Below are 57,671 nucleotides of genomic sequence, written 5' to 3' on the forward strand. Positions count from 1 at the left end.
TACGAGTATATTCCGGCGTTGAATGCTCAAGACAGCTTTATCGAACTCTTAGCGACCTTGGTGCGGGAGCAAGCAGGCGATTGGGTAGGAGTCCGTTAAAATGAAATACGAATATCTTTTTGGCATCCATGCGGTTAACACTGCGCTAAAACGCGATGCTAAGCGTATCCAGAAAATCCTAATTGCCAAAGGCCGCCACGACGATCGTATGCAGCGTTTGTATGAAACGGCGATGGGGCAAAAAATTCAGTGCGAGCAGGTGGCAAAACGCGATCTGGAAGAGCTAGCCGATGGTGGTTCCCACCAAGGTGTTGTCGCACTGTGTAAACCGATCCAAACCCACAACGAAAAGTTCCTAGATCAACTGCTGGATAACCTTGATGTACCACCGTTCCTATTGGTACTCGATGGTGTAACCGATCCCCATAACCTAGGTGCTTGTCTGCGTACTGCTGATGCAGCCGGTGTACAGGCAGTTATCGCCCCTAAAGATAAATCTGCACCACTAAACGCAACCGCAGCTAAGGTCGCTTGTGGCGCAGCTGAAGCGGTACCGTACATTCTGGTCACTAACCTTGCTCGTACCCTTAAAAGCCTGCAAGAGCGTGGTATCTGGACGACAGGCACTGCTGGTGAAACCGATCTAAATGTTTACCAAGCTAACCTAACAGGCCCTATGGCGTTGATTATGGGTGCAGAAGGTCAAGGTATGCGTCGCCTAACGCGTGAGCACTGTGACCAGCTAGTAAAAATACCAATGGCGGGCGAAGTGAGTAGCCTTAACGTTTCCGTTGCTACCGGAATCTGCTTGTTTGAAGCGGTTAGGCAGCGAAGTGTTGATTGAAACTGATCGATTACAGATCTTAAAAAGCAGCTTTAGGGCTGCTTTTTTATTGTTTCAACTTTCTTTAGATGCTCACACAGGAAGTCGTGAAAAACTTGTAATCTAGAAGATGGGATACGACTTCCAGGTCTAAGAGAGTATAAATTCAACGTTGTAGTATCAAAGTCTTTTAATATAGGGACTAAACGTTGGCTGTTTAGATCGTCTGATACAACAAATTCAGGAATCAGGGCAATACCTCTACCTGCCAACAGAGCTGAATGAAACAGCTTACTATTATTAGAAAGTAACAATGGTTCTAGGTAGACATCAATTGGCTTCTGCCTTTTAAAAAATCGCCATTTACGAGCATTCCCTGCAAGGTTATACATTAGGCAGGCGTGTTCTTTAAGCTCTAAAGGATGTTGCGGTTCTCCATATTCTTCTATGTAAGCTGGAGAGGCGCAAGGGATGAGTCGGTATTCGCTGAGCTTTCTACAAATTAAAGAACTATCGATAAGTTGATGGGTCAATCGAAGAACCAGATCAAGATCCTCTTCTAGTACGTTAACGTGTTGATCGTTTAACTGCACATCAAGGCGGATGTCTGGATATTTCAATATGAACTCATCAAGGATGGGAGCTAGTTCAGATAGTCCCCAAGTCATCGGAACGCCGATCCTTAAATTACCTTTAGGTGAATGTTGAGACTCAATCAGTTCTTCTTTTAAATCTTGCCATTGATTAATCAGGTTTATTGCTCGTGCGTAGCAACGCTCACCATCGTCGGTAATTTGCATATGCCGGGTACTACGATGGAATAAAACTGTTCCTAATTCACTTTCTAGTCGTTCAATTGCTTTGGAAACCCTCGCAGTAGAAAGGTTTAGCTTCTTTGAGGCTGCGGTAAAACTACCGTTTTCAACCACGGCTTTAAGTACTTTTAAGCTTTCTAGCTGATTAATGTTACTCATATTCAACAAAAGGTTAATAATGTTTTATTTTTTTTGATGTTTGCAATGTTTTTGTTGAAAGTCAAAATCTAAAGGCAAATTCATTAATATTTGAATAGAGAAATGATGATGACAAAAGAAATGCTCTTCAAGCCTTCTAAGCTGGGTAAGTTGGAAACCTCTAATAGGCTTGTGGTGGCGCCTATGACAAGGGTGAGCGCAAATGAAGATGGGACGGTTGGGCCGCTCATGAAGGAGTATTATGAGGGATATGCCGATGGTGGGTTTGGGCTAATCATTACTGAAGGGTTATATACGGATAAATTATTTAGCCAAGGCTATCGAAAGCAGCCAGGAATTAGTTCAGTAAAGCAGGCGAACAGTTGGCGGCCAATCGTTGAAAGCTTACAGCAGAAGGGGGCTATTATCATAGCTCAATTGATGCATGCAGGAGCATTATCTCAATACAACCCGTTTGCAAATACGGCAATGGCTCCTTCTGAGGTACAGCCTTTAGGTGAGCAGATGCCATTTTATTATGGAGACGGCCCTTATCGATTACCTAAGTCTCTTGCAGCTTCAGATATCAAAGAGGTTGTAGAAGGTTTCGTATCTTCATCCTTATTAGCTAAACAGGCGGGATTTAATGGTGTAGAAATACATGGTGCTAATGGTTATCTGTTGGATCAGTTTTTGACGCAATACACCAACCTTCGAACAGATGAGTACGGTGGTGTTCTAGTTAACCGGTTGCGAATTTTTAAAGAAGTTATTGAGTCTGTGAGACAGGCGGTAGGTAAAGACTTTATTGTCGGAGTGCGTCTTTCTCAGAAAAAAGTCAACGATCTAGACTATGAGTGGCCTGAAGGTGAATCTGCAGCAGAAACGACCTTTAAGCTCATGAGAGAATGCGGAGTCGATTATATACATACAACTGAGCCGGTACTTAGTGAGCCTGCGTTTGAGGGAAGTGCTTCTCTCGCCTCTTTGGCAAAGCGAATAAGCGGGTTGCCGATTATTGCCAATGGCGGAGTAGTTGAACCACAGTTAGCGATTCACGTAATAGGAAATGGAAATGCTGATTTTGTTTCTATAGGTAAAGCTGCTCTCGCTAATCAGGATTGGCCTAATTTGGTAAAGCGTTCTGAAGATACCCATATGTTTGATTTTGCGATGCTTGCTCCGATTGCAGATTTAGAAAATTCAAAGCGTTATCGTAAAAATATGTAAAAGGGATTATTTGGAGCCAAAGTAAATTTAATCCTACCTTATTAGGAAATCCTGTATCATAGCCACATCTGCTAGTTCACTGTGAAAGCAGCGAACCTGATCTTTATACGTTATCTTTGAAAGCGATGAATGTTCATCGCTTTCTTTGTTTATGGAATCACTATGTTTTCTGATATCGCACTACATCCACAGTTAGAAGAGAACCTTAAAGCGCTTGGCTTCAGTGAGCCGACTGAGGTTCAGCAAAAGGCGGTGCCTTTATTGTTGGAAGGGATGGATCTGTTGGCAAGTTCGCCAACGGGTAGCGGTAAAACCGGAGCTTATCTGATTCCTTTAGTGCAGGAACTGTCGGCAGGTAAATCGCCAACACGTCAGCCGAAAGCCATTGTACTTGTACCAGTACGTGAGCTCGCTGAACAGGTGTTACAACAGTTTAATAAATTGGCTGCTGGTCTAGAACTAGATGCTGTTTCGCTGGTGGGCGGTGAAGATTTTAAACAGCAGGAAAAACGCTTGGCGCGTGCTGATTTGGTGATTGCGACACCGGGGCGTTTAGTACCGCATTTGGAAAACCGTTCTATTGAGTTGGATAGCCTAGATCTACTGATTCTGGATGAAGCGGATCGTATGCTAGAAACCGGTTTTAAAGAACGTTTGGATCAGATCCTAACCCTTTGCCCGGAAGCACGTCAGACATTGTTGATCTCTGCGACTTTACCAACGCAAGTCCGTACGTTGGCTCAAAAGCTATTGGTCGATCCTGAGTGGATTCGTGTTGGTCAAAAGCGTGAAGTTGAAGAGGGGATCAAGCAGAGCATTTTGCTGTCTGATGATCAGTCTCATAAAGATAAACAGCTGTGCTGGTTGCTGGAAAACGAATCGTACGACAAGGCGATTGTGTTCTGTAACAGTAAAACAGAAGCGCGCCGTTTAGATGGGTTTTTGCGTTACCACAAATTCAAAGCAGCTCTATTGCATGGTGATGTCCAGCAGAAAGGTCGTTTTGCGACGATTGAAGGCTTTCGTAAAGGCACAACAAAGGTTTTGGTAACCACTGACCTCGCATCCCGTGGTTTGGATGTGGAAGGGGTTGAGTTAGTGATCAACATGGAGATGCCGCGTAAAGGCGATCTTTACCTTCATCGTGTTGGCCGTACCGGTCGTGCTGGTCAAGAAGGTCAGGCGATCTCATTGATCGATCCGCACGAGTGGAACCTAATGTCTTCAATAGAACGTTACCTGAAGACCCGCTTTAGACGTAAATTGATCGAAAGCTTAGTAGGTAGCTACAAAGGCCCGAAAAAAGTAAAAGCGTCTGGTAAAGCGGCAGGCACGAAAAAGAAGAAAAAACCGGCTAGTAGCAAGAAGAAAGCGCCGAAAAAACCGAAGAAGTAATCTTGGCGGATAAAATAGACATAAGAAAGGGTACTTTTGGTAAGTACCCTTTTTTAATGTTTGAGCGTAATGACGATTAAGCCATTAAATCTTTAGTGTGCATGGAGATCATCGCTTCCTCATTGGTCGGGATGACGCGCACAGTCACTTTAGAATCGGCACCATTGATAATGCTGTCGTTGGTTGAATTAGCATGAGGGTTAAATTTAACGCCCAGCCATTCACAGCGTTTAAGGATGCGTTCTCTGACATTGGCACTGTTTTCGCCGACACCACCGGTGAAGACTATCTGCTCTAAACCTTCGAGTGCAGCAGATAAGCGACCAATTTCTAGTGCTGCTCGGTAGCAGAACATATCGATCGCTTCTTCAGCTTCGGGTTGGTCGCTTTGTTCAAGCTCCAACATATCAGAGCTGATACCTGACACGCCTAGCCAGCCACTTTGCTTGTAGATCAACGCTTCAAGATCATCTGCTGAAAGGTTGTGATGACGCTGGAGGTAAAGCAAAACACCTGGGTCGATATTGCCACAGCGGCTACCCATCGGCAGGCCATCTACTGCAGTAAAGCCCATAGATGAGGCAACAGATTTACCCTCGCCGATAGCACACATACTTGCGCCAGCGCCTAAGTGACAGACGACGGTTTTTAGATGGCCGCTTTTCTGCTCAACAAGTTGGCGCTGAATGTATTCGTATGAAAGCCCGTGGAAACCGTAGCGATGAACACCTTCCTCAGTGTATTTGCGAGGCAGGGCATAGTGTTGCTCCAACGAGGATTGCTCGGCATGAAACATTGTGTCAAAACAGGCTACTTGAGGTAGGTCTGGAGCTATGTTTCTGCAGGCCTCGATCAGTCTTAGGTTATAAGGCTGATGCAGTGGCGCTAGTGGAATAAAGCTCGCCAGCTTATCTAATACCTGATCATTAATCAGGATAGGCGCGCTAAAGTGACTACCCCCATGAACAACGCGATGGCCGAAGGCGCATAGAGTATTGTCACTGACTTCAGCATTTAGCCAATCGAGTATTGTTTTTAAGCAGGCTTGGTGGCGTTGCTCTTTAGGCACGTCGCTAAAGCTTGGCGTGCTCTTAAGTAGAACTTCACCGGATGCATCTTTCACTTTAAAGCGAGCGGTATCATTAAGGATATTGCCCAGCTTAAAGTTATATAGCAGCTCTAGCTTAGCGCCAGTGTACTTAAACAATGCGCATTTTAAGCTAGAGGAGCCGCCATTAACCGTTAAAATCGTTTCCATACGACCTACTTTTCTTTGTGATGAACCATATGAGACGCCAACGCACAGGATGCTAGACGAGCAAGCGTTTTATCAGCACGGCTTGTTAGGATAATAGGCACTTTTGCACCCAATGCGATACCTGCTGATTTAGCATTGGCTAAATAGATTAGCTGCTTAGCGATCATATTTGCAGATTCTAAATCAGGGGCTAACAGAATATCGGCATCACCAGATACCTCGGAAACTATGTGCTTATCGATAGCGGCTTGTTGCGAGATCGCATTATCAAACGCTAGCGGGCCATCAATTAAGCCACCCGTAATTTGAGAGCGATCTGCCATTTTGCAAAGTGCCGCTGCATCAATAGTACTTTGAATATTCGGCTTAACTTTTTCTACCGCGGATAAAATAGCTACTTTCGGAGTCTGAACGCCTAGTGCACGGCAGAAATCGATCGCGTTTTGAGTGATATCTTTTTTGCAGTACAGATCCGGTGTGATGTTGATCGCAGCATCGGTGATGATCAGTGGCTTATGATAGTTTGGTACATCAAACACGAAGACGTGACTCAAGCGACGCTCAGTTCTGATCCCTTTAGTTTTGTGGACCACGGCACGTAGTAGTTCTGAGGTGCCTAAATGTCCTTTCATTAATACTTCGGCTTCACCGCGCTTGATCAATTCACAAGCTAGCTCTGCAGCGGCGTGGCTATGTTCGGTATTGATGAGCTCAAAATGACTGATATCCAGATTTTGTTCTTCAGCAACGGCTTTAATCTTTGCTTCAGGTCCCACTAATGTAGGGATAATTAGGTCATGCTCGGCTGCTTCCACTGCGCCAATCAGACTGTTGCCATCAACGGGATGGGCAACAGCAGTACGGATAGGGCGAGCCTTTTCAGCTTGTTCAATAAAAAATTCTAGCTGGTCGTGCAGCGGTGGTTTTTCTTGAATAACCATCAAAACCTCGAAAATAAATTGTATTACCCATTAATTGATAGAACTGAAGGTAATAATTGTATATGACCTGATTATGACGCACTGCAACATTTTTGCTAGTGATTCATGTCAGCTTTCCACGAAAAGCTTGGCTATCGTAAAGGTGATTAGTTAAAAATTTCATGTTGTTGAGTCACAAAAAAGCTAAAAATAACCTAAGGTTTAGTGTGGTCTTATAAAACATGGTGGTATAAGTAATTAGAAAATATATTGTAGTTCCAGACTATTTGGTCTGGCAGGACGGAACCTCTGGGAGATATAAGGATGCAACAAACCATTTTTGTGGTTGATGGCAGCTCAACAATTCGAACGTTTTATAAAGCAGTGCTCGAAGATGCAGGCTATCGCGTGAAACTGCATCAAACGGGTGAAAGCTGTTACAAAGCGCTTAGCTTTGATATTCCTGATCTCATTATTCTGGGAGCCGAACTGCCGGATACTGAGTGTGTTGCATTCTCCGGAAAGATTAAGTCCCGTCCCGAATTTCTTTTAGTTCCTATCATCGTTGTATCTTCTATACGCTCTATGGATCTGAAACGTAACTGTTTTCAGGCAGGCGTAACCGATTTTATTATGAAAAACTGCACTCAACACTTTTTGCTTGAAAGAGTGAAAAATGTGATTGAGCGCAAAGAGACAATGCAGTTCAGCCAACACATCGCTGGACAACGATTCAAAGTATTAGTGGCTGAGGATAGCGTGGCTTTATTAGCGCTCTATGGTCAGATGCTTGAACAATTAGGTTGTGCGCCGGTACTTTGCCAAAATGGTAAGGAGGCGTGGGAGACGCTGCAACAGCATGATGATATCGATCTAGTGATGACCGATGTCGAGATGCCAGAGATGGATGGGATCGAGCTAAACCATCTGATCCGCTCCTGCACTCAATACGATCAAGTGCCTGTGATTGTCGTAACTCAGTTCGACCAAGAAGAGCTTCTATGCGATTTGTTGACGGCAGGTGCAAGCGATTACATAACCAAACCATTTAGCCATGAAGAGCTGTGCGCGCGTGTTGGATCTCATCTTCGTACCCGTCACCTGTATAAGGAGCAACAGCGACTCAATCGAGAGTTGGATGAGGCTAATAGTTACTTGGAAGAGCGTGTTAGAGCGCGTACACAGGAACTGTATGAAGCTAATTTAGAGACAGTCCAAAAACTGGCGATGGTTTGTGATTACAAAGATAACGATACAGGTAATCACATCAATCGAGTTAAGGAGTATTCAGAAGAGTTGGGTAAAGCGATTGGATTATCTGAAGAGGTCGTCAATCGTCTTGGCTTTTCTAGCATGATGCATGACGTGGGAAAAATTACTACGCCTGATGCGATTCTTAATAAACCTGGTCCATTGGATAATCAAGAGTGGGAAGTTATGCGTTTGCATTCTTCTATTGGGGCTAAGATCTTAGGTAAGAATGCCTTTTTTAACATGGCAAGGGATATAGCAGTTGCTCACCATGAAAAAGTGGATGGTAGTGGTTACCCTAAAGGTTTGAAGGGTGATGAAATTCCACTCGCAGCGAGGATCGTTGCGGTGGTAGATGTATTTGATGCCTTGGTGTCTAAACGCAGCTATAAGGATGCTTGGACTCAACAAGAAGCGATTGAAGAGCTTCAACGAATTGCCGGTAGTCACCTTGATAAACGCCTTGTAGAGGTTTTTGTTGGGTTGCTTGAATCAGGGCATTTGGATTACATCCGACTTCAGTATCCAGAAGAGCAAGCTCATTTGGGTTAAGTTGTTCTGTGGAAACTCCGTTTTCTATTATTTCATACCTACTTTTCTTTACTTAGGTAAGGGTGCAATTGAAAGCATGAGTATTTGGTAGATTTTCTGTTTCTACTAAGGTTTCCATCTCTTTATATACTAGAGGTCGACTAAACAGATAACCTTGGCCGATATCGCAGCCAAACTCCCTTAGCATGGCTAGTTGGTCTTCTTCTTCTATACCTTCTGCAACTACTTTCATTTTCAATGCATGCGCCATCGTAATAATTGTATGGGTCAATGTTGCATCGCCTTGGTTATGAACCATATCTTTTACAAACGCTCGGTCTACTTTCAAGGTAGAGACAGGGAAAGTGGTTAGATAGCTGAGAGAGCTATAACCGGTACCAAAGTCGTCAATAGTGAGTGATGTGCCAAGTTCTAGCAGCTTTTCTAAACGAGGCAGTAGTTTGTCGATATTTTCTGCCAATAGGCTTTCGGTGATTTCGAGTTCAAGTCTGCTAGGGTCAATGCCAGTTTCTTTGATCACTCCAGCAACCATATCAATGACACTATCATCATTCAGCTGTCTGATTGAAAGATTCACGGCCATGATCAAAGGTGCGTCACTAAATTTCTGTAGTTCAATCAGATCTATACAGGCTTGACGTAGTGCAAACTCACCAAGCTCATTAATGACACCAATTTCTTCTGCTATTTCAATAAACTCAAATGGACCGACTGGACCTAATACAGAACTATTCCAGCGCATTAAGGCTTCAAAGCCCATAATACGTCCTGAACCTATATTGTTCTTGCTTTGGTAGGCCATATGAATTTCACCACGCTCTAGCGCTTGGCGAAGCTCCGTTTCGATAGTGTGACGGCGCTTTAAGCGTCTATCGAGTTCATGGTCAAAGAAGCTGTAACGGTTGCGGCCATCCTTCTTGGATTCGAATAGAGCGATATCAGCAAACTTGATTAATCCTACTACTTCATTGTTGTCCTCAGGGTAGCGTGAGATACCTATACTGACAGAAATATAGATCTGTTTACCCTCAATCAATACAGGTTGCTCTACATCATGTAAAATATTCTCTGCTAGCGTTTCTACTTCTTGAGTTTTTGTATACGTTGTGTGTACTAAAAATTCATCACCACTAATGTGGCATATCTGTGCTTTCCCTTTGCAACATTTAACCAACCTGCCAGCTACAAGTTGTAGTAATTGATCACCGATCATGTGACCAAATGTATCATTTACCGCTTTAAAATTATCTATATCTAAATAGAGTACAGCAACTTGCTGTTTATTTTTCCACGCGTTTTGTAGTTCTCTTGTAAGATTTTCATTAGTTCTGCGGCGATTAGGCAAGCCTGTTAAGGGATCAAAATTTGCCTGTTTGTAAAGTTTAGCCTCCGCCTTTTTACGGCTACTTATGTCTTGTACAACAACTACATAATGGGTGAGTTCTTCTTCAGGGTTTGTTATGTGGCTTATAGAGAAAGAGTACCACTTACCGTCAAAATCTGTTTTACGTTCACCAAACCAATTGCCTCTAAGTGCAATTTCATCGCTGATCTTTGTAAGGTCTTTAGTTAAAACATTGTAAGGTGGAAAATCGATAATGTTATGTCCACGGGCTTTAGTATGGGCATTAGGCTTTGCTGTAGTTAGATCAAAGTGGCTATTAGCGTATTCTATCGACCATAGGTTATCAGTGATCACAACGCTGTTAGGGCTTTGTTCAATCGCTTTAGATAATTTTTGAACTTTACGTTCTGCTTTTTGCTTTGCGTCGGACATCCGTTTGCTAATTTGTATGGAAACTCTGTAGGCAAGCAATGCAGCAAGAAGGAATAAAACAAATACAGTACCTATAGGGCGTATGCGTTCTAACCAAGAGTTGAATAAATTCGTGACCGGATAAGAGTTAAGCGTGATGAGTTTGTATTCGGGTAAATAACCTACGTTTGCTAGGACTTTCTCTCCTTTAACTTTAAGTTCTAGTCCTTGCTTCACTAGACCAGATTGCAGGTTATATTGGATTTCGGAGGCCGTTTCTTGAGCTAAACGCCAACCAAATAAATCTGAAACAAACCCTTTAGGAACAGGGTAAGACATACGTACTTGTCCGTGTTCACCTAGCAACCAGATTGTATTGTTATCTGGGCTAATAAATTTTTGCATGAGAGAGGTTTTGCCTTGAACACGATAAAAAGCGACCACGACGGCAATGATGTTTTTGTCGTTATTCAAGATAGGGACATAGAAGGGAAGTAAAGATTCTCCCAGAAGGCCTGCTCTATGAAGATAACCTATCTGAGCGGTTCGGCTTACCTTTAGGTTTTCTAATACAGTATTTGGACTTGATAACTCCGGTAGATTGATACTTCCTTTACTAAGTAGCACGTTACCTTTCGTATCGATTAGGGCAAATGTGGCTGCTTCACCGGTTGCTGAAAGAAGATACTCAAATACATTTAAAACCGAGCGTTCTTGTAGATTTTTGTCGATAAAGCGTGCTTTGACTGTTTTGACAATAAGACGTGTTTGATGATCAAAGAAAGACCGACTTTGACTGATTAGCGTCTGATTTTGTTTGTATAGCTTATCGAATTGGTTGGATTTAACATCATTCCAAAGGGCAATACCGAAAACAGTCAGTGCAGATAAAAGGATCACTGAAAGTAGTGTGAATAAAAGCCTTAGGGGTTTGATGCCTTCGTGTCCTACCATAATTACACCCTCCTTGTGACGCTGCTGGAGGAATGAATCAGCAGGTCCCTGTCACTATAGCAAATATATATCATCTTCTTATGATGTTTGATTAAACATCATAAGAAGAAACACCAAATACTGACTTGAATTACTAAAGTATCTTTTATTTGAGTAATTTTTCAAATTTGGTCTACGTGAATCTAGGGCAGCACCTTGTTGTAATATAGATTTTGTATAAAAGAAATTATTGCTTCGACCATAGCAACGTTCCGAATGGCTTTAGGATCAGTTAAGCTGTGGCAATAGATAATAGTTGGACAAGTTATTTCGTCCAAACGGATTGTTAGAGTTGAGGAACCTCATGGGATTATTGATAGATTGGTTTTTGGATTTTTGGGACAACATGCCAGGAGGCAAAATTAGCCGGGCTGTTTTTAGCGCAATCATGCTAGTCATCGTTATCTCTGTCCCTTTAGGTATTTATTGGAGCTGCCCTCCTGCAGCATTTGATCCGGTAGCAGAAGCTAAAACGGATGCTGAGGAGCAGGGCGTTAAAGTGACAACTGGTTATCCAACGGTTTATACGCTTCACCGATTGATGGATACCCTATTGCATAAGCCAGGAGGCTATATCACTAACGATGTGGCGCCTCCGGGTATTTGGTTAGATAATATCAGCAATTGGGAATATGGTGTGTTGGTCCAGTCACGTGACCTTGCACGTGCTTTACGTAAAGACTTTAGCCGTTCACAGTCTCAGTCAGTAGAGCACCCAGAATTAACAATTGCTGAGCCTCAATTCCACTTTGATGCGAATAGTTGGTTGCTGCCTTCTTCGGAATCTCAGTATAAAGAGGGCCTTGAAGCGCTACACAAATATCAAATGGAACTGACCAAGGTTACTGAATCTGAAGCTCAGTTCTATGCGCGTGCTGATAATCTAAATAACTGGTTAGGTGATGTGCAAACGCGTTTAGGTAGTCTATCTCAGCGTTTAAGTGCAAGTGTTGGTCAGAAACGTGTGAATACAGACTTAGCGGGCGATCCGGCTGCTGAGCAATCAACGCAGACTGCTTCTGATAAAGAGGTTAAAACACCTTGGCTAGAAATAGATGATGTATTTTATGAAGCGCGTGGTTCAGCTTGGGCACTGTTACATATTTTAAAAGCGGTTGAGCAAGATTTTGGTCCTGTATTGGACAAAAAGAATGCGCGTGTGAGTCTTCGTCAAATTATTCGTGAGTTGGAAGCGACTCAGGAAACAGTTTGGAGTCCAATGATTCTTAATGGTGGAGGTTTCGGTCTGTTTGCTAACCACTCCTTGGTGATGGCGAACTATATTTCCCGAGCTAATGCAGCAATTATCGATCTGCGAGAGTTGCTAGCGAAAGGTTAAGGGTTGATTAAGTATTTTTTGTTTATTTTTAAGGGGCTTAGTGCCCCTTATTTGTTTCTGGGTCTACACTAAACAGTAGTAGAGGAGAAACGTTATGCCTCGTCGTTTTATTCGTCATCCTGCAGCGATTCCAATAAAGCTATGTAATCAGCAAGCTAATAACCAAAGCGTAACTGAAGTTACCACGCAAGATGTCAGTGCAGGTGGATTGTCCTGTGAAACAGAAAAGCTAATGACCCCAGGTGAGGCTGTAGAAGTTGAGATCTCATTAGAGACACCACCTTTTAAAACTATCGGTCATGTTGTTTGGTGCAAAAGTAACGGTAATGGTTTTTTAGTCGGGATTGGCTTTTCTGATCTGGCTACAGCTTATGCTGTTCGAATGGTAGAACAGGTTTGCTACATTGAAGAGTATCGTCAAAAAATCTTAGAAGAAGAGGGGCGAGAGCTAGATTCTGAAGAAGCTGCGATTGAGTGGATTGCAGCGCACGCCCATGAGTTTCCACAAAATGTACACTGAGTAAGCATTTTAATGGGTTTCGACCTTAATATTGTGTTCCTTGTCTATTAACCACTCACCATTAAATTTAACTAACGTTAGTTGTTTTAGCGTTTTGTCTTTATAGCCGCTAGCTGCCTCGTACTGAAGCCAGAAGTCTACTTTAATTCTATTTTCCGAAAGCTTGATATTATGTAGTTTTTCTCTGATCAACTTGATCCACTTAGGGCGATTAATCGCATCGCGTCGTTTCTTAGCCCAGCGCTCATTCGTTTCGTATATACCAGTAAAGTTAGGTTTATAGCTTCTAAAATAATTTTTCAGATCTTTTGCTTGCCAGGCAGCTATCCAGTGGTCAATTTTTACAGTGGCTAGAGTGAGAGGTGAAATAACTTCGTCTTGTGGTGCAGAAACTTCAACTTTAGAAAGTTTTTCAATTTTATTAATCGTTTGAAAACCTCCCTCTATTTCATTTCGCTCGCTTGGAAAAGTAGTTTTTTCCTTGAGTGAAAACATGTTTATCTTTTCAGCACTGTTAAATGATGTTTTATTTACAGGTTGTCCTGTAATTGATACTTCTTGAGTAAGCGCGTTTTGTTCTGATTCAGGGGGATGGTTTTTGACAGTATCGGCTTTATATCCGCTAAGTTTAAAATCAGCATAGGCCGGTTCTTTCTCTGTGACAGTGATACTTGGTGGCTGCACTTTGAAAATTTGGTTCTCCTGAAGTGGTTTAGGCTCTGCAAAAATAGGGGTATCTTCCGTAGTTTTTGATTCAATTTTTTCTGTACTTGAATATAGGAAATAGTTAACCCCAAAGCCTAAAATTATAAAAATTACCAGGCTAAGAGAATACATGCCGATTTTTTCAGCTGATAAGCGAGAGGAATTTTTTTTCGAACTATTGATATCTTCTGGCGTTATTATTTTGTTATGAATCAGAGGTAATAAAATTTTATTTAGGCGGTTTATTCTTCCCTCTGTGTGCTCGATTATCAATAAATCAGTACCAATTTCATAAGGCGTGCTAGGTAGTCCCTCTTTGGAGGATAAGTAATGAATATATCCTTCAATATCATCTAGTTGAAAAAGATCTAGGACTATTTCAGTATTAATCCAGTTAATAAAATCAGCCTGCTTAAGCCCTTCAGAGTTAATAACAATATAGTCTTGGCGAACTACTACTAGTTTTATTGCTCCTTTAGTAGTTTCATCGATTTCGCATAACTGCTGTAAGGAGTTGATTACGGAATCGTCAGAATTGATAGCTTGCTGATCAATTATGAGTAGGCAGAATAGGTCTTTTTCTTTGATTGATTGGAGCGTGCGGGGTAGATCTTCTGTCTGTGCTGTAGATTTAAGTGCGTCTGATAATTTTGAATAAAGCTGAGATACTTCTGTTAACGGCTTATTAATTATAGCGACAGGAATCCCTGTTTTTTGAAATTCATTAATAAGCTCATTTATAAGTGTGCTTTTACCGGTGCCTGCGACTCCTTTAAGAATTATTGAGTTTTCGCTCAGTAAGGCTGCCTTTAGTTCACTCAAAGCTCTCTTATAAGATGCATGTCTATATGGCTCAGTATAAGAAGGTATATTTTCGCTAGATCTAATATAGCTTTCAGTAACTAACAGTTGTTCCTTTGGCATAACTTTGAATGTATCTCGGTTTCTAAACTCTAGGAAAAGCCTTAACCCTATTTCTCTAGGGTATAAATTTTAAGATTAAAAAGTAGTTTGCACAGCTAAAAGAAAAGATTATTTTCTCTTTTAGCTGTAAGGAAAATAATTAAAGCTAGCTAAGCGCTTCTTTCATCTTCTCTTGGTATGGAGGCCAGCCCATAGGTTTTCCACCTAAAAGGTGAAGATGTATATGGTAAACCGTTTGTCCGCCATCTGAGTTGCAGTTGAATACTGTACGATAACCGGATTCATCAATGCCTAACTGTTTGGCGATAGTGCTGGCTGTTTTGACCACATGGCCAACCACTTCTGTATCTTCTGCGCTAATATCATTAAGGGTTGCGATATGTTTGCGCGGAATAATGAGTGCGTGTGTCGGTGCCTGAGGGCTAATATCATTGAACGCAATTACATGCTCATCTTCGTAAATGATTTCGGCCGGAATCTCTTTATTTATGATTTTACAAAACAGGCAATCCATCGGTTTTCCTCACTGTATTAGATACTTGAATGCAGTATATCCAGTGTTACCAATGGATTAAATACTGAATAAACCGTTAGTAACTAAAGTTATCGCTTGGTTTAGAGTAGCGATTCTGTTTTCCCTTCCGCAAGAATTTCAGGGCAGTGATAGCTTTTGGTCACAGTGTTATCTGGAAGCACTGATTCAAGATGGACATCAAATCCCCATAAACGATGAATATGTCTTAGTACCTCTTCGGTGGATTGACCGAGTGGTTGTTTATTATGCATAAAGTGTCTCAAGGTTAAGCTGCGATCACCACGGACATCTACGTTGTAAACCTGAATATTTGGTTCTCTATTTCCTAAGTTATATTGAGAAGAAAGATCTTCGCGGACTTGTCGGTAGCCTGCTTCATCATGGATTGATGTGACTTCCAAATTGGCTTTTTCAGAGTTATCCATAATGGTGAAAAGTTTTAGCTCACGGATGAGTTTTGGCGAGAGGTACTGGAGAATAAAGCTCTCATCCTTATAGTTACGCATGGCGTAGTCTAATGTCTTTTTCCAATCGGAACCTGCGATATCAGGGAACCATTCGCGGTCTTCGTCGGTTGGTTCTTCACAGATACGTTTGATGTCCTGCATCATGTTGTATCCCAATGTGTAGGGATTAATGCCGTTGAAGTAAGGACTATCGAATGGCGGTTGGTAGACAACACTGGTATGTGAGTGAAGAAACTCCATCATAAATCCATCGGTTACTAAGCCTTCTTCATGCATTTGATGCAGAAGCGTGTAGTGCCAGAAGCAAGCCCAGCCTTCGTTCATTACTTGGGTCTGTTTCTGTGGATAGAAATATTGCGCCACTTTTCGAACGATACGAACAATCTCTCGTTGCCATGGTTCAAGAAGTGGGGCGTTTTTCTCTATAAAATAGAGTATGTTTTCTTCAGGTTCTTTAGGGAAGTGCTGAATAACTGGTGTTGCTCCTTCCTCTTTTTTTGGAATCGTGTTCCACAAGTCGTTTAAGTGACGCTGGATATATTCTTCCCGCGCTTGCTGGCGCTCTTTTTCTTCATCTGCTGTCAGCGGTTGTGGGCGAACATATCGATTTACGCCATAGCTCATGAGTGCATGGCACGAATCCAGTAGCTCCTCAACTGTATCTACACCGTATCTTTCTTCGCATCGGCTGATATAGCTTTTAGCAAAGAGAAGGTAATCAATAATCGCTGAGGCATCGGTCCAAGTTTTAAACAGGTAATTACCTTTAAAGAAAGAGTTGTGACCATAACAGGCATGAGCAATAACAAGGGCCTGCATTGTCATGGTGTTTTCTTCCATTAGATAAGCGATACAGGGGTCGGAATTGATTACAATCTCATAAGCAAGGCCCATTCTGCCGCGCTTATAGTTTTGTTGGGTATCAACAAACTGTTTACCAAAGGACCAATGGTTATAGTTTAAAGGCATGCCGATGGAGGCGTAGGCATCCATCATCTGTTCGGAGGTAATGACCTCGATCTGATTGGGGTATGTGTCTAAGCCGAAGTCTTTGGCAATGCGAGCGATTTCTCGGTCATATTCGGCAATAAGTTCAAAGCTCCACTCAGCTCCGGTGGATATTGGACTGCGTTTTTTCATGCTGCCCCCTCAACCTTTTTCTCAAATAGACTACGAAATACTGGGAAAATATCTGCTGGGGTTTTTATCTGTTGCATGGCAAAGCATTCTTCCCACTTTGCTTGTAGGCGTTCGTATTCATGCCATAAGTTTTGGTGGGGTCCTGTAGTGATCTCTACATAGGCGAAATACTGAACTTGCTTGAGGATCTTTTCATCAAGGAGCTGGTAGCATTTACTGGAATCTCCATCCCAGTTATCGCCATCGGATGCCTGAGCTACATAGATGTTCCAGTCTGCTGGGGAATAACGTTCTTCTAGAATATCTGAAGTCAGGTCTAAAGCGCTGGATACGATCGTGCCGCCGGTTTCGCGGGAGTAGAAGAACTCTTGTTCATCGACTTCTTTGGCGTGGGTATGGTGGCGAACAAAGACAACTTCGATCTGTTTATAATTCCGTTTCAGGAAGAGGTACAGCAAGATAAAAAAGCGTTTCGCCATGTCTTTAATGCTTTGAGTCATAGAGCCTGATACGTCCATAACGCAGAACATCACGGCCTTGCTTGAAGGCACGGGAACTTTGATTAAATTGTTGTATTTAATGTCAAAGTCATCAAGGAAAGGTACACGCTTTAAACGCTGTTTAATCTCTTCAATTTCGGAATTTAATGCTGAAATCTGTTTCTCTGCATCATCATCGGGTAAACGTTGCTCTAAGCTCAAAATTTCCGCTTTGAGTTCGCGGATTTTGCGTCTGTCTTTGCCGGTTAAGGCAATGCGACGTGCGTGGGCTGCTTTTAACGAACGCACAATATGAATCTTGTCGGGGCTACCAGCATTGGTAAATCCAGCTCGGCGGGTTTCAAATTGGGTTGCGCTTTTTAGCTGTTTTTTGACTAGATAGGGGAGTTCCAAACCATCAAACATAAAGTCTAGAAACTCTTCCTGATCGATCTGGAAGGTGAAATCATCTTCCCCTTCACCTTGATTGCTGGCTTGGCCTTCACCGCTGCCGCCGCCACCGCCGCCACCTTGCGGGCGTTGGAACTGATCCCCTACAACAAACTCTTTGTTGCCAGGGAAAACTTTATTACGAACGCCGCCTTCACCATGATGAAAAATGGGTTCGGAGATGTCCCTGCGAGGAATGGTAACGCTGCCACCTTGTTCGATCTCTTTGATGGAGCGGTTGTTCACCGCATCTTCTACTGCATCTTTAATATGTTTTTTATAGCGACGAAGAAAGCGCTGACGGTTAACCGTGCTCTTGTTCTTGGAGTTCAGGCGGCGATCTATGATGTAACTCATAATACTTCTATCCCCGTAGATGGCCTGCACTTAGGCTCTTCATCTCATTCGGGCAGGCCTTTGCCCGAATGAATGCCTTCACCAACTGTTATTGCCGATTAACTACTGTGACTTTCTAACGCGGATATACCATTCGGACAGTAATCGCACCTGCTTCTCGGTATAGCCTCGTTTTATCATCCGTTTAACAAACTCACCATGCTTGGTTTGTTCATCTGTAGAGGCTTTCGCATTAAAGGAAATAACAGGTAACAAGTCTTCCGTATTGGAGAACATTTTCTTCTCAATAACGGTACGCATTTTCTCGTAACCCATCCAAGATGGGTTTTTACCGTTGTTATTGGCACGGGCACGCAGTACAAAATTAACAATTTCGTGTCGGAAATCTTTTGGATTACTGATACCGGCAGGTTTTTCGATTTTTTCGAGTTCCTCGTTAATCGCCTGACGATCTAATATGTCACCTGTTTCTGGGTCGCGATATTCCTGATCCTGTATCCAGAAATCAGCGTATGTGACATAGCGATCAAATATATTTTGTCCGTACTCTGAGTAAGACTCTAAGTAAGCGGTCTGAATCTCTTTACCCAAAAACTCGATATATTTTGGCGCGATAAACTCTTTTAAGTAGCCCAAATAGCGATCTTGAATTTCAGCAGGGAATTGTTGCTGTTCAATCTCTTTTTCCAGAACATAAAGCAGATGGACTGGGTTAGCTGCAACTTCTGAAGGGTCAAAGTTAAAGACTTTGGATAAGATTTTGAAAGCGAAACGGGTTGAAAGGCCATCCATTGCTTCATCAACACCTGCAGAGTCCTTATATTCCTGCATGGATTTCGCTTTAGGATCCGTGTCTTTTAGATTTTCGCCGTCATAAACACGCATTTTTGAATACAAGCTAGAATTTTCAGGTTCTTTCATTCTTGATAAAACTGAGAATTGAGCAAGCATGTTGAGCGTATCTGGTGCACAGGGTGCGTTGTTTAACGAACTGTTTTCTAGAAGTTTTTCGTAGATATGGATCTCTTCAGTGACACGGCAGCAATAAGGCACTTTTACGATGTAGATACGATCGATAAAGGCCTCATTGGTTTTATTGTTTTTGAAGGTTGTCCACTCTGATTCATTCGAGTGGGCTAGGAGAATACCATCGTAAGGAATGGCCCCCATGCCTTCGGTACTGTTGTAGTTACCCTCTTGGGTCGCTGTTAATAGAGGATGGAGAACTTTGATAGGTGCTTTAAACATCTCCACAAATTCCATCATGCCCTGATTGGCACGACAGAGCGCGCCAGAGAAACTATAAGCATCTGGATCATGTTGTGGGAAGTCTTCCAATTTACGAATATCAACTTTACCCACAAGGCTAGAAATATCTTGGTTGTTTTCATCACCTGGTTCGGTTTTGGCAATGGCAATCTGATCCAAAATAGAAGGGTAGAGTTTTACTACACGGAATTTAGAAATATCCCCACCATATTCGTGTAAACGCTTGGCCGCCCAAGGTGACATGATGCCTTTTAAGTAGCGTGAAGGAATACCGTATTCTTCTTGAAGAATGACACCATCTTCTTCCGGTTTGAATAGACCTAAAGGTGACTCAAAAACAGGTGAATCTTTAATGGCATAGAATGGAATGTGCTCCATTAAATGCTTAAGGCGTTCGGCCAAGGACGATTTACCGCCACCCACTGGACCAAGTAAGTAAAGGATCTGTTTACGTTCTTCTAGACCTTGAGCCGCATGTTTAAAGTAGGAGACAATATTTTCGATCGCATCTTCCATACCATAAAACTCGCTAAATGCAGGGTAACGGCGGATCAGTTTGTTCGAAAAAATACGACTTAGTCTTGGATCAGCAGCGGTATCAACCATTTCAGGTTCACCGATCGCTTGCAGCATACGTTCAGCCGCATCAGCGTAGATCATAGGGTCCTGTTTACACAGTTGGAGATATTCGTCCAAACTGTATTCTTCCTGCTGAACAGAATCATAGCGGGCTTTATAGTGGTCAAAGATACTCATACAAATCACCTTTATTCAGCCAAGCTTATTTGGATTTTTGAATAATTATGTCAGGCTGTTTTGCTTGCTTACCTGTAGTTAGTGTAGTTCACATTTTTGAACTCTGAACATTTGACTCTAAAACTTTCCTTAAGGTTTCATCGTTTAATAATCTTATGATTTATAAGGACTTATATTTCTTGTAGTTCAAGGTTTTGGATAAACGTAGCTAGAAATCGAGCCGCTTCGCCGCCAGTGAGTGCGCGGTGATCAAAGGTAAGTGAAATAGGAAGAATACGATGAATTTTTATTTCCTCACCTACGGCTACAACTTGTTTGCGAATAACGCCTGCACCAATAATTGCCACTTGTGGGGGAACCACAATTGGATTTGCGTAACGTCCGGCAATAGTGCCGAAATTACTCAACGTGATTGTGGCTCCTTGTAGTTCAGAAGCAGGGATCGTTCTGTTTTTGACATCTGTACGGAGAAGATTTAATCCTTCTCGTAGATGGGAAGGTGAGCGGTTACTAATGTCACGTAATACTGGAACAAATAATCCCTGTTCTGTATCAACCGCGATACCAAGATCAATTTTGGAATGTATTCGCCGACTGAGGGTATTGCCATCAAACCACGAATTAATTGCTGGTTCTGTTGTGCAGGCTTCTGCTATGGCATGGATTAACCGTTGTGTGATATCTGTGCCTTTAGGCCAGCTATTAATATCTGCATCTTCATGAATAGTGACAGGCACGACTTCACTATGCGCTTTGCTCATGACCTGCGCCATATGCTTACGAACCCCACGTAAAGGCTCAGCTTTGCCATGGGTTTGATCCAGTCGAGCGGCTTGTTCAACGTCTTTTGGCGTGATGTTGCCTTGTTGTCCGCTACCTTTTACTTGGTTTAAATCGATATTTAAGCGTTTGGCTAAGGCTCTTACTGCTGGTGTCGCTTTCTGTGTTGTTGCACTGATTTGGCTGCTTGGAGCGGCACCAATAAAGAAGGAATCTTGAGTAGTGGAGTCTGTGTTTGCTTGTGGAATTTCACCGACAACAGTACCACTGTCACTGTCTTCTTCACCTTCAAATTCCAATAGGGGCTCTCCAGTGTGGATAACATCACCTGGCTGCCCAAATAGATGCGCTATCACACCTGCTTGCGGAGAGGGTACTTGAATAATCGCTTTGGCTGTTTCTACAGACAGGAGTACTTGGTCTGTTTCTACAGAATCACCTTCTTTGATATTCCATTCCACAATTTCTGCTTCAGGAAGTCCTTCGCCGAGATCTGGTAGTTTGAAATATTTCATGCGAACTCCAATGTCTCATTGATACTGTCGATGATGTCTTGAGTGTTAGGTAGGTAGTGATTTTCAAGACGGAAATAGGGCATAACAGTGTCATAACCCGTTACCCGAGCAATAGGCGCTTGTAGATCTAAGAGTGCTCTCTCTGCGATGGTTGCAGCTATTTCTGCACCTATACCCGCATTTCTAGGGGCCTCATGTACAATCACAACGCGCCCCGTCTTTTTCACGGAGGCTAGAATTGTAGTCATATCTAAAGGGCTGATACTGGCTACATCGATCACTTCACAGTGCACACCTTTATTTTGGAAATGCTCTGCTGCTGCTAATGTTTCTGTGATCATTGCACCCCAGCTAATTAACGTAATATCTGAGCCCTCACGTAGCGTAAAACAGCTGCCTAAAGGCAATGCTTCGCCGTTATCTAAAATCTCTTGTTGCTGGCTGCGATAGATCCGCTTGGGTTCTAAAAAGAGCACAGGGTCTGGATCTCGAATGGCTGCTAAAAGAAGCCCGTACGCACGTGCTGGAGAGGAGGGAATGACGACCTTAAGGCCAGGAATGTGAGCCAAAAGGGCTTCAGTACTTTCCGAGTGATGTTCAGGGGCATGAATGCCTCCACCAAAAGGAGCTCTAATCACCATAGGGCAGGTGAGACGGCCGCGGGTTCTATTTCGCATGCGTGCGGCATGACAGATGATCTGCTCTAATGCGGGGAAGATAAAGCCCATAAACTGGATCTCAGCCACTGGTTTCAAACCTTGGCTGGCCATACCTATACTCAGCCCTGCGATCATAGACTCTGCTAATGGCGTGTCCATTACGCGCTTAAGGCCAAACTCATCTCTTAGATTCGCGGTAGCGCGAAAAACACCGCCATTAACGCCAATATCTTCTCCCAATAGAACGATCTCCTCGTCCCTTCGCATCTCTGAGGCCAAAGCTAGATTGACCGCTTCAAGAAGACATACTGAATGTTTCATGATGCATCCTCCTCAGCATGGCTAGCATTTGGCATCGCCTTGATTGTCGCCCAGTCCCTCTGTTCGATGAGATGCTCGGGTAGCTCGGCATACATGTAATCGAACATGGACTCGGGAGCTTGAGGATCAATTGCTAAATACTTTTCTGCTGCTTGTTGGACGAGTTGCGTGATCTCTTGTTGAAGAGCTTGTTCTTTCGATTCGTCCCAAAAGCCTTGAGTAACCATGAAGTTACGCAAGCGTTTTACTGGTTCTTTCTCCCAAGCTTGTTTCAGCTCTTCGTTATCTCTATAACGGGTCGCATCATCCGCTGTAGTGTGATCACTTAAGCGGTAGCTTATGGCTTCAATCAGGGTGGCTCCTTTGCCGTCATAAGCACGCTGTAAAGCTTGAGTTACTGCCTCACGCATCGCAATCACATCGTTACCATCCACTTGCATACCGGGAATTCCAGCGGCTTGTGCTTTGTCAGCTAACTGAGCTGCAGCGGATTGAATTTTACGCGGTACCGAGATAGCCCACTGGTTGTTGTTGATTATAAAGACTACAGGCAGTTGCCATACCCCAGCGATGTTTAGGGATTCCATAAAATCCCCTTTAGAGGTGCCGCCATCGCCAATTAAGGTCACAGCAGCCTGTTTTTGATTGCGAATTTTTAGCGCTGTAGCAACACCGCAGGCATGTAATGATTGAGTGGCGATCGGAACTGAGTTGGGGAAGTCCTTCTTCATCTGGGGTGATGCATTGCCGCGTTCATCCCCACCCCAATATAGAAGAATATCTTCAAGGGCGAGCCCTCTAATCATCTGGCAGGCATGGTTTCGATAGTAGGGCACGAGAACATCTTCTTCGCTCATGCAGAGTGCTGTTGGAACATCGATACCTTCTGAGCCTAGTAGGGATGCGTAAGTGCCCAATTGTCCTGTACGTTGTAGCGCGATGGCTTTAGCGTCAAACTGTCTAGCTAATACCATGTTGTGATAGCAGCGTAGGAACCAATCAGGTGATTGGCACCATTGTGGCAAGCGCTGTGTGGGGTTCCCCTCACTATCTAAATATTGCAGTGGTGCGTGACTCATAACTCATCCTCCTAACCGCTTTCATTAGCTTAAGCTGCGGAATTGAAATCGTTAGATGCACTGATGATTTGTTCAGCCTGGTGATTGGCTAGACGATGTACACCTTGCTTAGCTTGCGCTGCGTTTTGATAAAGTTGGGTGAGAGAATCACCTATTTGAATAACTTTTTGGCGGATTTCTCGGCTGTTCTGTTTTGAATATTGCAGCGCTACAAAAATTAAACCGCCTGCGTTGATCAGATAATCAGGTGCGTAAAGGATATCTTGTGCGGCTAGCAGGTCGCCGTGTTTCTCTTCCGCTAGTTGATTGTTGGCTGAGCCAGCAATGATGGATACACGAAGTTGCTGTAGGGTCGTGTCGTTTATGATTGCTCCAAGCCCACAAGGGCAGAAGACATCAGCATCGACTGCGTAAATCTGATCTGGTGACACGCTTGCTGCATTAAAATTTTTCTCGCATTGAGTTACTCTAGCTTGATCAATGTCGGTGACCGTCAGTTTGGCTCCGGCTTGATGAAGTAAACGGGCTACTTCAAAGCCTACATGGCCTAAGCCTTGGATACTGACGTGCACACCTTTCAGTGACGTTCGATTTAACTTGAATCTGACGGAAGCTTTAATCCCTTCAAACACGCCGAGTGCGGTATAGGGAGAGGGATCGCCAGTGGCTTGAGTGCAGGTTACAAAGGAGGTGCTCTTTTGAATCTGATCCATGTCGCTAATCTTAGTACCGCTGTCCATTGCGGTAATGTATTCACCACCTAAACCATCAACAAATTGACCAAAGCGTTGCATAAGAGCGGCGCGGTTGAAGTCTGATTCGGGCTTGATAATAACTGCTTTAGCACCACCGTGGGGAAGCCCTGCGAGTGCTGCTTTATAGCTCATGCCACGTGCCAATCTGAGCGCATCTGTAATGGCTGCATCGTCATTGTTGTAGTGGATAAATCTGCAGCCGCCGATTGCGGGGCCACGTAAAGTCGAGTGAATGGCAATAATAGCCTTGAGGCCCGTTTCAGGGTCATGACAAAAATGAAGGCGTTGTGTGCCATTGCTTTCCATCTGTTCAAACATCACGGGGTCCTCCGTCTGTATCTACAGGAAAACATCAAATTCGATCAGTTAATTGGTGATTGGTGGGTCGCACTTTTACCAACTAACTGAACTTTGTATGCGGTAGTGTGTCTTTTGGATCTCTACACTTTTGGAATAGCACAGTTTTAGGCAAATTTCAGATTGAAAAATTCAAAATAAATTGCCAAATCTTTTGGTTTTTGCAGTTGCGAAAAGGGCTGAAGGTGTGACGTTTCGCTGAATTTAACTAGGGTATTGCTAGAAAATTACTGCGAAAACAAAAAAACTTAAAAGCTTCAAATTTAGTAGTGGAAAAAGCATTTTTTCAAGGGCGATAGAGTCCCATTCAGGATGAATATCGTTATAATCATTGGTTAATAAAAAATAGGTTGGGGCTTTCTGGATAGATGAAAAAAAGTTTCGTTTGTACTGTAGTGATGTTGGGCGCACTGGGTATTCCTCAGAGTAGCTTATTTGCTGAAGAAGCTGCTCCCTATGGAATCTCAGAAGGGAATGAAGAGTTACTTTTAAGTGGCTTAAATAACCTCAAGAGCCATGAGCTCGATTCGGCTTTATCGGATCTTAAAGAGCTTACCGAACGTCGACCTGATTTCCGTCTAGCTCAGCTTGTGTATGCTGATATTCTAGCAGCGCAGGCTCAAGGAGCTCCACTAAGCAATAAACGTGGCGCCCATCAACAAAAGATCGAAGGGTTAATTTCTGAAGCAAAAGCTAGATTGCTAATGGAAATGGAAAAGCCTTCTGCAGATATGCTACCTGCAGACATGTTGACTTTGTCTCCAGATCAAAAGCATATCATCATTGTTGATACCCGTTTATCGCGCCTTTTCCTATTTGAAAACCAAAACGGTATTCCTGTACTTGTTAAAGACTATTACGCTTCGTATGGTCGTGGTGGTACAGGAAAAGAGGTCGAGGGTGACCTTAAAACCCCTCTAGGTGTTTATTTCACTACCAGCCGATTAGAAGATGAGAATTTACCCTCTCGTTATGGGTCCGGTGCATTGCCGATTAATTACCCTAACGTATGGGATAAGAGGTTAGGACGCACGGGTTATGGAATCTGGCTTCATGGCTCCCCAGTGGAAACTTACAGTCGTCCACCTAAAGCAAGTGAAGGGTGTATCTCCTTAACCAATCCTGATTTTATTGAACTGGATAACACGGTTAACTATCTGAACACGCCTGTTCTAGTTGGTCATAATGTTCGTTGGATAAAGAAAGCTGATTGGCTTGAACAGAAAGAGCGTTTCACTAACTTGGTTGAGCGTTGGGCGTCTGATTGGGAAAGCCTTGATCATCAGCGCTATATCGAGAACTATTCTCAAAATTATGACGACGGTAAACGTAAATATTTGCAGTATTCCAGCTACAAGAAACGTGTGAATGGCTCGAAAAAATTTGTAGATATCGATCTGCAAAACTTGAGTATCTACCGGTATCCAGATAATCCGAATCTGGTTGTAGCTACATTCCAACAAGATTACAAAAGTAATAACCTTTCTGGCAGCTCAGTAAAGCGCCAATACTGGACTTTTGATCAAGGGCGCTGGCGTATTGCTTATGAAGGTAAACCATCAAAAGGCAGACCTTAAAATCTCAGGGGGTTAGGTTTGAGCGATTCAAGTTTAAGTTCTGCTGAGCTACTACTGATAAATTTATCTGATCATCAGGTCATTCGTATTGAAGGATCTGCACGTTGGATGGAAAACCTGGCAGATCAAGTTAAACAAACTGAACTTGATACGCTTGAGATTAAAGACCTTCAGGCTTTGGATGTTGTACAGGATAATCTTGCCAAATTTCTTCAAGTGGAAGCTGGCGTTTCTTTTATTCGGCAGGAATTAGAATGTTGGTTGCAGCATGGGCGTCGTCTATGCATCATTGTTAATAGTGATGATGTTAGTACAGAGGCTCTGACTTATTTATTAGGTCTTCCTTCTATCTGTGATGAAACTGGTCCCGCGGTAACAATCATTTTATTAAGCACGCCGGAAATCGTTTCTGTATTCAAATCTTCTTCGTTACTCGCCAGCAAGTTGGATGGTTATTACCAAGAGGAAGTAGATTCCAGTCCTGTGTCTGCAGGTGGAAACAAGCCTCTGGTTGCTATTGGAGCTCTAGCGGTTGTTTGTCTAAGCGCTGGTGGATGGTATTGGTTTGATGCCCAGCAGGACTCCTTGGCTCCTGCGGCAGTAGCAAAAAGTACGGAGAATTTATCTCCTAAAATTGTTGAAACGGAGATTACTCGATCCTCGCAAAGTGAAAAGGTATCGATAGCTGAGCATCCACAAGATACCAAGGCAGCTAAGCCCGTTATCCCTGAGGAGAAGACGGAACTTGCAGCAGAACCAAGCGTTACTAAAGTTAAAACTGCACCTGCTGTTGTTAAGTCTCCTGAGCCTGTAGCGGTTGAAAAAAAGCTTAACCCAGAACTTGTGGCTTCTTTGACGGCTACAGTGGAGCAAGCTAAACAGAAACGTGATAAAACGTTACAAAGTTCGATAGAGCAAGTTAAAAAAGCTCAAGAACCGTCTAAGGTAGTTGAGCCAGCAAAAACTGCTGATGCTTTAAAAGTAGCTGAAGCTGAGCTGAAAAAAGGGACACTACCTAAATCAGCGGTCGCAGCTATTCAGCCTAAAGATGTTTCACCTATGCCTTCTGCTGAACCTCAGCCGCAAACGAAACCGGTGACTGAGTTTGTGGTGAAGCCTGGCCCTAAAGAAAATAATGTAAAAGCTGTGCGCGAAGTTTTTACCACTTGGCATACTGCGTGGGAGCAGCAGAACTGGGATAATTACATCAACAGTTATCTTCAAAATTCTACGTTGTATGGCGTGAAAATGTCACTTGAAGAGTGGCGTGAATTTCGTAAAGATCGTTTACTTTCGCCTGATTGGATCAAGTTAGAGATTAAATCTCCGAAGTTTACTCGTCTTAATTCACATTGGTACAGAGTCGAGTTTTATCAACGTTTCGAGAAACCTGGTTATGCTGATGAGACCAATAAGCGTCTAGAGCTGACCCTCACGTCTGCTGGTTGGAAGATCGCTTCTGAAGCTACCAAAGGGACTGTTGTGCTAAAACGCCCTAGGCTGTAAATTTTCTAGATACAAAAAAGCCCCTTTCTTAAGGGGCTTTTTTGAGGTCTATTTAAGTAAGCCTAAGCTTTTCTCTAGGCTGATCTTCCACTTATCGTCGACTTTAACCAGTATTAGACGCTTTTTAACCGCATCTTTAAAGTTATCCGACTGGTAGTGTTGATTAAAGTGAGCTTCTGCCAAGTTCTCTCTGAGAATCTTGATATTGATCTGATCCAGTTCAACACGAATGAATTTAGGTTTACTCAAACGCTGAGCCCGCTGTTGAACCCACTGCTGATGGCTTAATTTAGCATTTGGACGGTAAAGCGCTGTATAAGAGTTTACATAACTTGAGTGATCTTTGTTGCTCCAAGCTCCAGCCCAATTATTGATGTGCGCTAATACCTCAGATTCCGGTAAAGCCTGAACCTCAAGCCTAGTTACTTCAGGAGCTGCATTTGTTTGTTCTTTAATTTCAGCTGCTTCATTGCCTAGTGCTTCTGCTTTTGATCCTAGGGGTGAGGTCGTCGTAACGGGTGCAGCTGGGAGTTTCTCTTTTGGTTCAACTGGCTGAGGTTGCGCTTTAACTTTTTCTACCGCTGCAATATCTATCGGTTGTTCAGAGACTGCTGAAGCCATAGGGGCAGAAGTGTTGTCCTGGATACTTGGGGGGTGGTTGATCATGGCAAGGTTTGGACCGTGCTCAACAGCACTTAAGTCCAATGCTTTGTTATAGGCTTTTGATGCCATTGTTGCATAAAGCTCTTTCAAGTTAACGTGAACTTGTGCGTAGCTTGGGTGAGTCTGGAACGCTTGCTGAAGTGTTTCTATTGCTTGAGGGAAATTACCCTCTTCAGAATAGATCACTGCCAAGTTGTTAAAGGCTTCTGGGCGATCAGGATGAGATTGAGTTAGAGCCTGAAAGATGGATTTAGCAGCAGTTTTATTGCCTTGGTTGTTCAGGATAATCCCCTTGGCTAGTAAGGCAGAAGATAGATTAGGTTGTTGAGCTAGTAAAAGCTCAATTTTAGCTAGAGCCTCTTGATTTTTGCCCTGTTGGCTAAGTTTCAAACTTTGTTCGATAGCTATAGGTGAGTTGGTTAGGTTGGGGGGAGTAATGCTAACGGTAGCAATATACTCTTGAGAACCTTCGGGTATTTGTTGGGTCTTGTAAGTTTGAAGAAACTTAGGTTGTAGGTTGTTAGAGAGATTGCAGCCAGTAAGTAAGGACACTGCGAATAAGGTACTTATCGTTGTACGTAGTAAATTTTTGCCTGATTTACATTTAAAGTGGGTCATGTATTACTGCTTCTCATGTCTTTGCCGAGTGGAACCTACTGAATCATTGTACTCTTTTTGTTCAGCAAGCCATGTTTTTATCTCAATTAACTTCAACCACATCCAAACTTCATCAATTTCAGTTGAGCGCATATCAGGCTGCGGAGCTGCTTTATCAGGGTCGCAGCTAAATTCATTTGCTCTTCCCCCCTTATAACAGTATTGCCTCTCAGTAGGGGTTGAGGTAGACGAAGGGTCATTAGCTTGCTGGTTAATTGGTATATAGCTACAAGCGGTTAACAAACAAACTGAAGCTAAAATGCTTACTGTTATGTGCCAGAAAGGATTCTTGGTCATTATTTCTAATTTCAGCATGTATTCAGGAATGTTTTTTAATATTGATGGACCGATTATACGGATATAACTATTGATGTCATATTCAAACAGTTGTTTTCAATAGTGGCCGAACTTTTTAATAAGTGGGAGAATGTATTCTCATCAGAAAACAGGGTGCTATGGGCAACTTTTTACCCATTAGATACTAAACCTTACGCATTGAGTTGGTGTTTAAACAGGAACTCGTCGAGTGATTAAACTAGCGCAAAGTTACGCTTTAATATTTTCCATACTCTTCTCTCAAGTTTCATTTGCTGAGCAGAAAAATGAATGGGTTTACGCGATGCAACCCGGCGAATCAGTCTGGAGTGTGGCGCATGAGCTGCTTACCGATTGGAGAGAATGGAAAACGATAGAGCGCCTAAATAATGTGCGTAATGATCGTCAAATGTCTCCAGGCACTGTTTTAAAAATACCGCGTAATCTAATTCAAGAAAAGCGCTCCGATATCAAAATCCTGGATGTGAATGGAGATGTCACGGCGCAGGTTAAATTGCGTGAAGGAAAAGCCAAAGCGTTACTTCCTTTGAGTCGTGGTCAGAGTTTATCTCAAGGTGACTTGATCAAAACAGCTGCACAAGCTTCTGTATTACTAGAGTTTGATGATGGTACTCAGGTGCTATTACTGGGCGAAAGTGTGCTTCGTATTGAACAAGCAACGGTGATCGGAAACAAGCGTAAGGTTGTGGATATTAAAGTTTTCCTAGAGGAAGGAGAGGCTGAAATTCGTGCCAATCCAGCTAAAGTTCCGGGCTCTCGTTTCTTGATCGATACGCCAGTTGCTTTTGCTACGACAAAGGGCACTACCTACCGAGTGAGAGCTGAAGGGGAAAGTACAGCAGCTGAGGTAACTCAAGGTCTAATTGGTGTAGGTAACAAGTTAGGCGCTACCAATGTCCGTCAAGGGTACGGAACTTTGACTAGGGCTAATCAGCCCCCTAAAAAACCGAAAAAGCTTCTACCAGCGCCTGAATTGCCGGAAATAGATGATGTGATCCGTTATCTACCGGGAAAATTGGCTTGGAATAAGCTGGATGGTGCTGCTAAGTACCGTAGTCAAATCTCTCCAGACCAAGCATTCACGGCAATTGTATACGACCAGATCTCTGCTCATCCAAAAATGGGTTTACCTGCGGCCTTAGAAGATCGCTCCTATTGGATTCGTGTGAGTGCAATCAGTGCTGACGGTTTGCAGGGATTATCTGCGTTAAAGCAGATTAATATTGAAGCGCGTCCTTTCCCGCCTGTCCGTCAGGGACCTATGCCTGCTGACTCTCTCTATGTTGGTGATATTGAATTTAGTTGGTCTAAACCAGAATTGGCAGATTCCTTTGTTTTTGAGATTGCTAGAGATCAAAGCTTTACTGAGATTGTCGATAAACAAGAAAATATTACGGAGACTCAGCTTGTTGCAGTTGTGTCAGAGCCGGGTAATTTCTTCTGGCGCGTGAGTAGTGTAACGGCAGAAGGTAAGCGTGGTCCTGTCGGTCATGTAGGCTCTTTTAAAGTTAAACCGGTACCTCCAAAGCCGGAGATGAGAGAGCCTGTAAGAAGTGAATCAGAGATCTCTTTTAGTTGGCAGGAAGAGGAGGGTGTAAGTTTCTATCAGTTGCAGCTTGCAAAAGATAAAGCGTTTAAGCAGCTTGTTGTTGATAACAAAACTGAGCAGGCAAGTTTAGCGATAGATAAGCCGCAAGCAGGTACCTACTATTTACGCGTTAGGTCTATCGACGCTGAAAATTACGCGGGTGAATGGACAGAACCTCAAGAGGTGGTTCAGCCGGTAGAGAATTGGTGGCCAATGATCATTAGTGGATCACTCTCTCTGCTCTTGCTGTTGTAATGCTGATTAGATTCAAGCAAATACTTTTATTAATCCCGCCATTGCTTTGTGTAGTAATGGCGGGATTGTCTTCTCTACCTGAAACGTTTGATCGCTTTATTTATGATGCTTTGGCCAAGCATTATTCCCCAATTAATTTTCAAGATCGTTCAGTTGTTTTAATTGATATAGATCGTCGTAGTTTAGAGGCGTTTTCTGGCTGGCCTCTTGATCGCTCTATTCATGCTCAAGCAATCGAGCGGCTCAGTTCTGCTCAAGTTTCTTCTGTAACTTACAACGTTGCCTTCATAGCATACGACGGTCCTCAAAACTCTTCTGATCAAGCCCTTTTAAGTGCTATTCGTCAAAACGGTAAAGTTATTCTGCCTATGCTTGCGGAGCAAAATCAGGAAATGTTGCCTTTTAATGGCGTGAAGGTGAGTGGTGCCAAAGTAGCGCACTCTGAGCTCCCGTTGGATCCAGATGAGATGTTAAGGCGCAACTATATGCATGCGGGAATTGGTTTTCCCCGTTGGCCAAATGTTCCTCTAGCGACCTTAAGTATTTATGCACCGGTAAAAGCTGACGATTTTTCTGGATTAAGAAGCCCTTATCTTAATTTAGGGTTTAGCCGTCGATGGAGCAGAGATTATGAAGTATTGATCCCATTGGGGATTGAAAGATTTCTGCAACAGACACCGCGTTATAGCTTGATTGATTTGGTTAATGGGCAAGTGGATTTTAATGCTCTAAAGAACAAGGCTGTTTTTGTTGGCATTGCTGATGCTCAACTGGAACCCAAAAAATCCTTAGCACAGGGGATGTTCTCCGCGACAGAGGTTCATGCGTTTAATTTTGCTGTGTTGAATCAAGGCTATGCGTTATCCCCATCTTTGCCTATATGGGCTGCGGCACTAGGGGTTTTAGTTACGCTGTGTATTGGCTTAGTGAGTTTGGTTTCGATGCCGATATGGCTGAACTTATCGTTTATTGTAACAGGCGTTGTTTTGATGACGGTGCCGTTGATGATGGTTAGCGTAGGGTATTGGCTCAGTTACTTGCCTATGTTGGTGGGGCTTGTAATCGTGCTCTTGTTGAGTGGCGCTAGGTTTATGTTGGCAAAAAAAAGCCCTGAATGATCAGGGCTTTTCATAAGATTTTATTCGCTTAGCTGTTTTGCTCACGAGCAATTGCGCGGTAAGCAATATCCTTGCGGAAGTAAGCGCCTTCCCAGCTAACTTTCTCTAGTAGTTCATAAGCACGTTTCTGTGCTTCTGTAACTGTTTCGCCAAGTGCTGTTACGCAAAGTACACGACCGCCTGCAGTCACAACGTTCTCACCATCAAGCTTAGTGCCAGCGTGGAAGATCTTAGTACCTTCAGGGCATTCTGCAGGGAAAGAGATTACATCGCCTTTGCCATAGTCACCTGGGTAGCCGCCTGCAGCCATAACAACGCCAACAGATTTACGCTCATCCCACTCAGCCGTTGTGTCAGCAAGCTTCTTATCAAGTGCTGCATTACATAGATCGACCAAGCTGGATTTTAGACGTAGCATAATGGGTTGAGTCTCAGGATCACCGAAACGGCAGTTGTACTCGATAACCTTTGGCGTACCGTCTGCTTGGATCATTAGACCAGCATATAGGAAACCAGTGTACTCATTGCCCTCCGCTTTCATGCCATTAACTGTTGGCATGATTACTTCGTCCATGATGCGCTGATCGATTTCTGCTGTAACAACTGGAGCTGGAGAGTATGCACCCATACCACCTGTGTTCAGGCCAGTATCGCCATCACCTACACGTTTGTGATCTTGGCTTGTTGCCATTGGTAGAACATTGTCACCGTCAACAATAACGATGTAAGACGCTTCTTCACCTTCAAGGAATTCTTCGATAACTACACGGCTACCGGCATCACCAAATGCGTTGCCCGCTAGCATGTCTTTGATAGCGTCTTCAGCTTCAGTCAACGTCATCGCAACGATTACACCTTTACCAGCTGCTAGGCCGTCAGCCTTAACAACGATAGGTGCGCCTTTTTCACGAACGTAAGCCAGTGCTGGTTCAATTTCAGTGAAGTTTTCGTACTCAGCTGTAGGAATCTGCTGACGCGCAAGGAAATCTTTAGTGAAAGCTTTAGAGCCTTCTAGTTGAGCAGCGCCTTCGCTTGGGCCGAAGATGCGCAGATCTTCTTTCTGGAAGTGATCAACGATACCAGCAACTAGCGGTGCTTCAGGACCAACGATGGTTAGGTCTACACTGTTTTCTTGAGCGAAAGTGCGTAGGCCATCTAGATCCATCACGTCGATAGCAACGTTTTCCATTTTGTCTTCTTGAGCTGTCGCAGCGTTACCTGGAGCTACGAAAATTTTAGCAACGTTTGCGTCTTGCGCTGCTGCCCAAGCCAGTGCGTGTTCACGACCGCCAGAACCAATAATTAGTACGTTCATTCTGTAATCCTTCTATGTAGAAAACCCCGCATCCAGTGTTTCTCTGGATCGGGGTTTAGGGCAATAAGCCTAAAGGGGATAAACCTAAGTGAAGGCTTATTGCTATCTAATGCTTAGTGACGGAAATGGCGCATTCCAGTGAAGACCATTGCCATGCCGTGCTCGTCAGCTGCGTCAATAACTTCTTGATCGCGCATAGAACCACCCGGCTGAATAACTGCTTTAATACCTGCAGCCGCTGCAGAATCAATACCGTCGCGGAATGGGAAGAAAGCGTCAGATGCCATAACGGAACCTTTAACTTCTAAACCTTCATCAGCAGCTTTGATGCCTGCAATCTTAGCACTGTATACGCGGCTCATTTGACCTGCGCCGATGCCGATTGTTTGGCCATCTTTAGCGTAAACGATAGCGTTAGACTTAACGAACTTAGCTACTTCCCAGCAGAATAGAAGATCACGGATCTCTTGTTCTGTAGGTTGTACTTTAGAAACAACTTTTAGTTCAGATGCATCTACACGGCCAAGATCAAGATCTTGTACTAGTAGACCGCCGTTAACGCGCTTGTAGTCGAAACCGTGTGCACGGTTAGCAGACCACTCACCACACTCAAGTAGACGAACATTTGGCTTAGTCGCCACAATGTCAGATGCTTCTTGAGTTACTTTAGGAGCGATAATCACTTCAACGAACTGACGATCAACGATCGCTTTCGCAGTGTTGCCATCCAATTCTTGGTTGAATGCGATGATGCCACCAAAAGCAGACGTTGGGTCAGTTTGGAAAGCACGGTTGTAAGCTTCAAGAATATCAGCACCAACCGCTACACCACATGGGTTAGCGTGTTTAACGATAACACAAGCTGGTTCTTTGAAAGATTTAACACATTCTAGTGCCGCGTCAGTGTCTGCAACATTGTTGAATGACAGTGCCTTGCCTTGTAGTTGGCGAGCTGTAGAAACAGATGCTTCAGCTGGCTCTTCTTCAACGTAGAAAGCAGCGCGTTGGTGAGGGTTTTCACCGTAACGCATATCTTGTGCTTTAACGAACTGAGTGTTGAAAGTACGTGGGAAGTCAGCAGGCTTCTCATCTTCGCCTTCAACGATTGCGCCTAGGTAGTTAGCAATCATGCCGTCATAACCAGCAGTATGCTCAAACGCTTTTACTGCTAGGTCAAAACGAGTTTTGTGCGTTAGGCCTTTTTCGGAATCGAGTTCAGCAACAACATTGTCATAGTCAGAAGCATTAACAACGATTGCTACGTCTTTATGGTTTTTCGCTGCAGAACGAACCATTGTTGGACCGCCGATGTCGATATTTTCAATCGCCATAGGTAGATCGCAATCAGGGCGTGCGATAGTTGCAGCAAATGGGTAAAGGTTTACAACAACCATATCGATCGGGTTGATGCCATGCTCAGACATGATGCCATCATCCTGTCCGCGGCGACCCAAAATACCACCGTGCACTTTAGGGTGCAGAGTTTTAACACGGCCATCCATCATTTCTGGGAAGCCTGTGTAATCGGATACTTCTACTGCAGGAATGTTATTTTCCTTAAGTAGTTTGTAAGTACCGCCAGTAGAAAGGATTTCAACGCCGCGAGCGTTTAGGGCTTGTGCAAATTCAACGATACCTGTTTTGTCAGATACGCTGATCAGTGCACGGCGAACGGGAGTGATGTTCTGTGCCATTGTGTCTGGATTCCGAGTAGTCTTAAAAAATTGTGGATTAAAGCAAGCCGTACTGTTTTAGCTTTTTGCGCAGCGTACCGCGGTTAAGGCCTAACAGTTGGGAAGCTTTAGTCTGATTATCTTTTGTGTAAGTCATCACTGTTTCGAACAGTGGTGCTTCAATTTCAGAAAGAACCATTTGGTACACGTCTGTCACTGGCTGACCGTCAAGCTGACGGAAATAGTTGTTCAGTGACTGCTCTACATTGTCACGTAGAGTCTGGTTAGTAGCTTCTGCTGGGTCGGACACGAGAGCCGGTTGCTTAATTTCTTTGTATTCCACAGTACTAAATATCCAATCTAAACTAGGCCGCAACGTTGTTTGCTAAAGCTTCATCGAAATACTTTTCGATAGCTGCGGCCTGATCTGCTGCTGTTTCTATAATATTAAATTGCTTGCGAAAGCTACTTCCGTTTGGCTGATTCTGCAGATACCACCCTACATGTTTTCGTGCGATACGAACGCCCATGTAGTCACCATAGAAACTATGTAGTTCCTGCAGATGAGCTAACAGAATTTCTCTAATCTCAACTAGTGATGGAGGGGGCAGGATTGTACCTGTTCGCAGATAATGATCAATCTCTCTAAACAGCCAAGGTTGACCTTGTGCTGCACGACCGATCATTACTGCAGAGCAACCAGTATGCTTAAGTACCCATTCTGCTTTTTCAGGAGAAGTGATATCTCCATTAGCAAAGACGGGAATGGTTATAGCGTCAGCAATACTGGCGATAGTGTCGTATTCTGCCGTCCCCTTATAGCCGCAACGACGTGTGCGACCATGAACTGCCAGTGCTTGAATACCTGCGTCTTCAGCTATTTTCGCAACAGTTAAACCGTTGCGATTGTCCTGATCCCACCCTGTGCGGATTTTCAGTGTGACTGGAACATCCACTGCCTTAACAACAGCATTGAGAATGTCTTTAACCAGTGGCTCATCCTTAAGTAATGCAGAACCTGCAGCTTTATTACACACTTTCTTAGCAGGGCAGCCCATATTGATATCAATAATTTGGGCACCGCGTTCTACATTCATTGCCGCAGCGTGGGCCATCATTTCTGGGTCGCCACCCGCGATCTGAACAGATCGAGGTTCGGCTTCACCGCTATGATTTAGACGAAAAGCAGATTTTCGTGATTTCCATAAGCGAGTATCAGATGTAACCATTTCCGAGACTACTAGACCTGCGCCCATACGTTTGCATAACTGCCGAAATGGTTGGTCAGTTACGCCAGCCATTGGTGCAAGAATCACCTGACTGTCAATGATGTATGAACCGATCTGGAACATAGCGAGCCTTAAAAATAGTTAATAAACACCCGCAGCGTCACGAATGACACTGTTAGTTGAGTGATTAGGGAGGCGAACAATCATACTCCTTAGCGCTAGGGTCTCCAAGGATTTTTTTGATGATTTTTTGAACAATTTGCCTTGATTTTTTATAGCGCTGGCGCTAGTAGCTCAAGTTGATAATTTATGCCACGCATGCCCGGTGACATTAGGTCTAGAGATATCTGGATAGGTTGGTGAGTGGGCATAGATTTGAGGTTAACGACTGACCTGTCTAGGTAAGATTCTGGCTGTAGAGTTCTACTTGCAACAGGTCGGCCTTTGAGATCGGAAAATGCTATATGCAAAGCTGGATAAGGTTGGTTGTGATTGGCCTCATTTATAAGCACTATATCTATAGTTATCGCATCAGCGATCTCTGAATGGGGGCGAATCAGGAACTGTTGATTGGTAATCTTGGCTGTATTGACCCGCGTAGGTATTTGGCAATCAATATGTTGGCAGACAGTATCGTATAGAGGTCGGTAAGTGTGGGTCCAATATAGATCGCCACGATTAAACCAAAGATGTTGTGCTACCAAGGTTAAGATGGCTAATACGCAACCAATAAACCACCAAGGAGAGGATGCTTTTGCGCCATTGCTCCGATTAAGAACTACAGGCTCTGCTTCAATGGTGAGAGTAGGAACGTCCGCAGCTGAGACAGTTTTAACTATCTCTTCCTGGTCTTTCTTTGTAAGGTTAGTTGCAGATGATGTATTAGTGACTGCTTTATCAGGCTTAGGTGATGTTTTCTCTTTCGAAATAGGTAGTTCTATATCTAATTTCTCAAAGGTGTCAGGAGTTTCATCTTCATGAACTCTTCTAGTTTTGGCCTTTTGTTGCGTGGTTGGTTCGGCACTTTGGGGTTTTTGTTCATATTCAACAGCGCAAAAGATAGCTAGACAGGCACCGCATCTTACCTGTCCGTTAGCTACCTTTAATTGCCCCGGTGTAACACGGAATTGTGTTTCACAGCTTGGGCATTGCGTGATTATGCTGCTTTTTTGCATCTAGATTTAACTGTGTTTTGTTCCTGTAACACGAATCCAACCCTCTTTTTCAGCGATTGGGTCAAGGTCAAACCATTCAGAATAAGTATTAATGATTTCTGTTGCTTGTGGACTTAAGAGGCCCGATAAGCAGAGCTTACCACCTGGGCTAACCAGTGCTTCAAGTGTAGGCGCAAGTTGAACTAACGGTCCTGCAAGAATATTGGCTACCAGCACTTCTGCTTTTTCAGGCGGTGTGTTTTCTGGCATGTATACATGTAGAGATTCGTCTTGCAGTTGGTTACGAGCAAGATTGTCTTTGGTTGCCTGCAGCGCTTGAGGATCAATATCGACACCGATAGCGCGCTTTGCACCGAGTAACAAACCTGCAATTCCTAAAATGCCGGAGCCGCACCCGTAATCGATTAAGAAATTGGTATTGCTGATATTCTGATCTAGCCACTCCAAACACAGCGCGGTAGTGGGATGTGTGCCTGTGCCAAATGCGAGGCCTGGATCGAGCATCAGGTTAACAGCATCTGCTTGAGGTGGTTCACGCCAGCTAGGGCAAACCCAAAGGCGCTCGCCAAACTGCATAGGATGGTAATTATCCATCCACTCACGCTCCCAATCCTTGTCTTCTAATATTTCAGCTTTGATCGAAGGTGCGGGGATCTCTGGGAATAGCTGTTCATGACCTTGCTTAATGTATTTAAGCGTTTCCTCAAGGTCATGTTCGGCTGAAAAAAGTCCGGTAATGGTGGTGTTTTTCCAAAGAGGGGTAGTGCCTAGGTCTGGCTCAAAAATAGGTTGATCTTCACTGTCTTCGAAGGTGACGGCGGCGCAGCCTGCACTAAGTAATAAATCTTCGTAAGGTTCAGATTGATCGGGGTTGGTTTGGATTTTGATCTGCAACCAAGGCATTAGTTTTCTTCCATATCAAGCGCTTAGATGAATTTATAGTATCGGTCATAATTGCAGATATGAACAGAATGTTTTGGGGCTAGATAACAAAAAACCCGCCGAGGCGGGTTTTTTGATTAAGTTTTGCTTACAGACCAAGCTTCTTCTCAAGGTAGTGGATATTTACACCACCTTCTTGGAATTTAGCGTCGCGAACAATGTCTTGCTGCAGAGGAATGTTGCTGCGAATACCATCAACTAGCATCTCGCCCAACGCAATTTCCATACGCTTAAGAGCTGTCTCACGATCTTCGCCGTAGCTGATTAGCTTCGCAATCAAAGAGTCGTAATGAGGCGGAACTGTGTAGCCGTTGTATAGATGAGAATCTACACGAATGCCATTACCACCAGGTGCGTGGAAGTGTTTAACAGTACCAGGACTTGGCAGGAAGGTCTTAGGATCTTCTGCATTGATTCGGCACTCGAAAGAGTGGCCCTGTACTTTAATATCTTCCTGTTTCAGTGAAAGAGGGTAACCAGACGCAATACGTAATTGCTCTTTCACAATATCAACGCCAGTGATCATCTCAGTAACAGGGTGTTCTACCTGTACACGAGTGTTCATTTCGATGAAGTAGAAGCCGCCATTTTCGTATAAGAATTCGAAAGTACCTGCACCGCGGTAGCCGATCTCGATGCACGCATCAACACAAGCTTGAAGTACTTGAGCACGCGCTTCTGGATCTAGGTGAGGAGCTGGTGCTTCTTCAACGACTTTCTGGTGACGACGCTGCATAGAGCAGTCGCGGTCGTATAGATGAACAGCGTTGCCTTGGCCGTCAGCTAGTACTTGAACTTCCACATGACGTGGATTTTCTAAGTATTTTTCCATGTATACAGTGTCATCACCGAAAGCTGCAGCAGCTTCGGATTGAGTTACATGGATAGAGCTGATTAGAGACGCTTCAGAGTGAACTACACGCATACCACGGCCACCGCCACCTGCAGCGGCTTTGATGATTACGGGGTAACCGATACGGCGTGCAATCTCATGAATCTCTTCTGGGTCGTCAGACAATGCGCCGTCTGAACCTGGAACGGTTGGTACACCTGCAGCTTTCATCGCTTCAATTGCAGAAACTTTGTCACCCATTAGGCGGATAGTTTCAGCTTTAGGGCCGATGAAGGTAAAGCCCGAGCGCTCAACCTGTTCAGCAAAGTCAGCGTTTTCTGCTAAGAAACCGTAGCCAGGGTGGATGCCTACAGCGTCGGTTACTTCAGCAGCAGCGACAATTGATGGGATGTTCAGGTAACTTTTAGGCGATGGAGCAGGGCCAATGCAGACGGCTTCGTCAGCTAGGCGCACATGCATTAAATCGCGATCTGCCTGAGAGTGGATAGCAACAGTTTTGATATCCAGCTCTTTGCAGGCGCGAAGGATACGAAGCGCAATTTCGCCTCGGTTCGCAATCACTACTTTATCGAGCATCGAATGGAGATCCTTGCTTTTGCGTTAGAGGCTTAAACGATAGTAACCAGTGGCTGGTCGTATTCAACAGGCTGGCCATCTTCAACTAGGATAGCTTCAATTACGCCTGCTTTATCAGCTTCAATCTGGTTCATCATTTTCATCGCTTCAACGATACAGATTACGTCGCCAACTTTAACTGTTTGACCTACTTCAGCAAATGCTGGAGAGCTTGGAGATGGTGCACTGTAGAACGTACCAACCATTGGAGACTTAACAACGTGGCCTGAAGTTTGAGGTGCTTCTGGTGCTGCTTCGGCAACTGGTGCAGGTGCTGCAGCTGGAGCTGCAACAGCAACAGGGGCTGCAACAGGGGCGGCTACTACGCTAGAGCCACGGCTGATACGTACAGACTCTTCACCTTCTTTAATTTCGATTTCGTTAATGTTGGATTCTTCCAACAATTCAATCAGCTTCTTGACTTTACGAATGTCCATTCTGACTTATATCTCTCTAAACTATCAGTATATTGTTTATTATTCGGCAATCTTTCGAACAGCAGATTGCAAAGCAAATTCATATCCCTGTGCACCTAAACCACAAATTACGCCATCAGCTACATCTGAGAGATAAGAATGATGACGGAAAGTTTCACGAGCGTGGACGTTGGATAAGTGAACCTCAATAAAAGGAATACTTACGCCCAATAATGCATCGCGAAGGGCAACACTTGTGTGAGTAAAAGCAGCGGGATTTATAATTATGTAAGCAACACCTTCGTCCTGAGCTGCATGGATGCGTTCGATCAGGACATATTCGCGGTTGCTTTGGCAATGAACCAACTCGTGCCCACTCTGTTTGGCTTGTTCAACCAAATTTTGGCAAATGTCATCCAATGTGTCTGATCCATATACTTCAGGCTCACGCTTCCCAAGAAGATTGAGATTAGGGCCGTTTAGCAGAAGGATCTTTGCCATGACTAGTTTCCAGAAAGTGGGCTGTTTTTCACGATTGAACCCATAGTTTGCCGTAGTCTCTTTATCTTGTCTACATCTAAGCAAGTTTTTGCTGTTTTGCTTCATTTTTACCGAAAATGCCTTCTAAATCCCTACGAAACATGAATAAAAAATGAATTATTGCTGTCTTTGTGTATGTGGTTTTTCTAATATTCGTTCTTTTGGCTATAGTTTGAGGTTTTTAGCTACAAGTTTGTTGACGTTGTCTTCAATATTGTGGATATTGCAATGCGGAAGTTGTGTTTTAAACAAACGGCAGCAAGTGAAGGATTCTGATAATGATTAGACGGGTTGTATTTAACCAGAAGGGTGGTGTTGGTAAATCCAGCATCGCAATTAACCTAGCGGCGATCAGTGCTGCGCGTGGTAAGCGTACTTTGGTTATTGATTTGGATCCTCAGTGTAATTCTAGTCATTATTTGTTAGGTGAAGATTATCAAGAGGTTACGCCGGATATACGTGATTTCTTTGAGCAGACTCTCACGTTTCAGTTGAAGCCCGAAGGGCCTCAATACTTTATTCACCAGACACCCTATGAAAATTTGAGTGTGATGCCGGCAAATGCAGAACTTGGTGACCTTCAGTCTAAGTTAGAGTCGAAACACAAAATTTATAAACTGCGTGATGCGTTAGATAAGTTGGCGGATGATTACGATGTGGTCTATATCGATACGCCTCCTGCATTTAGTTTTTATACTTTATCGGCGCTAGTTGCTTCTGATCGTTGTTTGATTCCGTTTGATTGCGATGAATTTGCTCGCCAGGCTTTATACAGCTTGTTGGCGAATGTGCATGAAACCCGTGAAGATCATAATGATAAGCTAGAAGTTGAAGGGATCGTTGTTAATCAGTTTCAGCCTCGTGCGAGTTTACCGAAGCGTATTGTGGGTGAATTGTTGGATGATGATTTGCCTGTGCTGGAAACCAAAATTTCTGCATCGGTTAAAATGCGTGAATCTCACGATGATACTTGTCCGTTGATTCATTTTGCACCTAAGCACAAATTAACTCAGGAATTTGTGACACTATTCGAAGAGTTAGCTCACTAAAGCTTAGTTTGGGCATAAAAAAAGCTGCATTAATGCAGCTTTTTTTATGCTTAAAGGGTGCTCTAGCAGGTTTGTTCTTCTTTTTTAGGGGCGTTACAAGCTAGCTCTTCTGGTGCAACGACAGCGCTACCAATAAGTAATGAGCCTTTATGCTCACCTACATACATTTTTGTTGTGGAGCGTTTGTTTTTATTATCAATGAAGACAATATTAAGTTGACCTGAAGGTTTTAAATTTAGCTCATAGGTTTTGCCATCTTGAACATAGCTTGGGTTTGTACCCTCAGCTACTGGTTCAATGAAAATACGACGAATCTGACGGCCTTTGAAACCAGATTTAATATATTTCTGTAATGAACGACGAGACTCCTTGTCGACACCTTCCCAGTTAATCAGATTAAAAATACCTTGAGCATCACGGCTGCCAAAAGAGTTGAGGTAATTTTGTACCAAGTCACGGTTCTGATCGGCGAAAGCGCTGTTGGAGATCAGGATTGCGAAAGCAGTAATAAGTGTCTTTCGAAGTGTCATTTTTCACCTCTGTTTTTATGAATTTCCTGAGACAGCTGTACTTAGTATATATTTTTTTGAGCTTACGAAAAGCTGAATGGCTATATGAGAGGGAATTTTATGTAATAAAAAACCCCGCGAAGCGGGGTTTTTTGAATAAGATTGGCACAGATAAGCTTATTTAGCTTCTTCGTACGCCTTAACGCCAGCAACGATAGCTTCTTTAGCTGCTGCTGCGTTGCCCCAGCCTTCAACTTTAACCCACTTACCTTCTTCTAGACCTTTGTAGTTTTCGAAGAAGTGCTTGATGCGGTCAAGTTCTAGTTGTGGAAGATCTTCAATGTCGTTCACATCACGGTAAGCTTTAGTTAGCTTGTCGTGTGGTACAGCAACTAGCTTAGCATCTTCACCAGCTTCATCTGTCATGTTTAGAACGCCTACCGGGCGGCAACGGATAACAGAGCCAGCGATTACTGGGTAAGGAGTCAGAACTAGTACGTCTAGTGCGTCGCCATCGTCAGCTAGTGTGTTGTTGATATAACCGTAGTTAGCTGGGTAGAACATTGGTGCAGCCATGAAACGGTCAACGAAGATCGCGTCTTCTTCTTTCTCGATCTCGTATTTAACCGGAGAGCTTTCTGCCGGAATTTCGATGATTACGTACAGATCGTTTGGCAGATCTTTACCTGCTGGTACTTGTGCGAAGCCCATGTTTGTCTTCCTGTAAGTAGTTTTGAAAAGGTTACATCTAAAGTCTGGGGATTATGTCCCAGACTTTAGCGGTTATGAATACTACTTAAAGCTGAAACGTATAACTTTAAGTATTGAGTTTAGCTGCTTGACCGTCACCAGATTCAGCGTGGTATGACAGCAGAGTCTCTACTTCATTTTTAGAACCGAGTGCTACACCGCTACGTTGGTGAATATGAGTAGGCTCTAAATCCATGATGTTTTTGTAGCAAGTGCTAGAGATGCCGTCAGCTTGCTCAATCAGCATGCTCATTGGGTTGCCTTCGTACATTAGGCGAAGTTTGCCCGGCTTGGTTACGTCACGGCTATCCCATGGGTAGCAGAAAATGCCGCCGCGAGTAAGTACACGGTGAACTTCAGCAACCATAGATGCAATCCAGCGCATGTTGAAGTTTTTGCCGCGTATACCTTCGGAGCCTTCCAGAAGGTCGCCAACATAGTTGCGCATCTCTTCTTCCCAGAAGCGGTGGTTCGACATGTTGATCGCAAACTCTTTAGTGTCTGCAGGGATAGTCACATTTTCACGAGTCAGGATGAAATCACCTGTGTGAGCCAATGTGAAGAAGTTCACGCCGTTACCCGTTGTCAGAGCAAGAATAGAGGACTGACCGTATAATACATAACCTGCAGCAATCTGTTTGCGGCCTGTTTGTAGGTATGCTTCATCTGAGCTCGGATCCATGCCTTCTGGTAGCTCTAGAATAGAGAAAATAGTACCCACTGAAACGTTGATGTCGATATTTGAAGAACCATCTAGTGGATCGAAAATCACTAGGTATTTGCCTTCAGGATTCCCAGCTACAGGGTGGTCTTCTTCCTCAGATGCCAAGCCTGCTACTAGAGGGTTATCTAGTAAGAATTTTTTCAGGAGGTCGTTTGCGATCACGTCCATCTTTTTCTGGGTTTCACCCTGAACGTTGGTGTTGTCCGTGGATCCTAAAACTCCAGCTAATTCGCCTTCGCGAAGTTGGATCGCAACTTCTTTACAGGCAAGCATTAAGGTGCCAATCAGATCGACTAATTTGTCTTCGGTTTCCTGTTGTTTCAGGAACTGGCTCAGCAGAAGCATTCTTGTATTTTCTCTCAAATAGAGTGGTTGGAAAGTTGGGTGGGAATTTTACGTGAATCTTTGATGAAATGCATGGGGTGTTGAGGGATTTAGGTTAAGAAACACTCAGTATTTTGGCGTAGGTTTGGGGATTTTTACACAATCTTCATAATAGCTGTGTATTGGAGCGGAAATCTCAGCTCCTAAACAGGCAATTTGGCTGTTAGGGCGGTTGTTAAAACTGCTATGATGACGGTCGCTTTTTTGAAGGAGTGTTCGGGTGCATATTCATATTCTAGGTATTTGCGGAACCTTTATGGGATCGCTGGCAATATTGGCTAAACAGCTAGGGCATAAAGTGACGGGTTCCGATCAAAACGTGTACCCACCTATGAGTACGCAACTTGAATCACAAGGTGTTGAACTGATTCAGGGGTTTGATCCTTCGCAATTTACACCCGAGCCGGATCTGGTCGTTGTCGGCAATGCTATGTCTCGTGGTAATCCTGCTGTGGAATATGTCCTTAATAAAGGACTGAAATATACATCCGGCCCGCAATGGCTTTCAGAGCATCTTCTTCAAGATAAATGGGTGTTAGCCGTTTCGGGAACCCATGGTAAAACCACGACCTCTACTATGTTGGCTTGGATCTTAGATCATGCTGATATGAAACCTGGTTTCTTGATAGGAGGAGTTCCGTTGGACTTCGGCGTTTCAGCTCGGGTAGGCGATTCTCCTTTCTTTGTTATTGAGGCAGACGAGTACGATACCGCCTTTTTTGATAAACGTTCCAAGTTTGTTCACTACCACCCACGTACCCTGATTATGAATAATTTGGAGTACGATCATGCTGATATATTCCCTGATTTAGCGGCAATTCAGAGACAGTTTCACCATGTCGTAAGAATCGTGCCTGAAAATGGTCAGATTATTCTTCCGCAAGGGGAGAGTGCGTTAGAAGAAGTTATCGAGATGGGCTGTTGGACCGAGGTGTCCAGAACTAGCTTAGAATCTGATAGCAGTGAATGGCAGGCGAAATTACTTAGTGAGGACGGTAGTCAGTTTGAGGTTCTCCACCAAGGAAAAGTGCAGGGGACGGTTACTTGGCAAATGACAGGTCGCCACAACGTTAACAATGGTTTAGTTGCTATTGCTGCGGCGAGAAACGTTGGCGTTCAGCCTCATCATGCGGTGGAAGCGTTAAATGCATTTGCAGGTGTTAAGCGTCGTATGGAGCTGCTTGATACCGTTGCAGGAATCTCGGTTTATGATGACTTCGCGCATCACCCAACTGCGATCAGTACGACTTTGCAGGGCATTCGAGCCCAGGTTGGAGATGCTAAAATAGTAGCAGTTGTTGAGCCTCGCTCAAATACGATGCGTCTTGGTACGCATCAAGCTTGGTTAGCAGAGTCAGTCGAGTTGGCTAACCAAGTTTGCTGGTATCAGCCGGAAGGTTTGAACTGGTCGCTTGATAAAGTCGTAGAGCAGGGTCGAGTGCCGGCGCAGGTATTTTCGCAAACGGAAACACTTATTGATGAACTGGTACCGACGCTAGAACCTGATACGCATATTGTTATTATGAGTAATGGTGGTTTCGAAGGTATTCATCAGCGCTTATTGGCAAAACTGCGTGAGCGTTTTGAAGGTTAGTTATTCGAGTTAGGTTTTAAGATTTATGAGTACTACTCAGCAAGAGAAAATTACTTTAGCTATCACAGGTGCTTCTGGTGCGCAGTATGGCTTAAGGCTTTTGCAGTGTTTATTAGCTGAGGGCCTGCAAGTTTTCGTAATGATTTCACGCGCTGCTCAAGTTGTGATTAATACAGAAACAGATCTGAAATTACCGGGTACGCCCTCTGAACAAGAATCTTATCTTGCAAATTTGTACTCAGCCAAAGACGGGCAATTGAAGGTATTTGGGCGTGAGCAGTGGATGGCGCCTGTTGCTTCAGGTTCCGGTGCTCCGAGTCGCATGGTTGTATGTCCCTGTAGTACAGGGAGTTTGTCTGCGATTGCTACGGGTGCCAGTAATAACTTGATTGAGCGAGCTGCGGATGTGGCTTTAAAAGAGCGTCGCCAGCTTATTTTAGTGCCACGAGAAGCCCCTTATTCTGAAATCCATTTAGAACATATGCTAAAGCTGACTCGAATGGGGGCCGTGATGATTCCAGCGAGTCCAGGTTTTTATAACTGCCCAGAAACGGTGGAAGATATGATTGATTTTGTGGTCGCGCGAATCCTTAATCAATTAGGGATAGAGCAAAGCCTGTTACCTCGTTGGGGTGAAGAGCTTATTTAGATGCAATAAAGCTACCTTGCAGGTAGAATTGCGCCCTAAAATAGAGATGTAATGGCTTGATATAGCCGTTTCTCTTTAAAGGTAAATTTTAAATTCCAAAGTGATCTGATTAATGTCCAAAATTTTAGCGCTTGATACTTCTACTGATGCTTGTTCTGTAGCTTTGAGTCTTAACGGTGAAATTCAGGAAGATTTTCGGGTCATCCCTCGTCAGCATACTCAGCAGCTTCTACCGATGGTGCAGGAAATGTTGGCAAATGCACAATTAGCTGTCACTGATTTAGATGCAATCGCGTTTGGGCGTGGTCCGGGTTCGTTTGCAGGGATTCGAATTGCCACCGGTGTTACTCAAGGCTTAGCTTACGCTGCAGATATCCCTGTTCTGCCTGTATCTACTCTGGCTGCGCTTGCTTTAGCCGCATCTGATAAAGAGCAAGTTTCGTCCGTTGTAGCAGCTTTAGATGCTCGCATGAATGAGATCTATGTGGCGAGCTACCAAATCGAATCAGGTGAGTTAACAATGCTTTTAGATGAAAAAGTATGTGCACCTGCGGAACTAAGCCTAAGTGAAGGTTCCTATTTTGCAGTGGGCAGTGGCTGGCGTTATCTCGAAGATATGAGTTCAGACACGCAGAATGCTATTTCGGTTAGCGAAGAGCTTTATTATCCCTCTGCTGCTTACATGCTTAAGCTAGCAGAACAAGATTGGACGCAAGGAAAAGCGGTTGCGGCAGATAAGGCGTTGCCTGTTTACCTCCGTGATGAAGTTGCGTGGAAGAAAAAGGATCAACAATAGATGGATTTCTTCCAGGTAATCATTCTTGCCCTGCTTCAGGGGTTAACAGAATTTTTACCGATCAGTAGTTCTGCTCACCTTATATTGCCTTCACAACTTATGGGCTGGCCTGATCAGGGGTTGGCGTTTGATGTCGGTGTACACGTTGGTACTTTATTTGCCGTCGTGGCGTATTTTCGTCAAGATTTGAAACAGATGTTTTGTGCTTGGACGCGCAGCATTTCAGGTATGCACACACCTGACTCACGTTTAGCTTGGTTGGTGATACTTGCAACTGTTCCTGCAATGTTTGTCGGTGTATTTCTTAATGACTTTATTGATCAAAACCTACGTTCAATGTTGGTTATTGCAGGAACTACCCTGATATTTGGTGCGTTATTGTGTTGGGCTGATCTGTTTAGAGTTGAAACTCGTCAGATCGAGTCGTTGAAAGTTAAAGATGCACTTGTGATCGGTTGTGCTCAAGCCCTAGCGCTAATTCCAGGTACATCTCGAAGTGGTATCACCATCTCTGCGGCCTTAATGCTTGGTTTAGAAAGGCAGGCTGCTGCGCGCTACTCTTTTCTGCTCTCTGTCCCAATCATTCTAGGGGCAGGTCTTGTTAAGGGCTTAGATCTCTATGCTCAAGGTGAGAGTGCTCCTTGGTTAATGGTTGCTCTAGGCACTTTGATTGCGGGTATTAGTGCATTCAGCTGTATCCACTTCTTCCTAAAATGGTTAGACCGTATTGGGATGCAGCCATTTGTTGTATACCGTATGATTCTGGGTATCTTCCTTTTAGTTATCTGGTTTACCACCGCTTAAGGCTTTTAGGTTTTTGAATGTCTAATCCAGCCCTTACAGATATAGTTGTTGTTCCAATGCATGCTGATTTTGCTGAACAAGCAGAACAGTTTGCCGCTAGATTGCAGCTACCAATCAAATCACCAGATCAAGCTCATGACTGCTCTTTAGAGTTACAGCTTTCTGAGCAAGGTCTAAGGCTGCAACCTTGTGGCAAAAAAGCGCCAGGTCCAACTTACGCTGATTTTGTATCAGGTGCGGTTGCTCATCGCCGTCAGTTTGGTGGTGGCAAAGGCCAAATGATTGCTAAAGCAGTGGGTATTAAAGGTGGCATAACGCCACAAGTGCTGGATGCTACAGCAGGTTTAGGTAAAGATGCCTTTGTATTGGCAACTTTGGGTTGTGATATGACATTGTTAGAGCGTTCACCAATTGTTCATGCGCTCCTAGAGGACGGTTTAAACCGTGCTGCTGAAAGTGAAGTGGCTGATATTGTCGAGCGTATGCAGCTACATAATGCGAATAGTATTGAGTGGATGCAGTCTCAGGCAAAACAAGGCACAACTTTTCAAGTGGTCTATCTCGACCCTATGTTTCCCCATAACGATAAGAGCGCATTAGTGAAAAAAGAGATGCGCGCGTTTCGTCCAGTAGTAGGGGATGATCTCGATGCAGATCAGTTATTGGATGCGGCATTAGCGATAGCTGAAAATCGCGTTGTGGTTAAACGTCCGCGTAAAGCTCCCTTCTTGGCGGATCGAAAACCCTCTTTGCAGTTCCAAGGTAAATCCAGCCGCTATGATATCTATCCTCTGAAAAAGCTTGAGGCATAGTAGTCATTAAGTAGCTGGCTTAGATTAGCGCTCTCTAAGTTTGTGATCGATCAGTGAAATCATATGTGGGCGCAGGATTTTGTTTGCTTGTTTAAACAAACTTTCGCTATCAAAATTTGCTCTGACCCTAGCGTTCTCTTCCCGAATAAAGTCCAAACTACGCAGCTGTTTAATAAAGGATTTTAATACTTGTTCATCCTTATATTCAGGCGTGCTGTAGCCATATTCTAGGTGGATCTTTTCTGCAATTTGTTGGCTGCTGTGGATAAGATCGTCACGGCTAATCTCTTCATATCGCGTGAGTACTCGAAGCAAAATATAGTAACGAAGAAGGATTGGCTCAGCGTTGAGTATGAGTGTGTTAACCAGTGCGTTAGAAGTGGTTTTCCACACTTGCGGTTCGGATTCTTCAAGTAGATTCTGCTCTAGTAGTACATCTCGAATCTGTTTTAACTGATCGGTGAGCTCTTCCATTTTGTAAGGTAAAAATAGTTCGGCCTGTAAAAATGGATATAGCATACGAATAGTTCGATTGATGTTTTGCGCGCGTGGTGACTCCAAACGGTGAGCTAGTAATAAGTACATGCTGGGGAGTACCAACATATGTTGAATGTTATTACGATAAAAGCTCATCTCTTGTGCTTGAGCCTGATTGATCTCTACTAGATTTAGCTTGGTTTCTAGTTGCCTCATATTGTGGGCGCTTTGGATCCAATCAGAAGGCTTTCCATCTGGCAGTAGAGCTGTGTTTGGATAGAGTTGTGTTAATAGGTTGAGCAAACGCGTACTTTTATCACTCAGTTCAGCAACTGATTGCAGCTGACTTCCGCTCAGCAAACAGGTAGCCAACAAGCTGCTTTTGGTAACGCCAGCTGCTTGGTTGATATTGCACATCACTTGCTGAGATATATTGGTGACATCCTCTTCTAGGGAAAGGCTAGCGTCAGAGTGGTCTTCTAAAGGTATAGGTTTACCGAAACTTAGTAATGTCTCACCAAACTTCTGTCTTAAGATTTTTAGCGATGAGAAAAACTCAGTAAATGACTCTCGCTTCTTCTTGGCTCCAGCTAACTCTTTTTGGTAGCTGCGGCTTTCGACTAGACGATCATAACCAATCCAAACGGGAATCAGAGCAACGGGCTTAGGGCTGCCTTCACGGAAAGAATCGATACTCATAGAGAGGAGGCCGGTTTTAGCTGGCAGCAATCGACCGGTGCGGCTGCGGCCACCTTCAATAAAGTATTCTAAGGCGTGGCCTCTGTGGCTCATCTGCTCCAAGTAGGTTTTATATAAGCAGGCGTAAAGCGGATCGCCATGAAACTTACGACGCATAAAAATCGCGCCGCCGCGTTTTAAAATGGGTCCGACAATCGGGATATTTAGGTTTTCGCCTGCTGCTACATGGGGAATCATTAAACCATGGCGATATAGAGCCCAAGATAACAATAGATAATCCATATGACTGCGATGGCAGGGTAGGTAGATTATCTGATGGGTTTTGGAAATCTCTTGAACTTCTGTCGTGTTATGGATTTTTACCCCGTTGTAGAGGCGTTTCCATACCCAGTTTAGAATGGGGTCTAAGAGTCTGATTGTTGTTGGGCTGTAGTTCGCTGCGATTTTATCGAGGGTTTTAAAACAGTGTCTTTCGATTCTATGACGACTGGTATTTCTCTCAGCTGCTTGCAGGTCTATAGCCTTTTGTACATTGGGGTGCTTCAGCACTAAAGAGATCAATGTTCGGCGATGTGATAGGTCAGGACCAATGATTGATGCTCGAAGAATGCTGAAGTGCGTGCGCAGAACCCTAGCGGTTTTTCGTGCGATGGACTCAATATTATCGTCTTTAACCATCAACTGTTGCAGATCTAGTGGTTTATCCACAGAAACCAGTGTTTGGCGGCCATTGATAAGGAGCTGCATAAAGCTGCCTAAAGGGCCAGCTTTATGCCATGTTTCAGTACAGAGCAGATTAAGCCAAGATTTTTCTCTGTTTGGACGTCGGCCATGAAAAATTGCGACAGGGATAATCTGAATATTTAGCTTAGGGTTACTCTGCTGTGTGGCTACAATCTCTGTTAAATCTTCTTTAAGCGGACTTTTGCCTTCGGAATCAGCAAAAAGAAGCTGTTGCTGCATAAAAGGGATACCTTGTTTTTGCAGCACGTTTTTTAACAGAAGCTGGTGGCTTAAGCGGTCGCTTTCCAGAATGTAATAAGTGTTACGAGTAGAGTTTGCCTGCAACAGCTGAGGGTTCACCACGCGAGGACGGGTAACGATACTGATGAATTGCCGACCTAAATAATGTAAACCGCTTTGTAACAACGACAGCATATTTCCCTTTTGCCTCAATAATGTGGAGGGGGTGGCTCATTTTCGCCAGCACCAGCAACTCCGTCCACCGTTAGGTTTTTCAACTGCTGGTTCATGATCTTGAGCATACGCTTTAAACGCTCGAGTTCAATCTCCTGAGATGCAACCATGTTATTTAATTTATCCAGAGTGTCTTCTTGAAACGCCACGCGGGTTTCTAGCTCTGTAATGCGTTCTTGATCGTTCATTGAATGGATCCAAGCCATGCGTGTTATTGAGATTTAGCATAGTTTATCAGACTCGGATATTAAACGAATGTGGCTTATTTACGGGATTAACAATATAAGCTGTTGAAAAAAATCACGAAATTCGATATACCTCTCTGTTTGGTAGGGATAATTTTTATTCCGCCAGTACAAGTGCTATTCATGTGATAAATGACAATATAATACAATGAGGGTTAATCAGTGATTCGTAGTCTGATTGTGAGTGCTATCGCGGCCGTTTTAGTGCCAGTTCTGTTAGGTTCGGTAGCAGGTGTTGAGGTAGAGTTATCTAATATTGCTGCTGTGGCAGTTGTGTTTGTAGTGACTTTTGCTGCGTCTTTCTTTGCAGCGTCTGGTAACAATGCTGAAGCAGATGCTTCTGTAATCAATGGTGCAGAAGAAGAGTATATCGACGAAAACGATGACCGTGAGCAGGGCACCGTTAAGTGGTTTAACGTGTCTAAAGGTTTCGGCTTTATCACCCGTGGTGAAGACGATGACGTATTTGTTCACTTCCGTAATATTCGTGGTCGTGGCCACCGATCTTTGGCAGAAGGTCAAAAGGTACGCTTCCATGTACGTGAGAGTGATAAAGGTCTTCAGGCGGAAGATGTTTCTGTTGTAAGAGACTAAGCTCATTCCAACGGGGTTGCTGTTCTGGTAACCCCGTTGTATTTACCTCTGTAATTCTCACCTGCCTAAAATCGCTTCAATTCTTCTCGTTACTTCCTCGATTCCACAATAGCCATAGCTAATTGCATGTGCTCCGGCTTCTGTTGCAATAAATAGCGAAGGAAACCCTTGAGCGCCAAGCGCGTGGCTTTGTTGTATTTGTTGCTCTAATTCTGTTTGGGCTTCAGGGCTAGTCATTAGTGCGCTGAAACTGTCTTTGTCCAAACCAATCTCTGCAGCAAGGTTAGTAAGTACTTCTATATCCGAAGGATTTAAAGCCTTTTGATAATAAGCTTTTTGAATCGCATCTATCATTTCAAAAGCAGCATCTGACTCAAGATGCTCAGCGGCAATCACGGCGCGACAGGCTGGATAAGTGCTACGTCTAGGCGTGTTCTCGCGCCAGAAGTCGAAATTGAATTTAGCTCCAGTATGTTCCTCAATGTGCTGCCAAATTGAGATCAGTTTTTGTTGCATCGCTTCTGGCATAGGCAGATCTGAGTCAGGGGCTAAGCCTCCCATCAGCAATTGCCACTGCAATTCTGGATACTTATCTTTTAAGTGGGAAATCACCGGTGAGAATGCCCAGCACCAACTGCACATTGGGTCCATGACGTAGATGAATTTGTTCATGTTTATCCTTCTATCTGGAGGTTCAGTTACACCACTTAAGTGATTCTTACAGACCTATATTACAGTGGGATAGTTCCATAATTATCTGTAGTTTTACTTAGAGTTAGATATTAGTTCTCTTTCAGTGAACAAATGGTTCTTTAAAAAGCGTTAGTTAAGCGTACTTCCACTGGTTAGACTCCCGAGGAAAGCACGTACCTGCTCAACCTATTAGCTTTGTAGTCGAAGGATAATGTATGAATATGAATGAAATGTTAGGTGTTGATGTCTCTATTATCCAAGCGCCTATGGCTGGAGTGCAGGATTGGCGATTGGCGGCTGCTGTATCCGATGCTGGTGGATTAGGCTCTATTCCTTGTGGGATGTTATCTACGGAGCAGATATGTGCCGAAATTGAGCAGTTTATAGCGTATACAAATCGCCCTTTTAACCTTAACTTCTTTTGCCATCAGGTCCCTTCAGTAAGCGATCAGGAGATAGCTGCTTGGATCGATCAGTTATCGCCTTACTATCAGGAAGCGGGGCTAGAACCTGAATACAGTGCGAAAGCGTCACGCATGCCTTTTAGTAAAGAGACCGCTGATGCAATCGAAAAATATGCGCCGCCTGTCATGAGTTTCCATTTTGGGTTACCAGAACCTGATCTTCTAGCGAGAGTAAAAGCCTGGGGAGCGACAGTGCTTTCGAGTGCGACAACGGTCGAAGAGGGTATCTGGTTAGCTGAAAATGGTGCTGATGTGGTTATTGCCCAAGGTGTTGAAGCTGGCGGCCATCGAGGCATGTTTTTAACCAAGGATTTGGAAACCCAGTTGGATACAAAAACGTTGGTAGCAAAATTATCTGCGGAGCTTTCGATTCCAGTGATTGCTGCGGGTGGTATTGCTGACCAAAGCGATATTAAAGATATGTTGGGTCTAGGTGCTCAAGGAGTGCAGATAGGCACAACTTATCTGTTATGCGATGAGGCTAAGACCAGCGAAATTCATCGGGCGATGTTGCAGCAGACAGATATCCCTACCGCCATTACAAATCTTTTCTCAGGTCGACCTGCTAGAGGCATTCGAAATCGTGTTATGCAAGATCTGGATGACTGGTCAGAAGTTGCATTGGCTTTTCCTTTCTCTACTCAAGCGATCACTCCTTTACGTGGTTATGCCGAAAGCAAAGGCTTAGGGGATTTTACGCCCTTGTGGTCAGGGGAAAATCGTTCTGGGTGCAGGGCTATATCTGCAAAGGATTTAACTGCTGAATTGTCGCTAGCCTTTAAAGCATAAGTTAACTGTTTTTAACTTGTTTTAGAGGGGCAATCTATTTCTTCTCTCCGCAATCTAACTTATAGTCTTTTTATCAGAATGATTCTCTTTTAAAGGGATTATGGATAGTTAAGGAGTTAGATGTGGACATTGGATTAATTGTTACGTTGGTTGTTCTGTTAGGTGTGATCTTTTACATAGTCAGCATCTACAATAGCTTAGTGAAATTGAAAAACCGTTATGAAAACGGCTTTTCACAAATCGAGGTGCAGCTAAAGCGCCGTTACGATCTTATTCCTAACTTAGTGGAAGTAGCTCAAGGCTATATGAAGCACGAGCGTGAAACGCTTGAAGCGGTCATTCAGGCGCGAAATGAAGCGTCCGCTTTGTTGAAAGGTGCGGCTGCGGTACATAGTGCGGACTCGCTACAACAGTTGTCAGGTGCTGAGAATCAGCTGCAGTCGGCTTTGGGTAAGTTGAACTTTGTAATGGAAGATTACCCAGATCTAAAAGCCAATGAAAATATGATGCAACTGTCGGAGGAGCTATCATCCACCGAAAACCGTGTCGCGTTTGCTCGCCAAGCGTTTAATGATTCGGTGACTGAATACAACACTTACCGCCAATCTTTCCCACCCGTTTTCTTCGCAAACATGTTTGGTCACTCTCAAGATGCGACTTTGCTTGAGTTTGATGACAGCGAGCAGATTCAAGCAGCGCCGAAAGTAAGTTTCTAACAACTTGCGAGGTTGCTGATTCATGAATTTTTTTGAGCAACAGGACAAAGCCAGACGCAATACCGGCTGGCTTGTCTTTCTTTTTTGCCTAGCTGTTCTGAGCTTAATTCTAATTACCAATCTTTTGGTGGGTATCGCTTTTCAGCTTATATCAGGTGACACCACAGACATTGCTGCAGTCTACGGTTCCTCCTCATTTGAAAATCCAGGTATTTTCTCTTGGCGGAACTTTGCACTCATTAGCTTGGCGGTCGGAGGAGTGGTTGGCTGCGCTATTTTGTACAAATGGTGGCAACTATCCTCTGGTGGTAAAGCGGTGGCTGAGTCTCTAGGTGGTGTACGTATCTTGCCTGACAGCGAAGAACCAAATGAGCGCTTGGTGCTTAATGTTGTTGAGGAGATGGCGTTAGCCTCGGGCATGCCTGTTCCACCGGTTTACCTTATGGCACATGAGATGGGGATTAATGCCTTTGCCGCAGGAAATACCCCAGCAGATGCGGTGATTGGTGTTACCCAAGGGAGTATCGAACATTTTAAACGGGACGAACTCCAAGGTGTTATTGCGCACGAATTTAGTCATATCTTGAATGGCGATATGCGTCTAAATCTACGTTTGATCGCTTTGCTGCATGGCATTGTATTTATTGGTCAAGTCGGTGAGTTATTTGCTCGCGGCGGCAGTGATCGTCGTTCTGATGGTCGAGTGGCTCTTCTAGGTATTGGCTTGATGATCGTTGGTTGGCTAGGGATATTTTTTGGCAAGCTAATCAAATCTGCTGTCAGTCGACAGCGAGAATTTTTAGCAGATGCCAGTGCAGTGCAGTTCACCCGTAATCCTGAAGGTATTGCAAATGCATTAAAGCTGATTGGTGGATATTCGCCGGGCAGTGAGATCAACAACTCTCATCGTAGCGAAGTGAGTCATCTGTTTTTTGGTCAAGCGATCTCTAGTCTTTCCAGCCTATTTGCAACGCACCCTCCAATTGTTGATCGCATTCTGCGTGTCGACCCTCACTGGGATGGCAACTTTCTTTATCGTGGTAATGAAACCCGTGAGCGAAAGCTTGAAGAAGAGCAGCAGAAAAGCGAAGAAAAACGCCAAAGGGTTCAAGAGGCTGCTGCAATAGGTGCAGCGGTTATGACGGGTGCTGGGGAGAGTGCTTTAACAGATAATAGTTTGAGTGCTTTAACAGATAATAGTTTGAGTGCAGCGCGAGAGAAAATAGATCTAATTCCTGAGTTTTTGTATGAACAGGCGAAAGAACCTTTAGGAGCGATGTCTATCTGTTGCTCCTTACTGCTCCATAGTGAAGGTGAGCTACGCCAGAAACAACTGGAGATGATTAAGGCAACGGAGTTTCAAGGATTAGAGAAAGAAGTACTTAAAACAGCTCAAGCAGTAGATAAGCTTCAAGAGCATTGTCGTTTACCACTGATCGAGTTATTAATGCCAGCATTGAAATGCATGTCAGCTGAACAGTATAAGCAATTCAAGCGTCTACTCATGCAGCTGATTAGAGCGGATAAGAAAACTGACCTATTCGAATGGTGCTTATTCCAGTTGGTTCAGCATTACCTTGCAGGGGAGCATGACCCTGAGCTTAAGAGTGCTCCGCGTTATAAAACACCAGGTCAGATCGGTGATGAATATGCGCAAATATTATCTGCTGTGGCTCGTTTTGGGCATGAGGATGAAGAGTCTGCAGAAAGGGCATTCAATCGAGGTGCAGGTGCGGTTTCGCTCTACAATATCCACCTTTTACCGGCCGAAGAGTGTGATGTTCAGGTGTTTATCAAAGCCGTAAATGTACTTGGGCTTGCGTATCCGTTGCTGCAGCGCCGCTTACTAATAGGTCTTTGTCGATGTATTGAGCATGATGGCAAGCTTACAACGACAGAACGCGAGTTAATCACGACTATTGCGGCCATAATGGGATGCCCTCTACCAAAGCTAGAGCATCTAGATGAAGGTGAATAGACAGCAAGCCCTCACAGGGCTTGCTTAACTAATAATGAGGGACGTTATTTCTAACAGGCAAGTTGTCTATTGGAGGTGAGTCGCTCCATCTCTTCTTCTAAGTGTGCTGATGAGTAGTCAACAAATTTACGGCCAGCGACTAAGCGGCTAAGTGAACGCCCTTCTAGATGGATATATACTCGGTCATGAGAACGGTGGAATTCAATGACTTTACCGTTCCCATCCTTTTCAAAGTGCCCATCGGCACAGACTTTATCTAATTGTACAGAAAGCCCATCAGAGTTATTTGTCTGTTTGATGACTGTTGCAGGAATGCAGTGTCCGCTTTCTAAAATGGTGACGCCGTCACCGATGGTGTAGTTACAGAATTTATCTTCGGCTTTACGTTGCAGTAGTTCGTCGACCACGTCGATAAGAATATTTTTAACGACCTCATGGGCTTCAAAAGAACCTAAAAGATTTTCGCAAAAAGCACGGTGATCAGTGGCGGCATGCCAAGCAGCAGCATTATTATCATTTACTGCCTGACGAATAAGTTGATTAAACCGATTGATATCCATCTACTTCTCTCCCTGAGTTATTGACTACCTTGTTAGGGTGGACTCTCAGTAGATTAGACGTGATTAAGCAAAATTCAAGAAGTCTTCCCATTGAATAAGTTGAGAATTTTTCAATATAAAGTAGTGGTAAAGGTGTTTTTTTCTACTTCTAAAGTAGTGACTTTGCGCCTAGAGATCTTTTTTCCACTCTAA

53 protein-coding genes (2 of these 53 cut by a window edge) are annotated in these 57,671 nt (G+C 43.8%); 21 read left to right on the forward strand and 32 right to left on the reverse strand.

The genetic code is table 11. The annotated features are described in order from the left end of the window. Both hemH and rlmB read left to right on the forward strand, forming a co-directional pair. Positions 1-99, forward strand: partial view of a ferrochelatase gene (gene hemH, locus ACMXYT_RS03815; protein WP_415911866.1) — the 3' portion only. Its footprint begins 912 nt before the window's first position; only the last 99 of its 1,011 coding nucleotides appear in the window; the start codon falls outside the window, past its left edge; it ends in the stop codon at positions 97-99. A 1-nt stretch (position 100) separates the two neighbouring features. Further along, the gene (rlmB, locus tag ACMXYT_RS03820; protein ID WP_415911867.1) at positions 101-844 is read left to right on the forward strand and encodes a 23S rRNA (guanosine(2251)-2'-O)-methyltransferase RlmB; all 744 of its coding nucleotides are present in this window, start codon (positions 101-103) and stop codon (positions 842-844) included. 32 nt (positions 845-876) lie between these two features. On the opposite strand, the gene ACMXYT_RS03825 is transcribed toward rlmB, so the two are convergent. After that, positions 877-1,797, reverse strand: a complete 921-nt coding sequence (locus tag ACMXYT_RS03825) for a LysR substrate-binding domain-containing protein (protein WP_415900298.1) — start codon at positions 1,795-1,797, stop codon at positions 877-879. Positions 1,798-1,980: 183 nt separating this feature from the next. On the opposite strand from ACMXYT_RS03825, the gene ACMXYT_RS03830 reads away from it, so the two are divergent. Then, complete coding sequence (locus ACMXYT_RS03830) at positions 1,981-3,006, forward strand: NADH:flavin oxidoreductase (RefSeq protein WP_415900299.1); 1,026 nt, start codon at positions 1,981-1,983, stop codon at positions 3,004-3,006. Positions 3,007-3,168: 162 nt separating this feature from the next. Then, the gene (locus ACMXYT_RS03835) at positions 3,169-4,401 is read left to right on the forward strand and encodes a DEAD/DEAH box helicase (RefSeq protein ID WP_415900300.1); all 1,233 of its coding nucleotides are present in this window, start codon (positions 3,169-3,171) and stop codon (positions 4,399-4,401) included. Between the two features lie 76 nt (positions 4,402-4,477). Here the strand turns inward: ACMXYT_RS03835 and ACMXYT_RS03840 are convergent, their stop codons facing one another. Then, the gene (locus ACMXYT_RS03840) at positions 4,478-5,659 is read right to left on the reverse strand and encodes an acetate/propionate family kinase (RefSeq protein WP_415911868.1); all 1,182 of its coding nucleotides are present in this window, start codon (positions 5,657-5,659) and stop codon (positions 4,478-4,480) included. Positions 5,660-5,664: 5 nt separating this feature from the next. After that, a complete protein-coding gene (locus ACMXYT_RS03845) occupies positions 5,665-6,600 on the reverse strand; it encodes a bifunctional enoyl-CoA hydratase/phosphate acetyltransferase (RefSeq protein ID WP_415900302.1) in 936 nt (311 codons plus the stop codon). Between the two features lie 303 nt (positions 6,601-6,903). On the opposite strand from ACMXYT_RS03845, the gene ACMXYT_RS03850 reads away from it, so the two are divergent. After that, positions 6,904-8,382 carry a response regulator gene (locus ACMXYT_RS03850; RefSeq protein WP_415911869.1) on the forward strand — a complete coding sequence of 493 codons (1,479 nt, stop codon included), beginning with the start codon at positions 6,904-6,906 and terminating at the stop codon, positions 8,380-8,382. Positions 8,383-8,434: 52 nt separating this feature from the next. Here the strand turns inward: ACMXYT_RS03850 and ACMXYT_RS03855 are convergent, their stop codons facing one another. Further along, complete coding sequence (locus ACMXYT_RS03855; RefSeq protein WP_415900304.1) at positions 8,435-11,092, reverse strand: EAL domain-containing protein; 2,658 nt, start codon at positions 11,090-11,092, stop codon at positions 8,435-8,437. Between the two features lie 343 nt (positions 11,093-11,435). Here ACMXYT_RS03855 and ACMXYT_RS03860 point away from each other — a divergent pair, with 343 nt between their 5' ends. Beyond that, the gene (locus tag ACMXYT_RS03860; RefSeq protein ID WP_415900305.1) at positions 11,436-12,470 is read left to right on the forward strand and encodes a DUF2333 family protein; all 1,035 of its coding nucleotides are present in this window, start codon (positions 11,436-11,438) and stop codon (positions 12,468-12,470) included. A gap of 94 nt (positions 12,471-12,564) precedes the next feature. Further along, entirely contained in the window at positions 12,565-12,990 is a 426-nt protein-coding gene (locus tag ACMXYT_RS03865) for a PilZ domain-containing protein (RefSeq protein ID WP_415900306.1), read from the forward strand. A gap of 9 nt (positions 12,991-12,999) precedes the next feature. Here ACMXYT_RS03865 and ACMXYT_RS03870 read toward each other — a convergent pair whose 3' ends face one another. From ACMXYT_RS03870 to ACMXYT_RS03910, 9 genes are all read right to left on the reverse strand, one after another. Beyond that, entirely contained in the window at positions 13,000-14,619 is a 1,620-nt protein-coding gene (locus tag ACMXYT_RS03870) for an AAA family ATPase (protein WP_415900307.1), read from the reverse strand. 145 nt (positions 14,620-14,764) lie between these two features. Then, positions 14,765-15,133 carry a histidine triad nucleotide-binding protein gene (locus tag ACMXYT_RS03875; RefSeq protein ID WP_415900309.1) on the reverse strand — a complete coding sequence of 123 codons (369 nt, stop codon included), beginning with the start codon at positions 15,131-15,133 and terminating at the stop codon, positions 14,765-14,767. A 101-nt stretch (positions 15,134-15,234) separates the two neighbouring features. Next, the gene (locus tag ACMXYT_RS03880) at positions 15,235-16,761 is read right to left on the reverse strand and encodes a SpoVR family protein (protein ID WP_415900311.1); all 1,527 of its coding nucleotides are present in this window, start codon (positions 16,759-16,761) and stop codon (positions 15,235-15,237) included. After that, positions 16,758-18,047, reverse strand: a complete 1,290-nt coding sequence (locus ACMXYT_RS03885; RefSeq protein ID WP_415897666.1) for a YeaH/YhbH family protein — start codon at positions 18,045-18,047, stop codon at positions 16,758-16,760. The genes ACMXYT_RS03880 and ACMXYT_RS03885 overlap by 4 nt, the downstream gene beginning before the upstream one ends. A 102-nt stretch (positions 18,048-18,149) precedes the next feature. Further along, complete coding sequence (locus tag ACMXYT_RS03890) at positions 18,150-20,072, reverse strand: PrkA family serine protein kinase (RefSeq protein WP_415900312.1); 1,923 nt, start codon at positions 20,070-20,072, stop codon at positions 18,150-18,152. Between the two features lie 170 nt (positions 20,073-20,242). Continuing rightward, positions 20,243-21,367, reverse strand: coding sequence for a dihydrolipoamide acetyltransferase family protein (locus tag ACMXYT_RS03895; protein WP_415911870.1), 1,125 nt, complete (start codon positions 21,365-21,367; stop codon positions 20,243-20,245). Further along, the gene (locus ACMXYT_RS03900; RefSeq protein ID WP_415883729.1) at positions 21,364-22,347 is read right to left on the reverse strand and encodes an alpha-ketoacid dehydrogenase subunit beta; all 984 of its coding nucleotides are present in this window, start codon (positions 22,345-22,347) and stop codon (positions 21,364-21,366) included. Before ACMXYT_RS03900 ends, ACMXYT_RS03895 begins: the two co-directional genes overlap by 4 nt. Next, the gene (gene pdhA, locus ACMXYT_RS03905; RefSeq protein ID WP_415900314.1) at positions 22,344-23,426 is read right to left on the reverse strand and encodes a pyruvate dehydrogenase (acetyl-transferring) E1 component subunit alpha; all 1,083 of its coding nucleotides are present in this window, start codon (positions 23,424-23,426) and stop codon (positions 22,344-22,346) included. The genes ACMXYT_RS03900 and pdhA overlap by 4 nt, the downstream gene beginning before the upstream one ends. A gap of 29 nt (positions 23,427-23,455) precedes the next feature. Continuing rightward, a complete protein-coding gene (locus tag ACMXYT_RS03910) occupies positions 23,456-24,499 on the reverse strand; it encodes a Leu/Phe/Val dehydrogenase (RefSeq protein ID WP_415900315.1) in 1,044 nt (347 codons plus the stop codon). Positions 24,500-24,906: 407 nt separating this feature from the next. Between ACMXYT_RS03910 and ACMXYT_RS03915 the strand changes: the two genes are divergently transcribed. Both ACMXYT_RS03915 and ACMXYT_RS03920 read left to right on the forward strand, forming a co-directional pair. Then, positions 24,907-26,115, forward strand: a complete 1,209-nt coding sequence (locus ACMXYT_RS03915; protein ID WP_415900317.1) for a L,D-transpeptidase family protein — start codon at positions 24,907-24,909, stop codon at positions 26,113-26,115. 18 nt (positions 26,116-26,133) lie between these two features. Further along, positions 26,134-27,621, forward strand: coding sequence for a hypothetical protein (locus tag ACMXYT_RS03920; RefSeq protein WP_415900318.1), 1,488 nt, complete (start codon positions 26,134-26,136; stop codon positions 27,619-27,621). A gap of 48 nt (positions 27,622-27,669) precedes the next feature. On the opposite strand, the gene ACMXYT_RS03925 is transcribed toward ACMXYT_RS03920, so the two are convergent. Further along, a complete protein-coding gene (locus ACMXYT_RS03925; RefSeq protein ID WP_415911871.1) occupies positions 27,670-28,902 on the reverse strand; it encodes a tetratricopeptide repeat protein in 1,233 nt (410 codons plus the stop codon). Positions 28,903-28,905: 3 nt separating this feature from the next. Then, the gene (locus ACMXYT_RS03930; RefSeq protein WP_415900321.1) at positions 28,906-29,256 is read right to left on the reverse strand and encodes a hypothetical protein; all 351 of its coding nucleotides are present in this window, start codon (positions 29,254-29,256) and stop codon (positions 28,906-28,908) included. Positions 29,257-29,467: 211 nt separating this feature from the next. Here ACMXYT_RS03930 and ACMXYT_RS03935 point away from each other — a divergent pair, with 211 nt between their 5' ends. Next, complete coding sequence (locus ACMXYT_RS03935) at positions 29,468-31,120, forward strand: FecR domain-containing protein (protein WP_415900322.1); 1,653 nt, start codon at positions 29,468-29,470, stop codon at positions 31,118-31,120. Then, on the forward strand, positions 31,120-32,238 hold the full coding sequence (locus ACMXYT_RS03940; RefSeq protein ID WP_415900323.1) for a CHASE2 domain-containing protein: 1,119 nt from the start codon (positions 31,120-31,122) through the stop codon (positions 32,236-32,238). Before ACMXYT_RS03935 ends, ACMXYT_RS03940 begins: the two co-directional genes overlap by 1 nt. A 28-nt stretch (positions 32,239-32,266) precedes the next feature. Here ACMXYT_RS03940 and purD read toward each other — a convergent pair whose 3' ends face one another. The 9 genes from purD to aroQ all read right to left on the reverse strand — a co-directional run bounded on the left by purD (position 32,267) and on the right by aroQ (position 40,957). Next, positions 32,267-33,553 (reverse strand): phosphoribosylamine--glycine ligase, encoded by a 1,287-nt coding sequence (gene purD / locus ACMXYT_RS03945; protein WP_415893654.1) that lies wholly within the window; start codon positions 33,551-33,553, stop codon positions 32,267-32,269. 113 nt (positions 33,554-33,666) lie between these two features. Then, the gene (gene purH, locus ACMXYT_RS03950; RefSeq protein WP_415897670.1) at positions 33,667-35,247 is read right to left on the reverse strand and encodes a bifunctional phosphoribosylaminoimidazolecarboxamide formyltransferase/IMP cyclohydrolase; all 1,581 of its coding nucleotides are present in this window, start codon (positions 35,245-35,247) and stop codon (positions 33,667-33,669) included. Between the two features lie 37 nt (positions 35,248-35,284). Continuing rightward, on the reverse strand, positions 35,285-35,569 hold the full coding sequence (gene fis, locus ACMXYT_RS03955; protein WP_415883738.1) for a DNA-binding transcriptional regulator Fis: 285 nt from the start codon (positions 35,567-35,569) through the stop codon (positions 35,285-35,287). A gap of 22 nt (positions 35,570-35,591) precedes the next feature. Beyond that, the gene (dusB, locus tag ACMXYT_RS03960) at positions 35,592-36,578 is read right to left on the reverse strand and encodes a tRNA dihydrouridine synthase DusB (protein WP_415900324.1); all 987 of its coding nucleotides are present in this window, start codon (positions 36,576-36,578) and stop codon (positions 35,592-35,594) included. A gap of 149 nt (positions 36,579-36,727) precedes the next feature. Beyond that, positions 36,728-37,630: a zinc-ribbon and DUF3426 domain-containing protein gene (locus tag ACMXYT_RS03965; RefSeq protein WP_415900325.1), complete on the reverse strand. Its 903-nt coding sequence runs from the start codon at positions 37,628-37,630 to the stop codon at positions 36,728-36,730. A 6-nt stretch (positions 37,631-37,636) separates the two neighbouring features. Beyond that, the gene (gene prmA, locus ACMXYT_RS03970; RefSeq protein ID WP_415900326.1) at positions 37,637-38,533 is read right to left on the reverse strand and encodes a 50S ribosomal protein L11 methyltransferase; all 897 of its coding nucleotides are present in this window, start codon (positions 38,531-38,533) and stop codon (positions 37,637-37,639) included. A gap of 127 nt (positions 38,534-38,660) precedes the next feature. Further along, positions 38,661-40,001, reverse strand: coding sequence for an acetyl-CoA carboxylase biotin carboxylase subunit (gene accC, locus ACMXYT_RS03975; RefSeq protein WP_415900327.1), 1,341 nt, complete (start codon positions 39,999-40,001; stop codon positions 38,661-38,663). A gap of 32 nt (positions 40,002-40,033) precedes the next feature. Continuing rightward, entirely contained in the window at positions 40,034-40,477 is a 444-nt protein-coding gene (gene accB, locus ACMXYT_RS03980; RefSeq protein WP_415900328.1) for an acetyl-CoA carboxylase biotin carboxyl carrier protein, read from the reverse strand. A gap of 39 nt (positions 40,478-40,516) precedes the next feature. After that, on the reverse strand, positions 40,517-40,957 hold the full coding sequence (gene aroQ / locus ACMXYT_RS03985; protein WP_415900329.1) for a type II 3-dehydroquinate dehydratase: 441 nt from the start codon (positions 40,955-40,957) through the stop codon (positions 40,517-40,519). A gap of 317 nt (positions 40,958-41,274) precedes the next feature. On the opposite strand from aroQ, the gene ACMXYT_RS03990 reads away from it, so the two are divergent. Continuing rightward, a complete protein-coding gene (locus ACMXYT_RS03990; RefSeq protein WP_415911872.1) occupies positions 41,275-42,045 on the forward strand; it encodes a ParA family protein in 771 nt (256 codons plus the stop codon). Positions 42,046-42,107: 62 nt separating this feature from the next. Here the strand turns inward: ACMXYT_RS03990 and ACMXYT_RS03995 are convergent, their stop codons facing one another. The 3 genes from ACMXYT_RS03995 to ACMXYT_RS04005 all read right to left on the reverse strand — a co-directional run bounded on the left by ACMXYT_RS03995 (position 42,108) and on the right by ACMXYT_RS04005 (position 44,373). Continuing rightward, a complete protein-coding gene (locus ACMXYT_RS03995) occupies positions 42,108-42,575 on the reverse strand; it encodes a hypothetical protein (RefSeq protein WP_415900331.1) in 468 nt (155 codons plus the stop codon). 156 nt (positions 42,576-42,731) lie between these two features. After that, positions 42,732-43,265 (reverse strand): inorganic diphosphatase, encoded by a 534-nt coding sequence (gene ppa, locus ACMXYT_RS04000; RefSeq protein WP_299180651.1) that lies wholly within the window; start codon positions 43,263-43,265, stop codon positions 42,732-42,734. Positions 43,266-43,371: 106 nt separating this feature from the next. Next, positions 43,372-44,373: a class 1 fructose-bisphosphatase gene (locus ACMXYT_RS04005; protein WP_415900332.1), complete on the reverse strand. Its 1,002-nt coding sequence runs from the start codon at positions 44,371-44,373 to the stop codon at positions 43,372-43,374. Positions 44,374-44,632: 259 nt separating this feature from the next. On the opposite strand from ACMXYT_RS04005, the gene mpl reads away from it, so the two are divergent. From mpl to ACMXYT_RS04030, 5 genes are all read left to right on the forward strand, one after another. After that, entirely contained in the window at positions 44,633-46,006 is a 1,374-nt protein-coding gene (gene mpl / locus ACMXYT_RS04010; RefSeq protein ID WP_415900333.1) for a UDP-N-acetylmuramate:L-alanyl-gamma-D-glutamyl-meso-diaminopimelate ligase, read from the forward strand. Between the two features lie 25 nt (positions 46,007-46,031). Next, the gene (locus ACMXYT_RS04015; protein ID WP_415900334.1) at positions 46,032-46,655 is read left to right on the forward strand and encodes a flavin prenyltransferase UbiX; all 624 of its coding nucleotides are present in this window, start codon (positions 46,032-46,034) and stop codon (positions 46,653-46,655) included. 112 nt (positions 46,656-46,767) lie between these two features. Beyond that, positions 46,768-47,451, forward strand: coding sequence for a tRNA (adenosine(37)-N6)-threonylcarbamoyltransferase complex dimerization subunit type 1 TsaB (tsaB, locus tag ACMXYT_RS04020; protein ID WP_415900335.1), 684 nt, complete (start codon positions 46,768-46,770; stop codon positions 47,449-47,451). After that, entirely contained in the window at positions 47,452-48,255 is an 804-nt protein-coding gene (locus tag ACMXYT_RS04025) for an undecaprenyl-diphosphate phosphatase (protein WP_415900336.1), read from the forward strand. It abuts the gene before it with no gap. A 17-nt stretch (positions 48,256-48,272) separates the two neighbouring features. Further along, a complete protein-coding gene (locus tag ACMXYT_RS04030) occupies positions 48,273-49,067 on the forward strand; it encodes a class I SAM-dependent methyltransferase (protein WP_415911873.1) in 795 nt (264 codons plus the stop codon). Positions 49,068-49,091: 24 nt separating this feature from the next. Here ACMXYT_RS04030 and plsB read toward each other — a convergent pair whose 3' ends face one another. Together plsB and ACMXYT_RS04040 are read right to left on the reverse strand one after the other, a co-directional pair. Then, positions 49,092-51,401 carry a glycerol-3-phosphate 1-O-acyltransferase PlsB gene (gene plsB, locus ACMXYT_RS04035; protein WP_415911874.1) on the reverse strand — a complete coding sequence of 770 codons (2,310 nt, stop codon included), beginning with the start codon at positions 51,399-51,401 and terminating at the stop codon, positions 49,092-49,094. 14 nt (positions 51,402-51,415) lie between these two features. Then, on the reverse strand, positions 51,416-51,628 hold the full coding sequence (locus tag ACMXYT_RS04040) for a SlyX family protein (RefSeq protein ID WP_415890531.1): 213 nt from the start codon (positions 51,626-51,628) through the stop codon (positions 51,416-51,418). 219 nt (positions 51,629-51,847) lie between these two features. Here ACMXYT_RS04040 and ACMXYT_RS04045 point away from each other — a divergent pair, with 219 nt between their 5' ends. Beyond that, positions 51,848-52,279, forward strand: coding sequence for a cold-shock protein (locus tag ACMXYT_RS04045; RefSeq protein WP_415900340.1), 432 nt, complete (start codon positions 51,848-51,850; stop codon positions 52,277-52,279). Positions 52,280-52,336: 57 nt separating this feature from the next. Here ACMXYT_RS04045 and ACMXYT_RS04050 read toward each other — a convergent pair whose 3' ends face one another. Continuing rightward, positions 52,337-52,951, reverse strand: coding sequence for a DsbA family protein (locus ACMXYT_RS04050; protein ID WP_415900341.1), 615 nt, complete (start codon positions 52,949-52,951; stop codon positions 52,337-52,339). A gap of 236 nt (positions 52,952-53,187) precedes the next feature. Here ACMXYT_RS04050 and ACMXYT_RS04055 point away from each other — a divergent pair, with 236 nt between their 5' ends. The 3 genes from ACMXYT_RS04055 (at position 53,188) to ACMXYT_RS04065 (ending at position 56,919) form a co-directional block, all read left to right on the forward strand. After that, positions 53,188-54,225, forward strand: coding sequence for an NAD(P)H-dependent flavin oxidoreductase (locus ACMXYT_RS04055; protein WP_415911875.1), 1,038 nt, complete (start codon positions 53,188-53,190; stop codon positions 54,223-54,225). A gap of 122 nt (positions 54,226-54,347) precedes the next feature. Continuing rightward, positions 54,348-54,941 (forward strand): LemA family protein, encoded by a 594-nt coding sequence (locus tag ACMXYT_RS04060; protein WP_415911876.1) that lies wholly within the window; start codon positions 54,348-54,350, stop codon positions 54,939-54,941. Positions 54,942-54,963: 22 nt separating this feature from the next. Then, positions 54,964-56,919 (forward strand): M48 family metallopeptidase, encoded by a 1,956-nt coding sequence (locus ACMXYT_RS04065; RefSeq protein ID WP_415911877.1) that lies wholly within the window; start codon positions 54,964-54,966, stop codon positions 56,917-56,919. A gap of 50 nt (positions 56,920-56,969) precedes the next feature. On the opposite strand, the gene ACMXYT_RS04070 is transcribed toward ACMXYT_RS04065, so the two are convergent. Both ACMXYT_RS04070 and folX read right to left on the reverse strand, forming a co-directional pair. After that, positions 56,970-57,479: a hypothetical protein gene (locus ACMXYT_RS04070; RefSeq protein ID WP_415911878.1), complete on the reverse strand. Its 510-nt coding sequence runs from the start codon at positions 57,477-57,479 to the stop codon at positions 56,970-56,972. 168 nt (positions 57,480-57,647) lie between these two features. Next, positions 57,648-57,671, reverse strand: the final stretch of a protein-coding gene (folX, locus tag ACMXYT_RS04075) for a dihydroneopterin triphosphate 2'-epimerase (RefSeq protein WP_415890536.1). Its footprint extends 342 nt past the window's final position; 24 of the gene's 366 nt are visible here — the last part of the coding sequence; its start codon lies beyond the right edge, outside the window; it ends in the stop codon at positions 57,648-57,650.

The sequence above is a fragment of the Neptuniibacter sp. QD37_11 genome (assembly GCF_047778105.1).
Taxonomy (GTDB): domain Bacteria; phylum Pseudomonadota; class Gammaproteobacteria; order Pseudomonadales; family Balneatricaceae; genus Neptuniibacter.

Coding starts and splice junctions, on each gene's coding strand:
- prmA (WP_415900326.1), bottom strand. CDS start 38,533: ATGCCTTGGTTGCAGATCAAAATCCAAACCAACCCCGATCAATCTGAA.
- ACMXYT_RS04040 (WP_415890531.1), bottom strand. CDS start 51,628: ATGAACGATCAAGAACGCATTACAGAGCTAGAAACCCGCGTGGCGTTT.
- ACMXYT_RS04050 (WP_415900341.1), bottom strand. CDS start 52,951: ATGAACAAATTCATCTACGTCATGGACCCAATGTGCAGTTGGTGCTGG.
- ACMXYT_RS04065 (WP_415911877.1), top strand. CDS start 54,964: ATGAATTTTTTTGAGCAACAGGACAAAGCCAGACGCAATACCGGCTGG.
- dusB (WP_415900324.1), bottom strand. CDS start 36,578: ATGTTCCAGATCGGTTCATACATCATTGACAGTCAGGTGATTCTTGCA.
- ACMXYT_RS03915 (WP_415900317.1), top strand. CDS start 24,907: ATGAAAAAAAGTTTCGTTTGTACTGTAGTGATGTTGGGCGCACTGGGT.
- ACMXYT_RS03885 (WP_415897666.1), bottom strand. CDS start 18,047: ATGAGTTACATCATAGATCGCCGCCTGAACTCCAAGAACAAGAGCACG.
- accB (WP_415900328.1), bottom strand. CDS start 40,477: ATGGACATTCGTAAAGTCAAGAAGCTGATTGAATTGTTGGAAGAATCC.
- purH (WP_415897670.1), bottom strand. CDS start 35,247: ATGGCACAGAACATCACTCCCGTTCGCCGTGCACTGATCAGCGTATCT.
- ACMXYT_RS03995 (WP_415900331.1), bottom strand. CDS start 42,575: ATGACACTTCGAAAGACACTTATTACTGCTTTCGCAATCCTGATCTCC.
- ACMXYT_RS03940 (WP_415900323.1), top strand. CDS start 31,120: ATGCTGATTAGATTCAAGCAAATACTTTTATTAATCCCGCCATTGCTT.
- ACMXYT_RS03895 (WP_415911870.1), bottom strand. CDS start 21,367: ATGAAATATTTCAAACTACCAGATCTCGGCGAAGGACTTCCTGAAGCA.
- ACMXYT_RS04030 (WP_415911873.1), top strand. CDS start 48,273: ATGTCTAATCCAGCCCTTACAGATATAGTTGTTGTTCCAATGCATGCT.
- pdhA (WP_415900314.1), bottom strand. CDS start 23,426: ATGAGTCACGCACCACTGCAATATTTAGATAGTGAGGGGAACCCCACA.
- aroQ (WP_415900329.1), bottom strand. CDS start 40,957: ATGGCAAAGATCCTTCTGCTAAACGGCCCTAATCTCAATCTTCTTGGG.
- rlmB (WP_415911867.1), top strand. CDS start 101: ATGAAATACGAATATCTTTTTGGCATCCATGCGGTTAACACTGCGCTA.
- ACMXYT_RS03865 (WP_415900306.1), top strand. CDS start 12,565: ATGCCTCGTCGTTTTATTCGTCATCCTGCAGCGATTCCAATAAAGCTA.
- ACMXYT_RS03825 (WP_415900298.1), bottom strand. CDS start 1,797: ATGAGTAACATTAATCAGCTAGAAAGCTTAAAAGTACTTAAAGCCGTG.
- ACMXYT_RS03830 (WP_415900299.1), top strand. CDS start 1,981: ATGACAAGGGTGAGCGCAAATGAAGATGGGACGGTTGGGCCGCTCATG.
- ACMXYT_RS03875 (WP_415900309.1), bottom strand. CDS start 15,133: ATGGATTGCCTGTTTTGTAAAATCATAAATAAAGAGATTCCGGCCGAA.
- ACMXYT_RS03855 (WP_415900304.1), bottom strand. CDS start 11,092: ATGGTAGGACACGAAGGCATCAAACCCCTAAGGCTTTTATTCACACTA.
- ACMXYT_RS03965 (WP_415900325.1), bottom strand. CDS start 37,630: ATGCAAAAAAGCAGCATAATCACGCAATGCCCAAGCTGTGAAACACAA.
- ACMXYT_RS03890 (WP_415900312.1), bottom strand. CDS start 20,072: ATGAGTATCTTTGACCACTATAAAGCCCGCTATGATTCTGTTCAGCAG.
- accC (WP_415900327.1), bottom strand. CDS start 40,001: ATGCTCGATAAAGTAGTGATTGCGAACCGAGGCGAAATTGCGCTTCGT.
- ACMXYT_RS03860 (WP_415900305.1), top strand. CDS start 11,436: ATGGGATTATTGATAGATTGGTTTTTGGATTTTTGGGACAACATGCCA.
- ACMXYT_RS03925 (WP_415911871.1), bottom strand. CDS start 28,902: ATGACCCACTTTAAATGTAAATCAGGCAAAAATTTACTACGTACAACG.
- tsaB (WP_415900335.1), top strand. CDS start 46,768: ATGTCCAAAATTTTAGCGCTTGATACTTCTACTGATGCTTGTTCTGTA.
- ACMXYT_RS03910 (WP_415900315.1), bottom strand. CDS start 24,499: ATGTTTGAACAGATGGAAAGCAATGGCACACAACGCCTTCATTTTTGT.
- ACMXYT_RS03900 (WP_415883729.1), bottom strand. CDS start 22,347: ATGAAACATTCAGTATGTCTTCTTGAAGCGGTCAATCTAGCTTTGGCC.
- ACMXYT_RS03850 (WP_415911869.1), top strand. CDS start 6,904: ATGCAACAAACCATTTTTGTGGTTGATGGCAGCTCAACAATTCGAACG.
- ACMXYT_RS03990 (WP_415911872.1), top strand. CDS start 41,275: ATGATTAGACGGGTTGTATTTAACCAGAAGGGTGGTGTTGGTAAATCC.
- ACMXYT_RS03835 (WP_415900300.1), top strand. CDS start 3,169: ATGTTTTCTGATATCGCACTACATCCACAGTTAGAAGAGAACCTTAAA.
- ACMXYT_RS04070 (WP_415911878.1), bottom strand. CDS start 57,479: ATGGATATCAATCGGTTTAATCAACTTATTCGTCAGGCAGTAAATGAT.
- purD (WP_415893654.1), bottom strand. CDS start 33,553: ATGAACGTACTAATTATTGGTTCTGGCGGTCGTGAACACGCACTGGCT.
- ACMXYT_RS03930 (WP_415900321.1), bottom strand. CDS start 29,256: ATGCTGAAATTAGAAATAATGACCAAGAATCCTTTCTGGCACATAACA.
- ACMXYT_RS04005 (WP_415900332.1), bottom strand. CDS start 44,373: ATGCTTCTGCTGAGCCAGTTCCTGAAACAACAGGAAACCGAAGACAAA.
- ACMXYT_RS03845 (WP_415900302.1), bottom strand. CDS start 6,600: ATGGTTATTCAAGAAAAACCACCGCTGCACGACCAGCTAGAATTTTTT.
- ACMXYT_RS03840 (WP_415911868.1), bottom strand. CDS start 5,659: ATGGAAACGATTTTAACGGTTAATGGCGGCTCCTCTAGCTTAAAATGC.
- ACMXYT_RS03880 (WP_415900311.1), bottom strand. CDS start 16,761: ATGAAAAAACGCAGTCCAATATCCACCGGAGCTGAGTGGAGCTTTGAA.
- ACMXYT_RS04015 (WP_415900334.1), top strand. CDS start 46,032: ATGAGTACTACTCAGCAAGAGAAAATTACTTTAGCTATCACAGGTGCT.
- ACMXYT_RS03870 (WP_415900307.1), bottom strand. CDS start 14,619: ATGCCAAAGGAACAACTGTTAGTTACTGAAAGCTATATTAGATCTAGC.
- ppa (WP_299180651.1), bottom strand. CDS start 43,265: ATGGGCTTCGCACAAGTACCAGCAGGTAAAGATCTGCCAAACGATCTG.
- ACMXYT_RS04025 (WP_415900336.1), top strand. CDS start 47,452: ATGGATTTCTTCCAGGTAATCATTCTTGCCCTGCTTCAGGGGTTAACA.
- ACMXYT_RS04055 (WP_415911875.1), top strand. CDS start 53,188: ATGAATATGAATGAAATGTTAGGTGTTGATGTCTCTATTATCCAAGCG.
- plsB (WP_415911874.1), bottom strand. CDS start 51,401: ATGCTGTCGTTGTTACAAAGCGGTTTACATTATTTAGGTCGGCAATTC.